This is a genomic window from Gloeobacter violaceus PCC 7421 (assembly GCF_000011385.1).
GTDB lineage: Bacteria > Cyanobacteriota > Cyanobacteriia > Gloeobacterales > Gloeobacteraceae > Gloeobacter > Gloeobacter violaceus.
This window is the reverse complement of sequence record NC_005125.1, coordinates 1,753,173-1,807,359: the sequence shown is the minus strand read 5'-3', so window position 1 is coordinate 1,807,359 and position 54,187 is coordinate 1,753,173. Positions and strand designations below refer to the sequence as shown.

Genomic DNA, 54,187 nt, shown 5'->3' with positions numbered 1-54,187 from the left:
CGCCTACTATAATGTATGAAATGATGTATAAACCCCGAAGAGATTCTCCGATGGGAATTAAAGTGCGCAAACAGATTTACATCGAGCCTTATCAAGAAAAGCTTCTCAAGGAAATGGCGCAGCAAAGCGGCACCAGTGAGGCCGAACTCATTCGTCAGGCCATCGATCGACATCTGCGGGGCTTTGCTTCCACGCGTCCCAGCCTCGATGCGTGGGAAAAGGAAAAAGCGTTCATTGCCGAAATTCAAAAGCGAGTTCCCTTGCCCGGGGGTCGCGATTGGAATCGCACAGACCTCCATGAACGCTAAAGTTTTTCTTGACACGAATATTTTGGTATATGTCTACGATCCTTTTGACGCTGCTAAGCAAGCGAGGTCCATCGCAATTGTCGACGGTTTGGTGCGCACGGCCCGGGCCGTTGTGAGTACCCAGGTGCTTGGGGAATTCATTGCAGCTACCACCCGGACTAGGCGGCAGTTACTCAGCGCTGAGGAAGCCATTGAACGCGTGCGGAGGTATTTGTCTACTTTTGAGGTGGTCGATGTGACGCCGTTTGTGGTCCTGGAAGCTCTGCGAGGAGTTGAAATGCACCGGTTCGAGTTTTGGGACGCCCAGATTTGGGCAGCTGCTCGCCTCAACCAAATTCCATCTGTATACAGCGAAGATTTCAACCCAAGTTCGACAATCGAGGGAGTGTTATTCACCAACCCGCTGTCTGCGGACTTCCGTCTACAATGAACCGAAGGTTTGAAGTTTAATCCATTCTTAACCTTATGCCGGTTGTACCCGCGTTGTGGAGGAACTTGGGAAATGCCAAACGAGCCGGAGGATCCCGACGGGCGCGACGCCCTCGAACGGTTTTTGCACCCGCGCAGTCGCTACTACGGTGCATTCAGTCCCGAAAGGCTGCTTTTTGACGCCAATTTGCAGGAATTTGCCCAACGGGTGGGTTATATCTGCGCGCTGGAGACCGGGGGCAACCTGAGCGCCGAGGAAGCCTACGAGCAGATCCGCTTGCTTTGGAAGCGGCTTAAGCGCACCAAGAAATTGCTGGAGCCGCCGCCTGCGCAGAACCCGCCGAAGGGTACTTAGGGCAGGAGCCAGGCTTGCTTGAGGCTTCGCAGGTTCAAAGGGAGTGTATCTACCCCCGAGGTTGGTGACAATAGTGCGGGTGTTGGCGATGAGCATTGCCTGGTAACTGTGCGCCCCGCTACCCGGCTCACCGAGACTATCGGCGTAGAGTGCCCCGCGCGCCACGCCCACCCGGCTTGCCTGGGCCACGGTAGTGACAAGTTTGGGGTTGGCGGACGATTCGACGAAGATTACCGGCACCCCGGTCGCTTGGATGCGCTTGACAATCGCCCGGATCCGCCCGGCACCCATGCTCCCCCCCTCGACAATCCCGACCACCGCCAGGCCATAGGCCCGGCCGTAGTAGCCGAGGGCGTCGTGGGTGGTAACCAGCGTGCGGCGCGCGGCCGGAATTGAGGCGATCTGCCCCCGCACCCATCCATCGAGGCGCAGCAATTCGCTACCCAGCTGCGCGGCGTTTTGCCGGTACACCCCGGCGCGCTCAGGCACCAGGGCGATAAGCCGGTCACAGATGATCTCCACCATGCGCCGGGCATGGGCCGCGTCGTGCCACAGGTGCGGATCCGACACAGTCTTACCCTCCTGTTCGATTGTCAAAGGCCACGCGAGCACCGCTTCACCCACTGCCAGCGCCGGGGGTTTTCCCGCGACGGCCAACTCTTCGATGAATGGCTCCAGGCCAAAGCCGTTGTAGAGCACCAGATCCGCCTGTTCGACGGCGCGGCGGTCGAAGGGTGTGATGGCGTGCAGGTGGGGATCGGCCCCGGCGGACAGCAAACAGGTGAGCGCCACGGTTGGCCCGGCCACCTGCCGGGTCAAATCGCACAGCACACTGTGGGTCGCGACCACCTGCAGCGGGGCTTTGCGGCCATCGGGAGCCTCTGTGCATCCCGCCGCCAACAGCCATCCCAGCGCCAGCGCCCAACGCCGGAAAGCCGCCATCGGCACCCCTCCCAATTCAAGAATGATTCTCATTCTAGATTACATGATAATCTGAGGGCTGGGCACGGGGGTGTGCGATTGCTGTCCTGGCTATGGGAGCCTTTGGAGTACGAATTTATGCGCCAGGCGCTGGTGCTCGCGGTGCTGCTCGGGATGCTCTGTCCGGTGGTGGGTAGCCTGCTTATTGTCCAGCGGCTGGCGCTATTGGGCGATGTCATCTCCCATGCGGTGCTGCCGGGGCTGGCCGCTTCGCTGCTGCTCAAAATCGATTTGTTCGTGGGGGCACTCCTTGCCGGGGCGGGGAGCATGCTGCTGGTCGCCTGGGTGCAGGAGCGCTCGCGCCTGAAGGCCGACGCGGTGCTGGGGTTAGTCTCGGCCGGTTTTTTGGCTTTGGGGACGATTGGGCTGTCGCGGGTGCGCGTGGGTGTGGATCTGGAGAGCTTGCTTTTTGGCGACATCCTGGCAGCCACAAGCGCGGATACCCTGCGCACCCTGGTGCTCGCGGCGGTCGTTCTCGCGGCAGTCGGGCTGCTTTATAAAGAACTGCTTTTTTATACCTTCGACCCGGAGGGGGCGGCGGCCTGCGGCTTGCCGGCGGGCCTTCTGGGGCGGGGGGTGCTTACGGCGGCCACCCTCGCCATCGTGGCCGGGATGCAGGCGGCAGGGGTGGTGCTGGTGGCGGCCCTGCTGGTCGGCCCGGCGGGGACAGCTTATCTGCTGGTCAATCGCCTGGGTACCATGATGCTCTTGGGGACGGTCTTTGCGGTCGCTGCCGGAGTGGTGGGCCTGTACTTGAGCTATTACCTGAGTGTTCCGTCGGGAGCGACGATTGTCGTGGTCGTCTTCGCGGGATTCTTGCTGGTACTGGCGATCGACTCTGGACGGAACTGGCTGGCGCGCCGAGGGCTGGCCAAGCGTTGAGCCCGGTCAGTGTTCCTTTGCCCCCCGGCTGGTAGGATCGGCACCAAGTGCGCACCGACCCGGTTGCAAACGGCTCTTCGCGCGCATTTAGTCTCGCGTTAACGCCCTGCGGCTATTCTCAAAACAATCTCAAGGGAGACGGCTTTTCGTATGACCTCGACATTCGCACCCACACCGCTCACCCAGCGCGCGGCCTGGCAGGCGCTTGCAGCTCATTACGAGCAAATCCGCGAGATCCATCTGCGCGCGCTTTTTGCTGAAGATCCTAGCCGCGGCGAGCGGTTTGCCCTCGAAGCGGAAGGCTTCTACCTCGATTACTCCAAAAATCGGCTCACCGACGAGACCTTGCGCCTGCTGTCGGTCTTGGCGGAGGAGTCGGACCTGCGCGGCCGCATTGAGGCGATGTTCTCAGGCGAGAAGATCAACACCACCGAGCAGCGCTCCGTGCTGCATACCGCCTTGCGCGCACCCCGGGGAGCCACGGTGATCGAGGACGGCGAGAATGTCGTGCCCGAGGTGCACGCCGTTCTCGACCGGATGGCCGAATTTGCCGACCGGGTGCGCGGCGGCGAGTGGAGAGGCTACACCGGCAGGCGTATCCGCACCGTCGTCAATATCGGCATCGGCGGCTCTTATCTCGGTCCGGACATGGCCTACGACGCGCTCAAGCACTACAGCGACCGCGACTTGAAAGTGCGCTTCGCAGCCAACGTCGATGGTTCCAACTTTGCCGAGGTGATCCACGACCTTGAACCCGACGAAACGTTGTTTATCGTCTGCTCTAAGACCTTTACGACCCTGGAGACGATGACCAACGCCCACAGCGCCCGGCAGTGGTGTCTCGCGGCTTTGGGAGACGAGCAAGCAATCGCCAAGCACTTCGTGGCCGTCTCCACCAACGCGGCCGAGGTCGAAAAGTTCGGCATCGACACCGCCCACATGTTTGGTTTTTGGGACTGGGTGGGGGGACGCTACTCGATGGATTCGGCCATCGGCCTCTCGACGATGATCGCGGTGGGGCCTGAGCATTTCCGCGCCATGCTCGCCGGTTTCCACGCGATGGACGAGCACTTTCGCACCGCCCCCTTTGAGCGCAACCTGCCGGTGCTGATGGCGCTGATTGGCCTGTGGTACAACAACTTTTTCGGCGCCCAGACACTCGCAGTGCTGCCCTACGACTACTACCTGGGCAAGCTGCCCGCCTATTTGCAGCAGCTCGACATGGAGAGCAACGGCAAGCACGTCGACATCGACGGCCAGCCGGTCACCTATCAGACCGGTCCGATCATCTGGGGCCAGCCGGGCACCGACGGGCAGCACTCGTTCTACCAACTCATCCACCAGGGCACCAAGCTCATCCCCTGCGACTTTATCGGCTTTTGCCAGACGCTCAATCCGATTGCCCCGCACCACGATCAGCTGATGGCCAACTTCTTCGCCCAGACCGAGGCGCTCGCCTTCGGCAAGACCGAAGCCGAGGTGCGCGCCGAGGGGGTGGCCGACTGGCTGTTGCCCCACCGGGTCTTCGAGGGCAACCGGCCCACCAACACGCTGCTGGCCGAGCGGCTCACCCCGGAGGTCTTGGGCAAGCTCATCGCCCTTTACGAGCACAAAGTCTTTACCCAGGGCGTCATCTGGAACCTCGATTCGTTCGATCAGTGGGGGGTGGAACTGGGCAAGGTGCTTGCCGGGCGGATCATTCCCGAGCTGGAAAGCGCCGAGGAACCCGAATTGGCCCACGACAGCTCCACCAATGCCCTGATCCGGCGCTACCGCCGAGCGAAGCGGCAAAATTAAAGCGAGATCAGCGCAAAGCGGGGATCAAGCAGGTCGCGCGAACAGGTCGCCGATCACCACAACCAAATCCGCAAAAGCTGGCGGCGAGATCGGCATCGGGTTCGATGCAGAAGTACAGCCCGTAGGGAAAACGCCGCAGCAGCGCCCGGCGCACAACATCCTGGAAAACAACGGGGAAACGGTGAGGTTGTTCGGCAATGCTCGCGACGGCTCTATCAAGAGCAATGCGGAATTGTACGCCGAGGCCGGGCATTTGCGCCTCATGCCAGTCTTCCGCTTCAATCAACTCCGAAACGGCCGCAGGCGTGAAGAGAACCGGCAGGCTCAAGAACGCCGCCGCGCCAGTTCAGAGCGCAGCTGTTCCCAGGTCAAAGCCTGAGAGCGATCATCGTGCAGAGAGACCAGACGGCGGGACAGTTCGGCTTGCTGGCTATCCGGTAACGGGATAGCCGATTCGTCAAGGCTGTCCCAAAGCTGCTCGATAAGCGCCAGTCGCTCTTGAGGCGTCAGCCGAGTAATCTCATCCTGGCTCAGTGCATCCATGGCAGCATTTTACAGAAATGTGCCCTCTGCCTCAAGTGTTTCGTGTGGTCTCTGTCCTGCCCCCTTCTTTTTCCGCGTCGTGGCCTGTTGCCCTTCTGGTAATTCCATGGCCGGGGCGTGGCGGAATCTGGCCGCAGCAGGCCGCTCGTCAACCCCCAACCCGCGCCTTCGCCGCGCTGCTCGACAAAGCTGCTCTGGCATAGTTCACCGGTACCAACGACTGGTATCGGCACGCCCTCAACCGCAAAGTCCTCCATACCGACGGCGCCAAATAGGCCCACTGAGAGCGAAGCCGCAACCGAGTGCCACACGGGTGCCAGAAAAGGCTCGGTGCCTGCGTTCCGCTCTCACCACGTTTCGTGTTTTTTGCCGTTGGGCTGGAATTTGATCATTGGCTGGGTATGCTCCAGGCAAGCCTTCGGAGATCGAGTTGGCACTTCCTTGCACGTTCGCTCCCACTGGGCCTCGTAGCCGATCATAAACGGCCCCTGAGTGCCCGCTTACTTCGCCCATAGCGAGACCAGATGCTCGTTGTCGGCAAAAATTTCGCCGCTTGCCAGATGCTCGCGGGCGGCAGCCTCGTCTTTGAGGTAGGCGTCCCAGAAGGCGAGGCTCGCGATTTGGGTGTACTGGTGAACGCTCTGGGGGTCGATTTGCATGCGGGCCATCCGCCTGGCCATTGCTCCCCCTTCGCCGCGGCGGAACATCCCTCCGAAGCGACCGCCCTTGCTGCTCTCGGCATCGCCCAGTCCTTCGAGGCTGCGATCAGAAAAACCGAAATGGCCCGCCCCCTGGATGACGATCAAGTACTTATTGCCGGGGGGCATATTGTAGTAGGCTTCGAGGCGCCACTCGGCGGACTGGCCGGTGCGGCCCTTGTCCTCGGAGCCGGTGATGCTCATCACCGGCGCTTCGATGTGCATCCAGGAGTTGGGTACCAGGCCGTTGAGGCCCGAGCCCTGGGGTGAGATGGTCAAAAAGGCCCGAAAGCGCGGGTCGCGAAAGCCCACGGTCTCGCCTGTCGGCATGACCACCGACGCCCCGGCGAGCAAAATGGCGGTATAAGCGCCAAAGGAGTGCCCCGCCGCCGCGATGCGCTCCCGGTCGATCTTGCCTGCGATCGCCGGCACCTGCAGACCGATGCGATCGAGCGAATCGAGCAAAAAAGCCATGTCCCGCACCCGATCCACCCACTGGTGCGGGTCGTCGTTGCTGCCCATCATCGCCCGCAGCCCTTCGTTTTTGAGTACGGCGGTGTCGCTGCCGTGGTGGGTGGGGTGAAAGCTCACGTAGCCGTGGCGTGCCCAGTACTGCCCCAGATAGTCATAAGAATCTTTCGAGCCGCCGGAGCCGTGGGAAAAAAGAATGAGCGGGAAAGAGCCCGCGGCGACCGGATAAAAAATCTTGAGCGGGATCTCGCGGTGGCGGCTCGCGTCCGCAAGCGGCAGCGTCTCGACGGTGCCGACTTCAAAAGATTTGCTGCCAGAGGATTGCACGCTGGGATGCTTCCGTAGAAAAGGGGAGGTGGACCCTCTAGAAATAGCATGTTCCTTTCGCCTTTTTATCTGCGGGGACCGTTGCCCAAGCCGGTACAATCGGTGTGCAGCAGTTGAGAGGACCCCGCATGAAGCTTGTGATCGGCAGTGACCACGGCGCCTACGAACTCAAAGAAGAATTGAAAACCTGGCTTGGCGAGCACGAGTACGCTTTCGAAGACGTGGGCACCTACAACGGCGAGCGCTGCGACTACCCGCTGGTAGCTCAGAGCGTCGCCGAAAAGATCCAGCGCGGCGAAGCGGATCGGGGCATCTTGCTGTGCGGCACCGGCATCGGCATCTCGATCGCCGCCAACAAATTCGACGGCATCCGCGCCGCCCTCGCCCACGATCACTACACCGCCCGCATGAGCCGCGAACACAACGACGCCAATGTGCTGGCCATGGGCGGGCGGGTGCTCGGGCCGGAGGTGGCCAAGGACGTGCTCGAAACCTGGCTGAGCACCGAATTTGGCGGCGAGCGCCACCAGCGCCGCCTCGATCAAATCCAGAGTTTCGAAGCGCCCAAGACCCCGCAAACCGTCGGCAGCTAAGACGTGCGGCCCATGGACCTCAAGCTTGTGGCTCCCAGATCTCGGGTGTTATATTGAGTTCTCGTGGGCACGTCGCCTAGTGGATATGGCACCTGACTACGGATCAGGACTAACGGGGGTTCGAATCCCTCCGTGCCCGCTAAAGAAGCACAACCCGGCCGGGGTGAGCCCCGGCCGGGTTGTGATTTAGGTACTGGGAGAACTTAGAGCGGTGCGGGGCCACCCGGTCCGCGCCGCTGCTTCTGGGCGCGCAGCTGCTCCATCTGGGCGCGCTGCTCGGGGGTGAGAATCGCCGCCACCTGCTGTTCGGTCTCGGTACGGGCCTGCTGCATCTGCGGCTTGAGGACCATCATCCGCTCGCGCACGCTCTCGATTTTGGCGGTGTCGTTCGCTTCGCGGGCGGCCTGGTACTCGCTGCGCAACTGGCGCATCTGTTCTTTGAGGGGCGCGTTCTTTTGCTTTTCGCTCGTGTAGATTTGCTCGATCTGGGTGCGCTGGTCGGAGGTGAGATTCAAGCGCTCATAGACCATCATCTTGTTGCCGTGGCCCTTGCCGGGGTAGCGCTGGGCATCGGGAGCAGGGGCGGGAGCGGGAGTCTGCTGGGCGTAGGCCGCGGGGGTGCCGAGCAGCACCAGGGCACCGAGGAGAACGCCGGCAAATTTCTGCATGGTGACTACCTTCGAAACGGTCGGTATCCACTAGGACGGCGGGCCCGGCGCCCGCGTTCAACACCGCAGAGCCAGGTTTAATAGAAAGTAATCGTCACTCGCTGCACCTGTGCCCGCCGACCGACCGCGCGCCGAGCCGCGCAATCCGATCAAGCAGACCCGCCTGCGGTTGTTGGTGAGCTATATTGCCGTCACCGCCGCGATCATGGCCCTGTTTGCCGTCGGTTTTTACACCTACGTGCGCAGCACCCTGGTCGAACGGGTCGACGATACCCTCGACCACGTCGTGGAGCTTGTCGAGCGCTCGCTGGTGGTGGTGCCCGGACCGGACGGCGAACCGGTCGTCGATGCCAACTACGTCTTCGCGGGGGGCGACGACGACCCGACCGTCGAGATGGACTTGATTTATCTGGAGTGGTTCGATAGGCGCGGCCAGGTGGTGCGCTCGACAGCCGTCTTTCCGCGGCCGGTGCCGCTGGTGCGCGGTTCGCTGCACGCGACGGTCGAAGTGAGCCCGGATCACAAGCTTCGGCAGGTGACGGTGCCGATGCGCCGTGCGGGCCACCTGCTGGGCTACCTGCGCGTCTCGCACCAGTGGTTCGAAGTCGACAGACCCAGCCGGCAGCTTTTTATCGAACTGAGCGCGGGCGTCGTGCTCACCATGGTGATGATTGGCTTGGGCGGCTGGTTTCTGACGGAACTCGCCCTCAGACCGGTGCGCGAGTCCTACGACCGGCTCAAACAGTTCACCGCCGATGCGAGCCACGAGCTGCGCACGCCGCTAGCCGCGCTGCAGACCAACGTGCAGGTGGCCCTCGCCGACCCGCAGCCGAGTGTGGATGAGTACCGCAGGAGCCTGGAAGTGACCGAGCGGCTCACCCGCCGCCTGGGGCGGCTGGTGGCGGATTTGTTGTTCCTGGCGCGCAACGAAGGTCTGCAGAGCGCCGAGGGCCGGATCTGCTGCAACCTCACCGAGATCCTCCAACAGGTCGTCGAGGAGCAGACTCCCCTCGCCCAGGCTGCGGATCTTGCGGTGCAGCTCAAAAGCGGCGGGCCGCTCACCGTCACCGCCAACCCCGACCAGATGCATCAACTGTTTACCAATTTGCTGAGCAACGCCATTCGCTACACCCCCGCCGGGGGGCGGGTATGCCTCGGTACTGCGCGCGACGGCCGCGACGCGCTGGTGGAAGTGAGCGACACCGGCATCGGCATCGCCCCGGAGCACCTGGAACGGATATTCGAGCGCTTCTGGCGGGTCGATTCGGCCCGCACCCGCCAGGCGGGCGGCAGTGGCCTGGGCCTGGCTATCGCGAGGACGATCGTCGAAAACCACCGGGGGGAGATTCACGCCCTGAGCGAACCCGGCCGGGGTACCACCCTGCGGGTGCGCCTGCCCGGGCGTCCCGACGGGCAGGAACGGCGCCCAGCCTCCGAAAACACCCCCGGCGCGCTTCCCTTGGAGGGCTGAGTCGCGCCATACTGTGGACGGGCGTTCCGGCCGCTTTTCGATGAATCTTTTCACCCGCAAATCGCGCACCTACCACGACCCGATCCACGGGGCGATCAGCCTCTCGGGCAGCGACCCGGCGGAAGCTTTGCTCATCGGGCTCATCGACGCGCCCGAATTTCAGCGCCTGCGCCGCATCCGCCAGCTCGACGTGGCCGCCCTCACCTTTCACGGCGCCGAAGGGTCGCGCTTTACCCATTCGCTGGGCGTGCTCGCCATCGCCCGTCGGGTCTTCGACCGGCTCGCCCCCCGCTACCCGATGCTCGCCCCCTTTCGGGCGGTGGCCTTGTGCGGGGCGCTGTTGCACGACATCGGCCACGGTCCCTACAGCCACGCGAGCGAGCACATCTTCGACTACGACCACGAGCGCTGGACCCGGCGCATCCTCAGCGGCTCCACCCACATCGCCCGATTGCTGGAGGCCTTCGACCCGCAACTGCCGTCCCAGTTGTGCGCCGTGCTGGATAAGACCCATCCGGTGGCCGCCCTCACCCAACTGGTCTCGGGCCAGCTCGACTGCGACCGCCTCGACTACCTGCTGCGCGACAGCTACTTTACCGGCGCACGCTACGGCCAGCTCGACCTCGACCGAATCATCCACGCCCTCGACTACGACCCGCCCACCCAGTCGCTGGTCTTGAGCGGCCGCAAGCAGATGGTGGCGATCGAGCACTACCTGGTGGTGCGCCACTTTATGTACTCCCAGGTCTACCACCACCCCAAGAACATGGCGGCGCGCTTCATTCTGCAGCAAGCGCTCGCCCTTGCCGCCCACTACGCCCGACGCGGCGAACTCGAAGTCGATGAGGACATGAAAGCCTGGCTGGTGCAGGAGGTGGATCGGCTGGCGCTCCCGACGTACCTGGCCTGCGACGACACGGTACTGGGCTACCATCTGCACCGCTGGCGCACCCACCCCGACCCGATTCTGGGAGACCTCTGTCGACGGTTTCTCGACCGCGATCTTTTTAAAACCGTCGAGGTGACCGCCCTGGGCGAGCTGCACCGCCAGTTCGTGCTCAACCGCCTGCGCGCCGCCGTTGCCGCAACTGGGCGCCCTCCCGAGCACTACTGCGCCCTGCAGGACACCCAGGCCAAGGGCTATACCCTTTACGAGCAGGGGATTTTTCTGCGCGATGGCGCCCAGTTGCGCGAACTGGCGGACGCTTCGCTGTTGGTGCGCTCGCTCATCCAGCCGGAGATACGCCTGTGGCTGGTCTACCCGCGCGAGGTGCAATCTGAAGTGCAAAAACTGATGGGCAGCTAACTGTCAAGCAAAGCCGGGTGCCCGCCGTCCAACTGGGAGCGCGCGAGCCAATCTGCGGTCACCTGTTCGATTTCGACAATGTCGATGGGCTTGCTCAGATAGTCGTCACAGCCGGCGAGGAGAGCCTTTTCGCGATCGCCCTGCATGGCGTGGGCGGTGAGAGCGATGATCGGGATGTGGCGGGTGGCATCCTGGGCTTTGAGGACGCGCGTGGCTTCCCAACCGTCGACAATCGGCAGCGACAGGTCCATCAAGACCAGGTCTGGCAACTTGCTGGTCACCAGATCGATCGCCTCAGCACCGTTCTGGGCGACACTCACCATATACCCACTGCTTTCCAAAATGCTCTGGATCAGCAGGAGATTGTCGGCGACATCCTCGGCTACCAGGATATGCTTTTGGTCCATACTGGCAATTCGTGCTCAAGCTTAATCCTAGTCGAAAGCCGCTGCGACGGGCCACAACTTGCGGACAAAAAGCCTCAGATGGCCGTGGAAAAGCCGCCACTGGGCCGCGGAGCATCGCACGGTGTACGATTGTCGCAATGAGTGTGCTGACCGGCGGGAGGTCAACCCGATGCCTTCCGATGCGACCATTCGGATTTTGATCGCCGACGATCACCCCGTCGTTCGGCAGGGATTGGCCGCCATGATCGATCGCCAAGCGGCCATGCGCGTCGTCGCCGAAGCGGCCGACGGCCGCGAAGCGGTGACGCGCTACCGGGAGCACCTGCCCGATGTGGCCCTGATGGATTTGCGGATGCCCGCCATGGACGGCGTCGAAGCGATTGTCGCTATCCGCTCCGAATTTCCCGACTCGCGGATTATCGTGCTCACCACCTACGACACCGATGAGGATATCTATCGGGGGCTGCGGGCCGGGGCGATGGCCTTTTTGCTCAAAGAAGCGCCCACCGAAGAGTTGGTCGAGGCGATCCGGGCTGTGCACGCGGGCCACAAGCGCATTCCCCAACAGGTGGCCGCCAAACTGGCCAACCGCCTGAGCAATCCCGAACTGACCGCCCGCGAGCTCGAAGTGTTGCACCTGGTGGTCAAAGGCCAGACCAACAAAGAGATTGCCGCCAGTCTGTTTATCGGCGAGGGCACCGTGCGCGCCCACATGAACAACATCCTCGCCAAAATGGGCGCCCACGACCGCACCCAGGCAGCCACCCTCGCCATTCGTCGCGGGCTGGTTCGACTCGAATAAATCGGCAGTTCGCCGATAAAAATCTCTGGGCATTTATTCCATAGTAATTCACAAAAATAAATGGCGGCTCCTATATGAAGACAGCCGCCAGCATTGAAAATCGATATGAAAACAGAGTGTGGAAAGGGTTCCGGTCGTGGGCCTAAACGTGTGTATGTCAGCCCCTCGACGGTTCTGGTGGAAGGTTTCGCTTCCCTTCGGGCACTGCGAAGCAGGGGAAACGACAAAAACCCTGCACCACAGACTCACCACCGGAACCCCTATCCAGTTGTCGACCATTCGCCTCCCTGCCGTCGTTCTCCTCCGTTTGGCGATGTGCGGGAATAAACCGTAAAATCTGCCCGCGATGGCCTGCAAGGGACGATGTGTTTGATTCATTTCCCTTACTTAATTATTAGTTTCTATCACTTTTTAAATTGACGGCTCAGTCATGAGATAGAAAGTAACACTCAACCGGTAGGAAGAAGCGTTTCTTTGCGGACGCATCCCAGGGCAGGGAGCGGCGGGCTCTCTCCTGCAGCGCCTACTGGCCGTCGGCGGTGGTGAGCAGGCCGTACAGCTCCGGACGCCGGTCGCGGAAAAACCCGAACGAAGCGCGGTGGCGGCGCACCTCCGCCAGGTCGAAGCTGGCGGTGATCACCCCTTCTTCTTTGCGGCCCAACTCGGCCACTGTATCGCCGCGGTGGTTGCAGATAAACGAGTGGCCGTAGAAAGTCTGATTGCCCTCGGTGCCGGTGCGGTTGGCCGCCACCACCGGGATGACGTTGGAGACGGCGTGGCCTACCATCGCCCGCTGCCAGGGGTCTTTGGTGTCGAGATCCGGGCTCTCGGGTTCGCTGCCGATGGCGGTCGGATAGAAGAGCACCTCCGCCCCCATCAGCACCATCGCCCGGGCCGCCTCCGGAAACCACTGATCCCAGCAGATGCCGACGCCGATGGTGGCGTAGCGGGTGCGCCAGACCCGAAAGCCGGTGTTGCCGGGGCGGAAGTAGAATTTTTCTTCGTAGCCGGGGCCGTCGGGGATGTGGCTTTTGCGGTAGGTGCCCAGGCAGCGGCCGTCGGCATCGACGATGGCGATGCTGTTGTAGTGGCTCTGGCCGGCGCGCTCGAAAAACGAGACGGGGATCACCACCCCCAGTTCGGCGGCGATGGCCTGGAAGTGGGCGATAGTCGGGTGCCCCTCGGCCGGTCGGGCCAGATCAAAAAACTGGTCGCGTTCCACCCGGCAAAAATAGTGGCTCTCGAACAGCTCCGAGGGCAAAATAATCTGCGCTCCCCGCTCGGCGGCCTCGCGCACCAGGGCGCTGACGCGCTCGACGTTGGTCGCCACATCTTCGACAAAGGCTGTTTGCAGAGCGGCGACGGTGAGAGCACTCATGATCCGGCCTCCGGTTGTTGTTGGGTGATGCAGTGGAACGCGCCGCCCCCCAGCAAGATGGTGCGCGCCGGCAGACCGACCGTCCGGCGGCCCGGGAAGAGCGCGGCGATGGCGCTGACGGCCGCTGCATCCTGGGGCGCGCCGTAGGTGGGCACGGCGACGGTGCGGTTGGCGATGTAGAAGTTGACGTAACTGGCGGGCATCACCTCGCCATTGTCGTCCACCACCCGGCCCGGCGACGGGACGCGCACGACTGTCAGCATCCTGCCCGCCGCGTCGGTAAAACCGGCGAGGGTGGCGGCGATATTATCGAGCACCGGGGCGTTCGGGTCATCCGGAGCCGCCTGCATGCAGACCACGACGCCGGGGGCTGCGAAGCGGGCGATCGTGTCGATATGACCGTCGGTGTGGTCGTTGAGGAGCCCTTCGTCGAGCCAGAGCACCTTGCGAACCCCCAGCGCTTCTTTGAGCCCCTGCTCGATGGCTTTACTGTCCATACCGGGGTTGCGGTTGGGGTTGAGCAGGCACTGGCGGGTGGTCAGGCAGGTGCCCTCGCCGTCCACCTCGACGGAGCCTCCCTCCAGGACCCAGGGGAAGCTGTAGGTCGGCAGATCCGCCGTCGCGGCGACGGCGGCGGCCACTTCTGTGTCGTGGTCAAGCACGTACTTGCCGCCCCAGCCGTTGAAGGCGAAACGCACCGCCGCCAGGGCGCGGCAGGGGCCGGTTAGAAAAATGGGTGCGGTGTCGCGCAGCCAGATGTCGCCGAACCGGATGCGGTGAAAGCGCGCCCCCAGGCCTTCGAGGGCCAGGCGGGCGGCGCGCTCCGCCTCGGCATCGGGAACCAGGATTTTGAGGTACTCACCCCGGGGCAGGCCGCTCTGCGGGTCCGGGTCGGCGATCGTCCGGCACAGCCCGGCAAATTCCACCTGCGCCTTGGGCAGATCGCTCTGCCACAATTCGGCGTCGCTCGGCCAGGCGAGCCAGCAGGCGCTATGGGGTTGCCATTCGGCAGGCTGGATAAAGCCATCACTGAGCGGAGTCTGCATCGATGCTCGCGGTAGTCACCCCATCCAGCATGGCATCGCCCGGATTACAGCAGCAACCGAACACGGACTGACCTCTGCCTGATATAGACTAGTTGTAAACACTAGTCGAAGTGCAATCATCATGATTACCGTCGGTGCCTTTGAAGCGAAAACCCATCTGTCGGCTCTGCTTGACCGCGTCGAGCGCGGCGAGGTGGTTGTGATTACCAGGCACGGCAAACCGGTGGCCCAGCTGATCGCAGCCGGAGCTACGGAGCGTTCAAACGTCGAGCAAACCATTGCCAAGTTGAAGGCTCTGCGCAAGGGCAGCAGCCTCGCCCCGTTCTCCTGGAAGGAGCTGCGCGATGAGGGGCGTCGGTGAGCAGTTTTGTCCTCGACTGCTCGATCGCCATTTGCTGGTGTATCGAGGATGAAGCGACACCCCAGACCGACGCTTTGCTGGAGCGACTGCGGGACGAGGGGGCAATCGTTCCTCCTTTGTGGTACTTCGAGCTCGGCAATGTACTGCTGCAGGCGGAGCGGCGCGGTCGTCTGAATGCGGCTCAGGTAAGCGCCCGGCTCGGGTTGATTGCCGAGCTTCCCATCAGCAGCGACGAAGGGAGAGCGGCCAGAGCTTTGCACGAAACTCTGCTTCTGGCGCGAGGTGAGAAGCTGACCCTCTACGATGCGGCTTATCTGGAACTTGCCATGCGCCGCGCCCTGCCTATCGCAACGAAGGACAGTGCTCTACGGGCGGCGGCTCTGCGCGTCGGTGTGGATGTGTTGCCGCCTTGATGACGATTTGTACTAATTCCAGGGATTGAACAACTGCACACCGCAGCTCTCGAAATCGTCTACGTTCCGGGTAGCCAGGGCCGCGCCTCGCGAGCGAGCGATCGCCACAATTTGCGCATCGAACTGCGCGATAGGTCGACCCGCCTGACGGCGAGCGGCAGCAAGCACCCCGAACTCGCACGCCGCTGCACTATCAAAGGGAAGCACTCGTCCGCCTAAATCCTCCTCAAATATGGACTGCACAGCGGCTTCGAGTTGCTCGCGGCGTCGGCCAGTCGGCATCAATGCCAGACCATAGAGAATTTCGGCCTGGGTCACGGTTGTGGTGAATAAACTCGCAGACGGCCGGGTAGCCACCCAGCGCTGCACTTTCTGCGAGGGCAATGCTCTCATCAGCTCCGAGAGGACATTGGTATCGAGGATAATCATTCCTCGAAAGTCATCGGCTCGCGCATCGGCCCGCGTGGTGTCTGCGGCAGCTCCACACCGCCGAGCGGTGCAAATCGTCGCCGGATCGCCTCGGCAAGGTCGCAAGGACTGGCTCGCTCTTCGGCCAGAGCCGTGCGCAAGATATCGCGCGCCTCGTCCTCCATCGAGCGGCCGTGCTGTGCGGCCCGCACCCGCAACCGTTCTTTGAGGGGCTCATCCAGGTTTCTAATCGTAATACTTGCCACGGGTGTGCAGTGCAATCATCGATATCATTGTAATCATTGATTGCGCCGGTTGCGGCACCATCTCCTCCAGGTACGACCGAGGATACGCACGAAGGCACACGATGCCTCCGCACAAAAGCGGCGGTAAGATTCGATTCAGTGGGTATCTATTGAACAACGCGTAGTGTACAGTTTCGACTTTGGGACCAGCAACACCGTCGTGGCCCGCTGGAATCGCGCCCTCGCCCAGCCGGAGACCCTTGCCGTCAGGGGCCTGAGCCAGGTGGAATCACCGCCGCTCGTGCCAAGCGTGCTCTATGTGCAGGATGCGGGAGCGGACCGGGTGCTGGCGGGCCAGGAGGTGCTCGCCCGCGGCCTGGATAACAGCGGCGATCCGCGTTTTTTCAGCAACTTCAAACGGGGGATCGGCTCGGCGGTGCAAGGATTCGTCCCCGCCCTCGACGGTGTCGAAGTCGGTTTTGAACGGGTGGGGCTGTGGTTCATCCGGCGATTGATCGCCGCGCTGAGAGATCAAGGCGAATCACCCGACGACGTCGTGTTCACCGTCCCGGTCAACAGCTTCGAGTTGTACCGCCAGTGGCTATTGGCCGGATGCAGCGAACTAGAGGCGACGCGCATCCAGTTGCTCGACGAATCGACCGCCGCCGCCCTGGGCTATGGGCTCGAAAATGGGCAGACGGTGCTGGTCATCGACTTTGGCGGCGGTACGCTGGATCTGTCGCTGGTGCAACCGGCGGTACCCGAGCAGAGTCCGGACGGCTTCTTGCTCAAGTGGGGCCGCAAGCTCTTTGCCGGCAAAGACAGCGCGCCGCGCACCCCCACCGCCCGGGTACTCGCCAAGGTCGGGCGCAACCTGGGAGGCATGGACATCGACACCTGGCTTGCCGACAGCCTCGCCCGCCAACAGAAACTTCCCAAAGGGGCGCTGTTGCAGCGGGTCGCCGAGCGGCTCAAGATCCGGCTTTCGAGCGAAACGGCGGCCACGGAGGTCTATTTTGACGAAGATTCGCTGCGCACCTGCAAGCTGACACTGGAGCGCGAACAGTTCGAAGCGCTCCTGGCCGCGCGCGGCTTTATCGCCCAACTCGACGAGAGCCTGGGCAAGCTGTTGCAGCAGGCCCGCCAGCGCAACCTCGATCCGGAGGCGATCGACGCGGTGATTCTGGTGGGAGGTACCTGTCAGATCCCGGCGGTGCAAAACTGGGTGGTCGATCGCTTCGGGGCCGCCAAAGTGCGCAAGGACAAAGTGTTCGAAGCGGTGGCCCATGGGGCGCTGCGCCTGGGCCAGGGGTTGCAGGTCGAAGATTTTCTCTACCACGCCTACGGAGTGCGCTACTGGGATCACCGTAAATCTCGCCACGGCTGGCACGCGCTGTTTAAGGCCGGACAGGCCTACCCCACCGCCAACCCCGTCGAACTGGTGCTGGGGGCCTCGGTCTCCAACCAGCCGGTCATCGAACTGGTGGTGGGCGAAATGGGCGACGGAGAAGACACCGAGGTCTTCTTCGAGGACGGTCGGCTTACCATCCGCACGAGCGCGTCCGAGCAGACCGTCCGGTCCCTCAACGACACGGACGAAGGCCGGGTGGTGGCCCGGCTCGAACCGCCCGGCTTTCCGGGGCGCGACCGGGTGAAGGTGCAACTGCGAGTCGACGCCCGGCGCCAGCTGCGCATCACGGTGGAGGACTTGCAGACCCAGCAGACACTCCTGCAAGATCAGCCGGTCGTCGAGTTGCGCTAGGAGCCGCCGGAGTCTCGCTTTGGCGCTATCGTGCCAATTTCTATGAGCACGATTCTGAAAAAAGATCTCCAAAGACTCAAACACAGGTCGGAAGCCTGGTTTAGCGCATGGAAAGGTTTATATTCTCATTGATCCAACTGCTGAGCCGCCAGGAAAACCTGCTTAGCGCTCAGATGCAATCCAGGTGGGCCAGGAATCGCGACATCGGTGCTGTAAACCCGAGCGGTGCCGTCTGCGGAGTAAATGGCGATTGTTTCTGGTTGCGGGTCTGCGACCCAGACGTGCAGAATCCCGGCGGCAAGATAGTCACGGGCTTTGGTGGCGAACGTCTCCAGGCTCTGTCCGGGTGAGACGACCTCGACCACAAATTCGGGGGCCACCGGGCAGGCTTCGTTGCGCCGCCATTCGCTGGGCAGGCGCTCGTAGGAAATGTAGGTAAGGTCGGGCACGGGAACCCAGTCCACGCCTCCACGCTTAAGAATCACGCCCCATTCGGCCCGAACGCGGCCTCTACCTCTACATCTGGCGCGGATCAGCTGCAGCAGGGCATCTTGAATAGTCGCATGCAAGAACTTGGGAGACACCTTGGGCACCGCCTGACCGTCAATCAATTCCAGCGCCGTGTCATCATCCGGCAGTTCCAAAAATTCCTGAAGGGTCAATCGCGTGCGCATGGAAAGCCGTTCCCGATGGCTATCAACCGTTCACCACAACTATAGTTCGCCGGATCTGGCCCTGAAGAATAAACATGTACGATTACTCAAGCCAGAGCACGCGGCTCCCTGAGAATAAGCTGCCTGACAACGAAAGCGGCTCAATTGGATTAAACTGTTCGAGTCTTGCAGGTGTTGACGGCGGTGTGTATGGCAATCCTCAATAAACGGCCGCACTGGGTGAAACAAGCAATCTGGACCACGCTCGCCGGACTGCTGGGAGCGATGGCAACGGCCCCAGTAGTTGATGCTGCCCCCGAAGCGAGCAAACCTGCCGCTGTCAAGGGCAGCGCTGCGGCCAGTGCCTACAAGACAGTCGATGTGATGCCGGATTTCTGGCGCTTTTGGGAGCAGGCTCCCAGCAAACCCTTGCCTGAGAGGGTGGCCTTGTTTCGGCAGATGGTGATCCAGCCCCATCAAGCGCTCTACGACGCGACCGTGGGCACCGTGGACGACCAGCGGTTGAGCGAATATCTGGGCAGCATCGACAAGTACGTTCCTGTCATGCGCAGATTGAGCGGGCAGCTTGTCCGGGAAGTGTCCACCAACTATGCCGGTTTCAAAAAAATCTTTCCCGATATGGCCTGGAACGGCACAGTTTACCTGATGCCGTCGCTCTATACCTTCGACGGGCAGACCGACCAGGTCGAAGGGCGGCAGGCGCTGCTATTCGGCCCCGATGCCATGGCCCGCTACAAGTACGCAAGGCTCGGCGTGCTCATTCAGCACGAACTGTTCCATCTCTACCACGAGCAGGTCAATCCCAAGGAATTCAAAGAAGCGAACGGCTCACCGGATCAAGCGCCCGTCTATCTGCAGCTGTGGACGGAGGGGCTGGCCACCTACGCCAGTGCCAAGCTCAATCCCGGAGCGAGTACCGGTGAAGTGCTTCTGAGCGCCCCCCTGGCTCAAAAAGGACCGGCGCTGTTGCCGCGCATCGCAGAGCAATTGCTGCTCAAACTCGATTCGACGGCAAAAGCGGACGCGAGCCGCTTTTTTGACGGCGGCGCCAAAAGCAAGGATCTACCCGCGCGCAGCGGCTACTACGCGGGGATGCGGGTGGCGGAGGAGCTGAGCAAAACCTTCACCCTCGCCGAGATGGCCCGCCTCGGAGGCCCCCTGCTGCGCCGGGAAATCGAGAATGTTCTAACGACCTTCAAAGACGGCCCCAAAACCCCGCCGTCTACTCCTCCTGGGTGAGCACCGCTTTGGTGGCGGGCCGGGCGCGCCGGGCCACCGGTCCCCACCAGCCTAGCGGCCGGGCGCGCTCGTAGAAGCGCGCGAGGGTGGTTTCATCGTCGGGCGGAGTCAACAGCGCTACGCCTACCCAGGCCACGGTCGTCAGCGCCATCGAAGCGAGAATCCAAACGGCAAAATCCTGCTCTGGCAGCAGCACGAAGCGCACCAGCACGTAGATGAGCGGACCGCCGATTGACGCGGTGAGCCGGGCTTTGGTGTTGAAGCGCCACCACCACCACTGCGCCCAGTTGGCGGGCAGTTCCGCGGCACTCAGGCCGATCATAAATATGGCGATGTCGAGCAGGTAATTGACGCCGAAGACGACGCCCATGGACATGGCCAGGATGAGCAGCGTCACCGCCTTGCCGACTTTGAGGTAGTGGGCGTCGGGTTTGTCGGGACGCCAATAGCGGCGGTAGATGTCGTTGACGACCACCTGGGCGCCGAAGTTGAGGTTGGAACTGACCGTCGACATCAGCGAAGCGATGATCGACACCAGCACCATCCCCAGCAGGCCGCTTGGGATGTACTTTTCGATGAGCATGCCGTAGGCCAGTTCCGGGTCCACCGCCCCCGTGTGCAATCCCGGCCAGACGACCATCGCCCCCAGCGCCGGCAGCGACAGGGCCAGCAAGAACAAAAACAGCACCACCTCGGTCCAGACGTACATGCGCGCCGCCTCCCGGCCGTTGCGGCACGAGAGAATGCGCTGGCCCTCCATGGCGCCGCCCAGGGGAGCAACGTCGCCGCCGTAGCCGATCGAGGTGCCGAGGGTGAAGGCAATCACCGCAAAGAGCGAGACGTACTTGTCTTCCAGCGGCGGCACACTGCTCAGTACTCTGGCCCCATCGGGCAGTTGCGCCAGTGCCTCCCCCAGACCGACCGGCCCGCCAAAATCGACCAGGACAGCCACCAGCAGCACCAGGCTGCCCAGAAAAATAAACAGCGATTGGAGTGCGTCGGTGATCACCACCCCCAGGTAGCCGCTGAAGTAGAGGTACACCAGGATGACCGGGACAACCAGCAGCATCGTCTCGATTTTGCCCAGGCCGAATATCGGGGTCACGACCTTGGTCATGCCCAGAAGCCCCGCCCCCGTCCAGGCGACAATTGCGATAAATGCCGAGCGAAAGGCGATCCAGCCGCGCATCCAGCTCGCTCCCCGGCCCGCAAAGCGCAGTTCGTAAAACTCCGGCGAGGTAAAAATCTTCAGCCGCCGCCAGAACAGGGCGAAAAGCACCCCGCCAATCAAAAGCGCCCATCCGAAGCGGGCGATATAAAACCAGCCCATGTACAGGCCCGTGGCGACGGCCAGCCCGCAATAAAACGGGGCCACATCGGCGTTCAGGCAGGTGCTGGCATAGGAAATGCCGTTGAGCCAACCCGGCAGGTTGCGCCCGCCCAGAAAATAGTTCTCAAGGCCCTGCTGGGCAAATTTGCGCAACGACCAACCGATCGACAGCAGCATGGCAATGTAAATGCCGATGACGGCCCAGTCCAGCGCGTTCAGTTGCATGGGTTTTTCCAAGCGGGCGTAGATCTTGGATAGCGTAGCTCGATCCGACCGGCAAAGGAAGAACCGCAGGCGCTACTGGGCTTTGAGCACGATCAGCGTCATGTCGTCGCCGCAGCGACCGCTCGGGCAGAACTGGCGCAGTTGTTCGTAGAGGTATTCAAGAATTTGCTCGGGCGATTCGTAGTGGGTGACCGCCCAACGCACCGCCTGGTTGAGCCCCTGCTCCCCGAAGCGGTTGTTGTTGCGGTCGGCGGCCTCGGTGAAGCCGTCGGTGTAATAGATCACCGCGTCGCCGGGGTGCAGTTGCAGGCTCGACTGCTGGTAGTGACTCTCCGGGTCGAGGCCGATGAGCATGCCGGGGTTGTCGAGCAGGTAGGTCTCGCCCGCACTGGCGTTCCAGTAAATGGGCGGAATGTGGGCGGCGTTGCTGTAGTGCAGTGTGCGGGTATTCGGGTCGTACTCCGAATAAAAGAGCGTCACAAACCGGTTGGAATTTTCCAGATCCGTGAACATGACGTGGTTGAGGTGCTGCAGGATGAGCGCGGGCGGATCTTGCCGGAGCACTTCGGCTCTGAGCATGCCGCGGGTCATCGTCATCAGCAGCCCGGCGGGCACGCCTTTGCCCATCACATCGCCAATCACGATGCCCCAGCGGTTGGTGTTGGTGATCGGGATAAAGTCGTAGTAGTCGCCGCCCACCTTATCGGCGGATTGGCAGCGGGCTGCGAGGGTAATCCCGTTGATGCGCGGACAGCTTCTGGGCAGCAGCTGCGCCTGAATCTCAGAGCCAATCTCCAGTTCGCGATCGAGCTTTTCCTTGCGCTGCAGTTCTTTGTTGAGCGAGTCGTTTTCGACCGCCACAGCGGTCTGGTCGGCCACCAGGCGCAACAGCTTCTGGCGTCCCTCGGTCCACTGATAATTGACGGCGCGCGAAAAGACGTACAAACGGCCGCGCAGGGCACTTTTGACCAGGATCGAAGTGCTGTGGCTCACCACCCACGGATCGTTGCCGAGGCGCTCCTCAGCCGCCGCCTGCTCGGCACTCAGGTGGCGCAACCCGTCGAGGATCGTTTCTAGAGCCGGCTGCCACTTGGTATCCGGGCAGTAAAGCTTCACCAGGCCCGGCTGGCTGTCCTCGGCAAAGAGCACGACCGCCCCGGCCTCCGCGTCCGTTACCCGCGCCGCCATCAGCGGAATGAGTTCAAGCAGCTGGTTGAGGTTGCTCAGACTGCGCAGGGCAAAACCCAGCGAGCTGAGCAGATCCTGGATTTTGCGCTGTTCCCGGTTGAGTTGGCTGGCCAGATCCATCAGCGTCAGCGCCGGGGGAGGCTGGCCGGATTCGGTGGGGAACTTGGGCAAAGGTGAGGTTGACATCGGTCGGGATCAAAGGTACCCACTAGAGTATCCCAGGAGTCTGCTCCCCGCGATCGGATTCTTTACATTCGGGATGGCGGTTGTTTTTAGATCCTGAGAGATGGTTCATACGGTTTCCTCTATGCCCAAGCCGCGGTTGCTGATTGCCGCGAGCGGCACCGGCGGACATATCTTTCCGGCTCTGGCGGTGGCTGGCGAATTGAGCGAATTTGAGATCGCCTGGCTTGGGGTTCCCGACCGGCTGGAGAACAAACTGGTTCCCGGCCGCTACCCGCTGCACACCGTCGCTCTACAGGGGCTCAACCGCAAACCCGGCCCCCAGTGGCTCGAAGCCGCCTCCCAGACCTTTGCCGCCTACCGCTACGCCCGGAACCTATTGAGTCAGGAACGCTTCGCGGGGGTGTTCACCACCGGCGGCTACATCGCCGCCCCGGCGGTGCTCGCCGCCCGCAGCCTGAACCTGCCTGCCATCGGTCACGAATCGAATGTGCTGCCGGGCAAGGTGATCCGCTACCTCGCCCGCTGGATGCGCTCCTTGGGCCTCGGCTTCGCCGAATCGGCCACCTACGTCAGTGGGGCCACGACCCGCTGGGTGGGTACACCGGTGCGCCCCGAGTTTTTGATCTCCCCCAATCCGCTGCTCGATGTTCCGGTGCCGCCCGAGGCGCCCTTGATCGTGGTGATGGGGGGCTCCCAGGGAGCCAGGGCGATCAATCAGATGGTGGGCGAGTGCGCCCCCGGCTGGCTTGAGCGCGGCTGGTGGATAGTACACCTCACTGGTGCCGGTGAATACGATGCCGTGCGCGAGGGTACCCCCGACCACCCCGCTTACCGCATCTACGCCTTCTGGGAAAAGATGGCCCCGCTGCTCTCCCGCGCGGATCTGGCCATCAGCCGCGCCGGGGCGGCGACCCTCAGCGAATTGCTCGTCACCGGCACCCCGTCGCTTTTGATTCCCTATCCGTTTGCCGCCGAGGATCACCAGAGCGTCAACGCCGCAGCCCTCGTGCGCGCCGGGGCGGCTCTCCAGTTTTCTCAAGCGGCCCTGAGTGCCCCGCTCCTGGACCGCACCGTCCAGGCCCTCCTGGACAATCCCGAAACCCTGGCCAGGATGGCTGCGAGCGCACGCAGGCTCGCGGTTCCCGATGCCGCCCGCCGCACAGCCGATTTGGTGCGCGAGTGCGTTCGCCATTAAAAAGGCTGTCGGCAGTCCGGCTGCGATAGCATGGCCCTACAGGATTCAAGCGAAACGACAATGCCTATCCAGGGCGAAAACCTGCTGAATGAGTATGGAAAAGACATTTCGCTACTCAGTGACGAAGAATTGGAAATTCTGGTTTCAATTCGCGTTGCACCCGAGCAGGATGAACGGTTGCATTGTTTACTTGAAATGCATCGCGACGGCGCTCTAGAGCCTTCCGAACAAGCAGAACTTGAAAGGCTGATGACCTTGTTCGAGGGTAACGTTTTAAAGCAATCGCAGGCAGGAGCCGAACTTGCACGCCGTAAAAGACTCCGGGCAGCGCATGTGTGACTCGTAGGTCCATCGGCACGACTCTCGACACGAAGGTCAGAAACTGGGCAAAGCACCGTTGCAGCTACTGCCTGCTTGAGCAGGAGTACGCAGGGGGCTTTACTCTGGAAATTGAACACATCTCGCCGGTTCAAAAAGGTGGCACGAATGTGGAAGCGAACCTGGCCCTCTCATGCAAGTGGTGCAATCTGTCCAAGGGAACGAAAATCGACGGCCTAGATCCGGTTACGGGCAATATCGTACGTTTGTTCAATCCTAGAATCGACAATTGGTCGGAGCATTTTCAGTGGGCAACCGATAAGGTGACCCTGGAGGACAAAACCGAGATTGGCCGGGCCACTGTCTTGGCGCTAAATATGAACAGACAGTTGGCATTGAAGGTGCGTGGGAACTGGGTGATCGCGGGCTGGCATCCTCCGAAAATGCAATAGCAGGAGGTGCGACTGAAACTCTTAGATCGCCCACTGTGCTACAGTCTCAGGCAGTTCCGCCATCCGCCGCTACCGTTGGATCCGCCTCGTCCGATTTCTCAAGTTTTTACCAGTCGCAAACTGGCCGCCGTGCTGTTTTTGGGCTTTTCATCGGGGTTACCGTACAACCTGACTTTCGATACCTTGCAAGCCTGGATGACGGGAGCAGGAATCACCCTCACGACCATTGGACTATTCAGCCTTGCCAGGCTGCCCTACTCGCTGAAGTTTCTCTGGTCGCCGGTGGTGGATCGCCTGACTCCTCCCATTTTCGGCCGCCGCCGGGGCTGGATTGCGCTGATGCAGCTCGCCATCGCCCTAGTGTTGACGGTTATGGCCACAGTTGATCCCCAGGGCCAATTGCAGATATTGGCAGTGCTGGCGGTGCTATTAGCCTTATTGAGCGCCACCCAGGATATCGCTTTCGACGCCTACCGTACCGACATCCTCGATGCCGAAGAACTTGGGGCCGGGGCCGCTTTGGGAGTCTTAGGTTACCGTTTCGCTCTGGTGGTGACTAGCGCCCTCGCCTTCCGGCTGGCCGAATGGCGCTCCTGGCCGGAGGTGTATCTGTGGATGGCCGCCTTGATGGCGGGCGGCGTCTTGATTACCCTCTGGTCTCCTGAACCTCGCAATCTTCAACCGCCCCCCAGCCTGGCAGAAGCGGTTCGCCTGCCGCTTGTCGAATTTTTCGGCCGCTCGGGAATGGGCCGGGGTCTGGCGATCCTGGCATTTATCGTGCTCTACAAATTGGGCGACACGCTCGCTCTCACCATGACCGTTCCGTTCCTCAAGACCCTCTTCAGCGAGGGCACCATCGGCGACATTCGCGGCGGGGTCGGCTTTGTGGCGACCACGCTCGGCGTGCTGGCGGGCGGTCTGTTGCTGGGCCGCATCGGGATCAACCGCTCGCTGTGGGTGTTCGGTGCGCTGCAGGCAGCGAGCAACCTCGGCTACTTTCTGCTGGCCCTGGCCGGGAAAAGTCCGCTGTTGTTCGCAGCGGTGGTCACCGTCGAAAACGGTTGTGCGGGATTGGGAACGGCGGCGTTCGTCGCTTTTTTGATGAGTCTGTGCGACGCGCGCTACTCGGCTACCCAGTACGCCCTATTGTCGAGCCTGATGGCCGTGGGCGGGATCGTCCTCGGATCCACCACTGGCCTTGTAGCTGGGGCCACCGGCTGGCCGCTGTTTTTTGTGCTCACCGCCACCGCCGCCGTACCGGGGCTGTTGCTGCTGCCGCTATTTGCTCCTTGGAAGGAACGCACTCCCGCCACAGCGATCAAAAGCACTTTTTGAAAACCTGGACGACTTCGCCGGGAACGTCAGTGCGCTGCGGGTGGTCGAATGGATTCTGACTGCGACGTGCCGCTGATGCCTATCGTTGTGCTTTTGTTGGTGATCGCCGGCTCGGGTGGACCGGGGTCAGCCCAGCCGGCGGACGACCGGCCCGAGCGCTGCGTGGCGCGCCCACCGGCAGGTCTAGTGGCAAGCGACGTGATGATCTGTGCTCCCCAGGCCCAACCGCCCGCAGGTACACAACCCGAAAGCTTCCGACGGCAAAAGCGACAGGGCGGCGTTGATGTCCCACGGCCCCCGAAACCTGCATCCCCAGGGCTGGCTGCGCCATCCAGCACACCGTGAATCGCAGGCACTTTGGTTTGCGATGGACCGTAACAAATTGTTCAAACGTATTCGTTGTTACGGCACCGAATTCGAGTGGGCGCAGGCCCGACAACGTTCAAGCGGCGGTGTTTAAATAGTTTCAACGTTCTGCCGGGAGAAAAGCGTTGACCCTGAGTCGATATCTTCTCAAAAAAACCGTGGCCGACCTGCAAAAAGAAGGGGGCCTCGACGGAGGGTTAAAGCGCACCCTCGGTCCCATCAACTTGATTAGCCTCGGGGTGGGTGCCATCATCGGCGCCGGGATTTTCGTGATCACGGGGCAAGCCGCTGCCCAGTACGCCGGGCCGGCCATCACCATTTCGTTCATCCTCGCCGCCTTCGCCTGTGCCTTTGCGGGGCTGTGCTACGCCGAATTCGCCGCTTTGCTTCCCATCTCCGGCAGCGCCTACACCTATGCCTACGCCACTCTGGGCGAACTGGTGGCCTGGATCATCGGCTGGGATTTGATTATCGAGTACGCGCTATCCGCCGCGACGGTGGCTGTCGGCTGGTCGGGCTATGTGGTGAGCTTTCTGAGGGATTTCGGCATTGTTATGCCGCCACAATTCACCGCCTCCTTCGGCCAACCGGTGACCCTCGCCGACGGTACGACGGCGGCCGGGTTGCTCAACGTCCCGGCTGTGCTGATTATCCTGGCGCTCTCGCTGCTGTTGGTGGTGGGCGTGAGCGAATCGGCTTCCGTCAACGGCATCATTGTCGTCGTCAAAGTGGCCGTGATCGTCGCCTTTTTGGTTTTCGGCGCCAGTTACATCGACACGGCCAACTGGACGCCGTTTATTCCCGAACCGGTCGAACCGGGCCGATACGGGTACTTTGGTATCCTGCGGGCGGCGGGGGTGATCTTTTTTGCCTACATCGGTTTCGATGCGGTCTCCACCGCCGCCCAGGAAGCCAAAAATCCCCAGCGCGACATGCCCATCGGCATTCTGGGTTCACTGGTCGTCTGCACGGTGCTCTACATCCTGGTGGCCCTCGTGCTCACCGGGATCGTCGATTACAGGCAACTGGGCGTGCCCGACCCGATCGCCGTGGGTGTAGACGCCATCGGCCTGGGTTGGCTCACGTTCATCGTCAAAATCGGCGCCATCGCCGGGCTCACCTCGGTGATGCTCGTGACCCTGTACGGCCAGACGCGCATCTTCTACACGATGAGCCGCGACGGCCTGCTGCCACCGCTATTTAGCGCCATCCACCCGCGCTTCAAGACCCCTTATCTCTCGACGATGCTGCTGGGTCTTTTTGTGAGCGTCGTGGCAGGCTTGGTCCCCCTGGGCATCCTGGGAGAACTGGTGAGCATCGGCACGCTGTTCGCCTTTATCGTCGTGAGCGCCGGAGTGCTCTTTTTGCGCTACCGCCAGCCGGATCTGCCCCGGCCTTTTCGCTGTCCGCTGGTGCCGTGGGTACCGCTTGCCAGCATCGTCGCCTGCCTGGCGTTGATGTCCGGGCTACCTGCCGACACCTGGCTGCGGCTGTTTGCCTGGCTCGGGCTGGGATTACTGGTTTACTTCGTCTACGGGCGCGTGCACAGCAAGTTGCAATCGAGAAGAGCTTGATTGATCGTTGCTCGGAAGCCGGGCGACCTTGAGGATAATCTCCCACTCCCCGGGACTTACCGGCAGCACCGAGAGGCGGCTGCCGCGCCGGAGCAACGGCATCTGTTCAAGACCCGCCGTTGCGCGCAGGCGCTCCAGGGTGACAACCTCGGCAAACTGCGCGCCAAAGGCGACGTCGACCATCTGCCAGATGGGCTTTGCGGCCGTTGCCTTCGCGTCGAAATAGGGACTGGCTGGATCGAGGGCGGTGTGGTCGGGGTAGGCTTCGCGCACGACTTCGACAATGCCCGCCACGCCGGTGGGGTTGGCGTTGCTGTGATAGAAAAAGCCCAGATCCCCCACCCGCATGGCGAGCATGAAATTGCGGGCCTGGTAGTTGCGCACGCCGCTCCAGTCGGTGGTGCCGTCCGCCTTCAGATCGGCTATCGAGTAGGCGCCCGGCTCGCTTTTGAACAACCAGCGGGCCATCGTCTAGGAGGACTTGCGATACATCTGCTCAAGCATCGACCGCATGCGCTCCAGTTCGCTGTTGGGCTCCAGGGCTGCCTGCTCGGGACTCCAGTCGAGGGTCTCCTTGGACTTCTCCGGCGGCATCACCAACTGGCCCGCCTCGACGACGATCAGCCCAAGGGACGAATCCTCGCAGAATTGCTTGATCTCCTCGGCTTCGATCAGTTCGACCTCCGGCACTATGAAATCCTGGGCTTCGAGCAGGTTGGCGTAGCGCTCGGCATCCTCCCGACTCTCGAAGGCCACCACGGTGTTCTCGCTATCGACATTCAACGTGTAGATACCTTCGTTCTCGGACCCCGAATTGAAGATCAGCACACAAAGTTGCATGGATCCCCCTCTATTGGTCTTCGGTCCATATTGTAGCTTCCGCGAATCGATCGAACGTATCTGGGGACACGACCTGCAGAAAGCGACGATTGTGGTATAGATATTCTGTCCTCTGTGGGATGACTATCTATGAAACAAACAATGCTGCTGATGGCCGCCCTGGTGGTGTGCTGGAGCGCCCCTGCGCTCGCGGACGAAAAGAAAGGTTTTACGGTCGGCGGATTCGAGTTCGAATCGCAAGAAGCGTTTATCGATAGCGGTGCGCGGTGCGCGGTGGCGCCCCCGAACCCGGCGGTGATTAAAGAAGTACAACAGAAGCTCGATCGCTGGACGGCGGCGCGCCGTCGTCCCGACGGCACCCTCGAAGCTGTCGCCACCAAGACCATCCCGGTGGCTTTTCATGTCATCTACAGCGGCAGCACCGGCAACATCTCGGATACGGCCATCGCCGATCAAATTCGCGTGCTCAACGACGCCTTCGCCCCTTCGGGCTTTCAATTTCAACTCGCCTCGACCGACCGGACCAACAACTCCAGCTGGTTCGGCATGACCCCCGGTTCGAGTGCGGAGCGCTCCGCCAAATCCGCCCTGAGCGTCTCGCCCCAGACAACCCTCAACTTCTACTCTGCCAACCCGAGCGGCGGCTTGCTCGGTTGGGCAACTTTCCCCTGGTATCTTGACAACGACCCCGACAACGACGGGGTGGTGGTGCTTTACTCGTCGCTGCCGGGTGGCAGTGCCTTTCCGTACGACGAGGGCGACACCGGCACCCACGAGGTCGGCCACTGGCTGGGTCTCTACCACACCTTCCAGGGCGGCTGCTCCAGCAGCGGCGACTCGGTGAGCGACACGCCCTCCGAAAAATCGGCGGCCTACGGCTGTCCCACCGGCCGGGACAGCTGCCGCCGACAGTCGGGCCTCGATCCGATCATCAACTTCATGGACTACACCGACGACGCCTGCATGGTCGAATTCACCGGCGGCCAGGCCACCCGCATGCAGTCGAGCGTCGCCACCTACCGCCCCGAGTTGTGATCCCCGGCCCGCCACCCCCCCAAAGGCGGGCTGCCTCCATAAAATAAGGGACGGGCGCCCCGACAGCCAGGCAGGATTCGCCATGCTCCACGATCCCCAACAACCGGAACTGTTTCCGAAGCTCTCCGCCGAAGAACTCAAGCGGCTGGGTGAACACGGTCGCGAGGTGGATCTGGCGCCGGGGCAGGTGATCTTTCAAGAAGGGGACCCGGTCTCCCGCTTCTTCGTCGTCCTCCAAGGACAAGTGCAGGTCACCAAACGGGTGGACGGTCAGGATCAACTGCTGACCGTTCACCAGCCGGGCGAATTTACGGGCGAAATTTCGATGGTCACCGGCGGCCCCTCGCGGGCCACCGGCCGCTCCCTGGGGGTTAGCCGGGTGCTTGAAATCGAGCCGGAGGCGTTCAAGCGCGTCCTTGCCGAATGTTCCCAGGGGGCGGCGGTGATCTTGGCGGCGATGGCGGGACGGGCCACGGACCTCGAAGGGCAGATGCGTCAGCAAGAAAAACTGGCCGCCCTCGGCAAACTCGCCGCCGGACTCGCCCACGAACTGAACAACCCCGCCGCCGCCGGTCGCCGGGCTGCCCAACAGTTGCGCGAAGCGCTCGCGAGTGTCCAGACCCGCCTGCTCGGGCTGTGCGAAGGGCTGTTCGCTCCCCAGGAGCGCAACTTACTCGTGGCATTGCAAAAAGCAGCGATCGGCCATGCCGCCTGTGCGCCGCGCCTCGACCCGCTCGATCAAAGCGACCGCGAGGAATCCCTGGGCGAATGGCTGGAGGAGCGGGGCATCGCAAACGCCTGGGAGGCTTCTCCGGCGCTGGTGGCGGCGGGCATCGACCCCGACAAGCTCACTCCCCTGGCCGAAGGCTGCACCCCGGAGGCGTTCGGCGAAGCGCTCCACTGGCTGGTCGAGACGCTCACCCTGGCCGAGCTGGTCAACCAGGTGGACCAGAGCACCGGCCGCATCTCGCAACTGGTCAAGGCGATCAAGTCCTACTCCTATATGGATCAGGCGCCTTTGCAGGAAATCGACGTGCACGAAGGACTCGACAACACGCTCACCATCCTTCACCACAAGCTCAAGTACGGCATCACCGTCCACCGCCGGTACGCCCCAAATCTGCCGCGCATCTTTGCCCACGGCAGCGAACTCAATCAAGTCTGGACGAATCTGATCGACAACGCTGCCTTCGCCATGCAGGGCAAGGGTGAACTGACCATCCGCACCGCCCCCGGTCCGGATACGGTCCATATCGAAATTACCGACAACGGCCCCGGTATCCCGCTGGAGATCCAGACGCGCATCTTCGAGCCGTTTTTTACCACCAAAGGGGTCGGCGAAGGTTCAGGTTTGGGTCTCGATATTGCTCGCCGCATCGTCGTCAAGCACCACCACGGCACGATCCGCGTCACCTCCAAACCCGGCGAGACGCGCTTTAGCATCTGTCTGCCCGTCCGGCAGCCCAAGCAACAACCAGGGGAGAAATAGCGATGCTCGACATCGAGACTTTGCAGCGGGTGCCCCTATTTGCCAATCTTCCGGAGGAGCGGCTGCACTGGCTTCTGGGCGAGGGCCGGGAGCTGTGGCTGGAGCCGGGACAGATCCATCGCGCCGCCGGGGAGCCCGCGGATTACGTCTTTGTGATCCTCGAAGGCGAGATCCAGATCGTCAAACACGAGGGTCAGCAGGAGATTTTGCTGGTCACCCACGTCCCTTACACCCTCTACGGCGAATTGCCCATTTTGACGGGAGATCCCCACTACTGGGCGAGCGGCCGGGCCCAGGTGCGCTGCCGGATCTTCGAATTCGGCAAGGAGGCCTTCTGGGAAATGCTCTCCTCCTGCAGCTGTGTAACGACGAGCATCCTACGCACGATGGCCCTGCGGATGCAGGCGGTGCAGACGCTCTCGCAGCACCGCGAAAAACTGGTCGCCCTCGGCAATCTTGCCGCCGGACTCGCCCACGAACTGAATAACCCCGCCGCCGCCGCCCAGCGCGCCGCCCGGCGGCTGCAGGAAATCTTTCAGGTGCTCCAGCCTGCCGCTTTGCAGTTGGGCCGCCAGGTGGTCGACTGCGAGCAGCAGGCGTTTTTGGTGGGCCTGCAGCGCGAAGCGCTCGCCAGGGCCGCGAGTACCTCCAGACTCGATCCGCTCACCCGCAGCGACCGCGAAGAGGAGATTGCCGCCTGGCTCGAAACGCACGGTGTGACGCAGTGCTGGCAACTGGCGCCGACGCTGGTGGGGGCGGGCCTCGACACCGACTGGCTAGCCAAGATCGCCGAGCGGATGCCCGCCCCGGCCCTGGACAAGGTGCTTGTCTGGCTGGAGGCCAATCTCAGTGGGGTCGGGCTGTTGACGGAATTGGTCCAGAGCACCGAACGGATCTCAAAGCTCGTCAAGTCGATCAAAGACTACTCCTACCTCGATCAAGCCCCGCTGCAGGAGGTCGATATCCACCAGGGGCTGGAGAGCACCCTGACCATGCTCGGCCACCGGCTCAATGGGTCGATCGCTGTCGAGCGCGATTACGACTACACCTTGCCTGCGATTACCGCCTACGGCAGCGAACTCAACCAGGTCTGGACGAACCTCATCGACAACGCCATCGACGCGCTCGAAGCGAATGGGTGCGGATGCATCCGCATCCGCACCCGGCATGAGCACGAGGTGGTGCTGGTCGAAATTGCCGACGACGGCCCCGGTATTCCGGCTGCAGCCCAATCCCATATCTTCGACCCGTTTTTTACCACCAAGGCTGTGGGCGAAGGCACCGGCCTCGGGTTGCATATCGTCTATCAGGTCGTGGTCGTGCAGCACCATGGCGATGTCCGCTTACTCTGCGAACCGGGAGACACCCGCTTTCAGGTGCGCTTGCCCCTCCGTATCGGTTGATCAGCCAGGCTATCGGACTCAGACCCGGCTTACGAAGTGCAGCACGATGGCAAAGTGATCTTCAAAAAAGAGATCTTCATGGATGTACAGATCCGCAAGCGACATCCAGAGGGCTTTGTCGGCGTCGTCGCCGCCTTTAACCGGCGGCAACTTGCCCGCTTTGAGCTGGATGAAGTAGGCATGGGTAATCGTCCGGCCGCGCAGCGAGCGGCTCGGGTTGTCGAAGACGTGGCTGTCGACGATCGAACCGCGCAGCACCGGCATCGGCACCTTGAGACCGGTCTCTTCTTTGAGTTCGCGCAACATGCCTTCGAGCAGCGTTTCGTCTTGATCGACAAAGCCGCCGGGTAGCGCGTAGAGACCCGAACCGTAGCGGGATTTGCGCCGGACGATCAGCACATGGCCCGACTGCACCACCACCGCATCGACGGTCACGAAGGTGGGTGGGTAAGGAGCCACCGACCAGGCTTTTTGGTTGTGTTGAATGAAGTCGTACTCGGCACAGAGTTCGCCGAAGCGCGCTTCGCTTTGAAAGGCGCTCAGGCTCACCTGCACCCCCACCGGCAATTTGTCGTAGTACGTGGCTTCGGGGGCGCGGCTCAAGTAGGCGGCGCGGATATCGGTGGAGTGGATGTCGCGGTAATTGCCCGTCTCGATATAGCTCCACTGTGGAAAGCTATCCAGGTAGTAGGAGCTTTCGTCTTTTCGGTGACCGATGATGGCGATGGCGCTCTCGTCCCCGGCGATGGCGAGCACTTTTTGTTGGATGTCCGCCACCCAGAGGTTGTCGCTGTAGAGCTGGTCGCGCACGGGCGCAAAGTGGATGCGCTCCAGGAGGTTCGGTTCGTCTTTGAGCGTGAGGCGGATCATCTGCTCGCGCTGGGAGGAGGTCCAGGGATTTTTGATGTTGGGGGCGGTGCGGTGGCTGCCGATGACGATAATCAGCTCCGACGCCTCCTCCAGGGCAATGCGCACAGTCTGCAGGTGACCCAGGTGAAACGGCTGAAAGCGGCCGATATAGATGCAGTAATCGTATTTTTTGCGCATCGCAGGCTCCCTGTGATGAAAAACATCCCCTCTCCGGGGGTGGCAATACCATCCTACAGAAAGCCCGGCAATTGCAAGCCCCGGTCAAGCTGGTAGGCTAGGGGGTAGACTTTGAGCCCCGCCCATGTCCGTTTCCACCCGGCTGCTGCAGCTATTTCGCGAGCGCCACCCGACCGGCACCGTCGTGGCCGATCTGGTGCGCTTCGACGCCGGGGTCTACACGGTGCGCGCCGAGGTGCGCATCGATCGCCAGTGGGTGCTCGGTTCCGGACTCGCCGTACACGCCGATCTCGAAAGGGCCGAGGAGCGGGCGATCGAGCGCGCTTTGCAGGTGGCGGGCTTTGGGCTTGCAACCGAACCCACCCCCCGCGAACCGGCCACTGCGGTCTATGCCCCTCCGGCTTTCGAGCCGACTACAGCCTCGGGAGCGCTGCCGCTGTTTGAAGAGGAGCCGCTGCCTGCAGCCGTGAACGGCAACGGGCACGCGCCCTACGAACTGGAGCCGCCGGTGGATCTCTCGGACTTGCTCGCCCAGAGCGACGTGCAGATGCAGCGCATCGGCTGGGGTTCCAAAGAAGGGCGCGATTATCTGCAGCGCACCTTCGGCAAATCCTCGCGTCAGCAACTGGATGTAGCGGAGTTGCAGACTTTCTTGCGGCATCTGAAGGCCCAACCCAACCACCTCGCCCGCCGCAGCACCCAGGCGCCGTTTTGATGGGTGGTGCCGAACGGGTGATCGTGGCCCTCGATCTCGCGGACGCCCAGGCGGCCCGCGCCCTGGTGGAGCGCGCCCCGGCCGTGCGCTTCTGGAAAGTCGGACTGGAACTATTCACCGCCGCCGGTCCGGGCCTGATCGAATGGCTCAAAGCGCGCGGGTGCCGGGTGTTTCTCGATCTCAAATTTCACGATATTCCCAACACGGTGGCCGGGGCCTGCCGGGCGGCCACCCGCCTGGGGGTGGACCTGCTCACCGTGCATGCGACGGGGGGACAACCGATGCTGATGGCGGCGGTCTCCGCCTGCACAGGCGAAGCGGCCCGCCTCGGGAGCCCCGCCCCGGCGGTGCTGGCGGTGACCCTGCTCACCAGCCTGGACGCGCAGCTGCTCGAACAGCAGCTCTTGGTCAATGTCGGGGTAAGCGGCTATGTGGAGCACCTCGCGGTCCTGGCCGTGTCAAGCGGTGTGCAGGGGGTGGTCTGCTCGCCTCTGGAGACGGCCCTGCTGCGCGAGCGCTGCGGAAACGATTTTCTGATCGTCACCCCGGGCATTCGCCCGGGTGGGAGCGGCGAAGGCGACCAGCGCCGCACCCTAACCCCCGGCGAAGCGTTTGCCCGGGGCGCCGACTACCTGGTGGTGGGCCGCCCGGTGACGACCGCCCCCGATCCCCAGGTCGCATTCAAGGCCATCGTCGCGGAGGTCGGCGGATGATGCGTACTTTGTTGCCGGCCCTTGCTCTGGCTACCTGGCTGGCCCTCGCACCTGTGCCGACTCCCGCCGCTCCGGCCATCGAAGCCGAGCGGCTCGCAGAACAACTCACCGAGGTGCTGCCAAGTTACGTCAACCGCGCCTACACCCGCGAGCGCGTTCCCGGAAACCTGGTACTCACCAGCAACCCCCGGCTCACCCCAGCGGCGGGGGGGGCCGTCGCGATTCAGTTTCTTACCCTCGATCGCTTCTTACAGAGAGGCGAACTGTTCCCGGTGCTCGTCGAGCGGACTGTGGTGGTGGCCCCGAGCGGCGGCAGATGGTGGCTGAGCGATGTGCGCTCGGTATTTCGGCCCATCCCCGAGGAACTCGACGGCAAGCTCGGTCCCTACCTGGAGGACATTCCGGTGGCGCAGAACAGCCCACCCACCCTCGCCGGTTGGCCGCCCTATATTGCGCTGGAGAGCGCCTTTGCCCAGGCGGTCACCACCTGGCTTCGGGACGTCCAGCTTCCGGACCGTAAATAAATTCACGCATGCAGGCCGCACTCGGTCTTGGCCTTGCCCCGCCAGCGCCCCGAGCGCGGGTCCGCCCCGTCGGCCACCGGGGCGGTGCAGTTAAGAGGCGAGCAGCCGATCGACGGAAACCCCTCGTCGTGCAGGGGGTTATAGGGCAAATCGCGCTCGACAATGTAGGCCCAGACTTGCTTGTGCGTCCAGGTGGCCAGCGGATTGAACTTGACCATGCCGCGGCGCGAATCCCACTGCACGACGCCAATCTGGCCGCGGGTCGGCGACTGTTCGCGGCGCATGCCGGCAATCCAGGCTTTGTAAGGGGCGAGGGCGCGGTTGAGCGGCTCGACTTTGCGAATGGCGCAGCAATGATCCGGGTTGCGATCGTGCAGGCGCTCGCCGTAGATGGCATTTTGCTGAGCGACGGACATCAGCGGCCCCACCACCTCAAGCTGCAACTGCGGAAAGCGCGCGAGCACCCGGTCTTTGAGCGCCAGCGTCTCGGGAAAATGAAAGCCCGTCTCGAGGAAGAATGCCTGCGGCCGGGGCCACACCTTCACCAGCATGTCGAGCAAAATGATCGACTCGGGACCGAAGGCGCTCGCCAGCACCAACTTGTCGCCAAAACAGCGCACCGCTTCCGCCAGGATGGCCTCAGGAGCCAGATCCTCCCACTGCCGGGCCAGATGCTCCAGAGTCGTCTGGTCGATGCCCATCGCCGGTTGGTCCTGCAGTAAATTCACGTAAGCGCCCCTACCTGATTGCTCTGATTGTACAGTAAGCCCAGGGGAAAAAGAGAGATTTGCTCCCGTTATCTGCTTGACATTGCGGGAATTGACGTGGTTCCTCCAGGAACCGCCGGGGCCGACGGGCGGTCGTAGACAGGGAGTAGAGTAGGTTCTGAGATAATAGAGGACTTGCGACGATGCACCGCACATCCCGATGGACGCAGTGCAAACGGGTAATTGGGGCAGGGAGCCTCGCTCTGGCCCTCGCGGTCTGGGCGCCCGCAGCCCTGGCGGCCGACCCGTTTCGCACCGGCAGCGAGGCACGGCCGATCGGTCCGGCGCTGCAGATGGCCTTCGAGGACTTTTTCAAAAACGGCAACTACCTGAACGCCGGGGAAAAGCTCGACGTGGCCCAACGCCAGAATCCCGACGAACCGCTGGTCTACGGCCTGCAGGCAGCGATTGCCTACCAGAACGGCCAGGTGGACCGGCTGTTGGCGCTCGCCCAGAAGACCCGCGAGGTGGCCCAGGCGATGAACGGCAAAGATCCAGCCCGCTCCCATCTGTATCTGGGGATCGCCCAGGGCTTGGAGATCTCGACTTTCTACCTCAAAGACGGCATCCTGGCGCTGCCGCGCATGCTTACCTACGTGCCCGCGATGTTCGGCGAATTCAAGACGGCGCGCGAAAAGTCCCCGGACGACCCGGAGATCAATTTGTTCGTAGGCTATATCGACACGCTTTTGACCAAGCACGACGAAGCGATCAAAGAATTTCGCAAAGCCGCCCCGAATTATCTGTCTTACCGGGGTCAGGCGCTCGCCTGGCGCGACAAGAAAAACTACGAAGAGGCGTTGGCGATGGTCGATCAGGCCCTTGCCGCCGCCCCCACCAACCCGGATCTGTCCTATCTCAAAGGCCAGATCCTGGCGCTTTACAGCAAACCGGCCGAGGCGGTTGCCCACTTCGATCGGGCGATTTACCAGGGCAACCAGCTCCCCGAGAGCACCCGCAAGCAGATCCTGCGCGAGCGCGACGCCCAGGCGCGGCTGGCGGGGGATCTCTATACTCCTTTGCCCTCCGTGACTGTTACACCGCAACCTTGATTCGGTAGGCGCAAACCGATCGACAGATTGTCCGATTGCAGGCTCTACTGCGGGGGGGTAGCCAAATCCGTTGCCAAGACGCCTGGGGAAGCCGCTTGCACCCGGGGCCGCAATATTCCCGAGTTCTTCACCCGGCTCCGGCAAACATGGACAGTACAACGGAGCGTGCACCGTCGGCTTGCGGCAGTCGGACCGTACCGCGGCTGCACAGCCTCTGAAATATCCGACATTCCGCGAAGGACCATGGCTGCTCCCCTTGCTCCCGACGAGCCCCAACGCCTGGAGGCGCTCGAACGCTACCGGGTGCTCGATACCCCGGCGGAGGCCGTCTTTGACGACATCGTCGAAATTGCCGCGCGCCAGTGCCATATGCCGATTTCACTCATTTCGCTTATCGACCGCGATCGCCAGTGGTTCAAAGCCCGGGTGGGTGTCGAAGTGCAGCAGACGCCGCGTGAACTGGCCTTCTGTACCCACGCCATCTTGCAGCGCGAGACGTTCATCGTGCCCGACGCCCGCATCGACGAGCGCTTCTCCACCAATCCCCTGGTGATCCATTCGCCCCAGGTGCGCTTTTACGCCGGTACGCCGCTGGTAACCCCCGACAATCGGGCTCTCGGCACGCTGTGCGTCCTGGACTACCAGCCGCGGGAGTTTCCGCCCGACCAGCAAGACCGGCTCTGGCACCTCAACCGGCAGGTGATGATGTACCTGGAATTGCGCCGCAAGTTGCTGGCGTTGCAACAAACTATCCGCACCAGCCTGGACACGGCGACCCGTCGGCAAATCGACAGCGACATCTACCTGTTGCAAAGCCTGACCGAGGCTATTCAGGAAGCCCACGATTTTCATGGCGCCCTGCAACGGCTTTTGCAGTTTCTTTGCAAGGCGACGGGCTGGCCCATCGCCACCGCCTCGACCCCCAGCCCGGACGAGAGCGTTCTGGAAGCGAGCCCCGCCTATTACGCCGATGAAGAGCAACTGGCACACCTGCAAAAGTTGCGCGGCCACAAGAGCGCTCCCGGCATCGACCCGATGGAACTCGAACGCTTCCGAGGTTTAGGAGAGCGGTTGCTGTTCCGCCCGGGCGAAGGTTTGCAAGGGCGCATCTGGCTGAGCAGGCAACCGGAGAAATGGCCCTCCCAGACTTCGCTGCGCTCCCCCATCATCGAGATGCACGAGAAGGTGGCCCATGCCGCCGGACTCAAAACCGGGCTCGGCGTTCCTCTGATTGTCGAAGAACAGGTGCTGGCGGTACTGGTCTTCTTCAGTTGGGAAGCCCAGATGCCGATCGAACCGCTGCTGCGCCTGATGACCACCGTCACCCAACTGCAGGTGCAGCCGACGACGACGGTGGCGGCTGCACCGGTCCTCTAGCAGGATCAGCCCGGTTCCGGCCGACGCACCAGATCGCTTTCGAAAAATTTCATACCCAGCTTGAGTTTGCCCGGCACGATCTCCACAGAGCTGAGCACGAACTGGGCGACCTGGCGGCGAAAGTCGAACCAGGGCATCAAAAAACTGGTCATCACCGGCAAGCTCGGAAAAAATGGGATGCGCGCCAGCACGGCGCGCAGGATGACACCCGTGAGGCGCGGCTCGATCACCCGGTCTTCCCAGCGCACCCGGGCGGCGTTGAGTTGGATGAGCACCCGGTCGGCGTTGATGTCGGGAATCGCCGTGCCGCGCACCTCCACCTGGGCGGCAATCGTCGAGGAGACCAGTTCGCCGATGGCCGTGGCGTACTTGAGCAACAGCACCACCCCCAGGCTCACCGTCGCTTCGCCGTCGCCCAGCACGATCGAGCCGCTCTCGCCGCGCAGGAAAACCCGCCAGTCGCCCGCTTCCGCCGTCGGCACCTCCTCCAGGTTCGGTTGCTGAAAATCCAGGGCGATCCAGCGCTGCAAGCCCCGGTCGAGCACCGAGGCGTCCACCCAAACAGTCACTTCTTCCTGGGTGTTCTCGAGGGCCAAGCGGCGCTTCTGCTCGGTGATGCGCATGTCTTTGTTGCCTTCGAGCTGCGTCCAGCTGCCGTCAAGACCGACGGGCTTGAGGATCTGGAAAACTTCCTGCAGAACCGCCCGGGTCAATGCGCTGCTGCCGATGGGCAGACCGGCCAGTTCGAGTTTGGAGCGCTGGGGTTCGAAGGTCATCGCGCACAGTGCCTGGACACCCCTCCATCCTACCGGCAGTTGCCCGACCGCTTTGCCAGGCGAGCTCCCCGACAGAGGGGAGGCTCTACCGAAAGGTCGATTGGCCGCTCCAACCGCCGCGATACGGTTGGCGGGGAGGTTGCCGCTTCCGACAGGCGGGTGTTCCGGGAACAGGATGCCGGTCGGGCGGGTCTGCCTGGGGCGTAGGGTCACAAAAGCAACAGCGCATGGGGGACGGACGATGAAGGCAGTAGCGGATCGGGTCGGCTCCCCGAGGCCAACGCTGGGACTGACCGACGCGGTGGCGCTCATCGTGGGCATCGTCGTCGGGGCCGGCATCTTTGAGACCCCCGCGCTGGTGGCCGCCAACACCGGCGGGCCCCTCTGGACGCTGCTGGCCTGGCTGTTGGGGGGCGGCATTTCGCTGATTGGGGCGCTGTGCTACGCCGAATTGACCACGGCCTATCCCCACGCGGGCGGCAATTATTACTACTTGCTGCGCGCCTTCGGCCGGGATCTGGCCTTTTTGTACGCCTGGGCGCGGCTCGCGGTCGTGCAGACCGGTTCGATTGCGCTGCTGGCCTTTGTGAGCGGCGATTACGCTTCGCAGCTGTGGCGCCTGGGAGAGTACTCTCCGTCGATTTACGCCGCCCTGGTTATTGCCCTGTTCACCGCCCTCAACATTGCCGGCATCCGCCAGGGCGCCCGGACCCAGAACCTGCTTGCCGTCGCCACCGTGCTGGGCCTCGCCGCCGTTATCGTCGGGGGGCTGCTCGCCCCGGCCCCGGCCCAGCCGCTGGCGGCCCCCGCCCCCGCTTCCACAAATTTCGGCCTCGCGATGGTCTTCGTACTGCTCACCTACGGCGGCTGGAACGAAGCGGCCTATATCTCGGCGGAACTGCGCTCGGTAAAGCGCAACATGGTGCGCGCCCTGCTTGTGAGCATCGGGATCATCACAGCACTCTACCTGCTGGCCAATGTCGCCTTTATCCATGCTTTGGGAACGGCGGGAATGGCCGGATCTCAGGCGGTGGCCGCCGATTTGATGCGGCGGGTGGCGGGGGCGCCGGGGGCGGCGTTTATCAGCGCCCTCATCGTCGTCTGCGCCCTCAGCTCCGCCAACGCCTCGATCATCACGGGGGGGCGCACCAACTACGCCCTCGGGCAGGACTTTACACTGTTCCGCTTTTTGGGCCGCTGGCGGACAGGCACCGAGACGCCCGCCAACGCCCTGGCGGTGCAGGGGGTGATTGCCCTCGGGCTGGTGGTGCTCGGCACCGCCACCCGGGGCGGCTTCAAGACGATGGTCGAATACACCGCTCCGGTGTTCTGGCTGTTTTTCCTGCTCACGGGCGCGGCGCTTTTGGTGTTGCGCTCGCGCGACCCGCAGATAGAGCGGCCCTTCCGGGTGCCCCTCTATCCGCTCACACCGCTGTTGTTTTGTCTTATCTGCGGCTATATGCTCCAGGCGAGCCTCGCCTACACAGGCACCGGCGCCCTGGTGGGGGTGGCGGTGCTGTTGGTGGGCCTGCCGCTGCTGTGGATAGCCCGGCGCACGCGTACCGATTCTTGATGAGTGGAGGAAACCGATCGATGCAGCTTCGATCCAAAGTCGCCCTGCTGGGTGCCGTGGCGGCCCTCGCCGCCCTAGGCACCGCGAGCACCGTTTCGCTGGCCCAGACTGCCGCCCCCGAGGCCGGCACCCAGGTCAAGACCGAAGTCAAATCCCCCAAGCGCGATCCCGACGTGGTCTACGTGCCCACCCCCCAGGAGGTGGTCGACCAGATGCTCACAGTCGCCAAAGTCGGCAAGGACGATGTGATCTACGACCTCGGCAGCGGCGACGGGCGCATCGTGGTCACCGCCGCCAAGCAGTACGGCGCGCGCGGCATCGGCATCGACATCAACCCGGCGCGCATCGTCGAAGCCAATGAGAACGCCCGTAAAGCCGGGGTCACCAACCAGGTGCGTTTTCTCGAACAAGATCTCTTCGAGACCGACCTCAGCGAAGCGACCGTCGTAACGCTCTATTTGCTGCCGGATCTCAACGTCAAGCTCCGTCCGCGGCTTTTTAGTCAGCTCAAGCCCGGCACCCGCGTCGTCTCCCACGCCTTCGACATGGGCTCCTGGAAACCCGACCGTGTGCTCAAGGTCAAAGATTCGACCGTCTACTACTGGGTGATCCCCGAGAAAGTCCCGGAAAACTTGCGCTAGGCCATCGAAGCGGGCGGCAGTTCTTCGATAAGGGCCAGGGCCACCTGGGCAAACGCCTCCTCACCGAGCGCGGCAAACAGCTTCGCCGCCGTCACCGCGTCGGAGCGGCCCGCCGCTTCGCCCATCGCCAGGCGGCAACGCGCCCGACCCAGGTAAGCGCTTGCGTAGGCGGAGTCGAGGGCGATAGCGGCGGTAAAATCGGCGGCGGCCCCGGCCGGGTCGCCCAGAGCCGAGCGCGCTTCGCCGCGGTTGTAACGGGCCGGGGCAAAGCGCGGATCGCAGCGCACGGCAAAACTGGCATCGGCAATGGCCTGCTGCGGGCGAGCGCAGGCCGAGTGTGCGGCGGCGCGGTTGCTCCAGAATTCGGCGCGCTTTGGAGAGAGGCGAATGGCCCGATCGTAATCGGCGAGCGCCGCCTCAAGGCGACCCGCCCCGGCGTGCAGCGCCCCGCGATTGCCGTAGGCGGCAGCAAAATCGGCTCTGGCGGCGATGGCTCCATCCAGATCGGCGAGCGCTCCCTCGCGATCGCCGCTGCGCACCCGCGCCAGGCTGCGGTTGTAGAGGGCCAGCGGGTGGGTCGGTTCGAGACTCAATGCCTCGCTAAAATAGGCAGCGGCCCGTTCCGGTTCATCCAGGTGCAAACAGGCGATCCCCAGGTTGACCAGGGCTTCGATACTCTCGGGGTCACAGCGGTGGGCGGACTCGTACTCGGCCGCCGCCGCGCGCCAGTCGCCCCGGCGCACCCGGGCGTAGGCGCGATCGAGGTGGTATTCGGCGTCGATGAGCGCTTTGAGCCCCATGGGTAGTGTAACTACTCCTCAGATGACTCTAACCGACGCTGCAGTGAATTGAGAATCCCCGGTTGGCGGGAAGCCATGCGCGCCTTACCGGCGGCGGCCCACTGCTGGAGCGCTTCGATCTGCTCCTGGGCGGTGCGCGCCAGGGGCACGATCTGGGTGATCGCCTGCAGGATATCGTCGGTGGTAAAGTCGCGGCTTTGCGAAAAACCCGTGTGCATTGCTTCGACGATGATCTGCTCGATTTCAGCCCCACTAAAATCCGGCGTCTCGTAGGCGAGGCGGTCGATGTCGTAGGCGCGCAGATTGTGGGGCCGCAGCTTGCCCAGGTGCACCTGAAAGATTTCCTGGCGCTCGGCCTGCGAAGGCAGATTGACGAAGAACACCTCGTCGAAGCGGCCCTTGCGCAGCAGTTCCGGCGGCAGGCGATGCACGTCGTTGGCGGTGGCCACCACAAAGACCGGCGAGGTCTTCTCGGCCATCCAGGTGAGAAACGTCGCAAACACGCGGCTGGCCGTCCCGGCATCGCCGCCGGTGGGATTGCCGAAGGTTTTGTCGATTTCATCGGCAAAGAGCACACACGGGGCGAGGGCCTCGGCCAGCTGGATCATCTGGCGGGTGCGCGCCTCCGACTCGCCCACCAGGCCCGCAAAAAGGCGCCCGACATCGAGCCTGAGCAGGGGCAGATGCCAGTGGTGGGCGATCGCCCGGGCGGTGAGCGATTTGCCGGTGCCCTGCACCCCGACCAACAGCAATCCGCGCGGGTGCGGCAGCCCGTAGCGGCGGGCCTGATCGCTGAAGGCCGCCCCGCGCCGCATCAGCCATTCTTTGAGCTGGTCGAGGCCGCCGATGTCGGTGATCGACTCGGTGGCCGGGTAGAACTCCAGAATCTGGGTCTGGCGAATTTTTTGTTTTTTCTCTTCGAGAATCAGTTCGAGGTCCGAACTGTCGAGCGAACCCGAGCGGGCAATCGCTTTGCCCACCACCTGGCGCACCCGGTTGAGGGAGAGCCCCTGACAGGCCTTGACCAGCTCCTCGCGCTGAAACCCCTGGACGGGCGCCCGGCTACCCAGCAGCAGCTCGATTTCGCGGTCGATTTCTTTGCCGGTGGGCAGCGGAAATTCGAGCACCGTCACCTCCTCGGCCAGATCCGCCGGAACCACAAGGCGCGGCGCCAAGAAGATCACCGTCTTGGGCTGGGCGCGCAGGCGGCGGGCCAGATTGCGCAATTTGCGGCCGATGGCGATGTCTTCGAGAAAGCGGTGAAAATCGCGCAGCACGAAGACCGCCTGGGCATCGGGCCGCACTTTCTCGACAAATTCGAGGGCCGCCAGCGGATTGGAACGGGCAAAACCGGCATCGACGCCCTCGTGCTGGTAGCCTTCCACAAAGTCCCAGCAGTAGACGGTCCGGCCGCTCGCCCGGGCAATCGCCTGCTCGGCGCGCTCTTCTTCGGTCGAGACAATATACAGCAGCGGGTAGCGGGCGCGAATCAGCAAGTCCAGTTCGGCGGCAAAGTCCATGGCGCGGGCAAGGTGGGATACGCTTTCTTCCCATTGTTGGCCTGCTTATCGCCGGGAGCAAGCTATTCGCGGTGGGTCTGCACGGTGCTTCGACGGCTCATGCGGTAGGTAAACTCGCTCACCGACGGATTGGGCTTGCTTGGGTCGATCGTACCGGTCGTCTGCAACCACAACCGGCTCGGCGCCACCTCGCCGGTGACCTGCCCGTCGTCGCCGCGGGTGCAGATGATCCACACCTGCCCGTGATCGGGGCAGAAAAACGCTTCGATCCAGCGGCTGCGGTCGACCCAGGTGGTGATGTCGGTGTGCAACAGCACGGCCTTCTTGCGGGTGATGCCCGTCAGTTCGCGGGTCTGCTCGGCGCTGCTCGAAAAGAGGTGATGCTTCTGACCACAGCCGCGCCAGAGGCGCTCTCCACAGGAAGGGCAATCGATTTCAACGCGGTTCAACGAGCGGTTGCGCTTGCGAGCCATGCATCCTCACAATTAGGGAACAGGTCGGCGGTCCAGCCTGCTCTTTAGGATAGAGGAAAGTCCTTCAGCTCTGGTATAAATCGCTACTATTTTGCGAAAAAACGGTCGTGGCCGCCTGGCCTTTTCTCAAAGTCGTACCCGGTGCGGGTGCGCCCAGATCGAATTTACCAGAGCGGATCGCTATAGAGTTGTACAGTGATTTCGCCGCTGCCCCGCACGGGGGTGATGCAGGAGCACACTGGACCCTGGCCGTCGATTTCGACTTCGCAAGCATGGCACGATCCCATCAGGCAACCGGTCGGAATGCGCACGCCGGCGCGCTCGGCACATTCGAGCAACAGTTCGCCGCTCTGGGCGGTCACACTCAGGTTATCGGGCAGAAAGTGCACCCGGATCGGGGATTGCTCAGCCATGGCGCACCTTGGGGTGAATGGGATCATTATCGCTCTGGCCGCCGGCCATGACGACCTGGGTGACATCAAAGCAGCGGCGAGCGTTGTTGTCGATGACCGCGAGCAGCCGCAGGCGGTTGGTGCGCAAGGTTTCGTCGGGCACCATCACCATCACGGCATCAAAAAAGCAGCTGACCTGGGGGGCGAGTTCACCGAGGGCACCCAGCAGGGCGGGATAATCCTCTTGGGCCTCGGCGGCCTCGGCGGTGGCGGCAAACTTTTGGACCGCCTCGCGCAGCGCTGCTTCTGCCGGGTCGGCCACCAGCTGCGCATCGAAGTGTTCGAGGGTGAGATCGCCAATCCCGGCCTTACCCGCCAGGCGGGCGACGCGCACGGCAGTCTCGTAAATCTGCGCAAGCAGCCCGCTTTTGCGGGCGGCCACCAGCGTGTCGAGCCGCAACTTCAGGGCGCGCAGGTTGGCCAGGGCGCGGCGGGTGTAGCCGGTATCCACGGCTCCCAGCACGGCGAGCACCAGATCGTAATCGAGGCCGTCGCGCTCGACGAGCAGGCCGTAGAGCCTCTGGGCGAACCAGTCGCACAGCTGCTCGAGGAGGGTATCGGCGGGTTGCTTGAGCAGTTGTCGGGAGACGAATAGTTCAACGGTGAAGCCGAGGGCTTCCACGAGATCCAGCTCAAAGTCGGTGTCCCAGCCGATGCGCACCACCGTGAGGGCGGCGCGGCGCAGGGCGAACGGGTCGGAGGAGCCGCTCGGGAGCATCCCCAGGCCGAAGATGCCCACCAGCGTCTCCAGGCGATCGGCGATCCCGACTACCTGTCCGGTCAGGCTCGCAGGCAGGTCGTCCTCGACGTTGCGCGGCTGGTAGTGCTCGGCGATGCCTGCACAGACCAGCGGCTCCTCGCCGTCGAGGCGGGCGTAGTCGCGCCCCACCAGTCCCTGCAGTTCGGGAAATTCGTAGACCATCTGGGTGGCCAGGTCCGCTTTGCACAGGTGGGCGGTGCGCGCCACCAGCCGGGTCTGCTCGCCCCCCAGGCCCAGATGCCCGCACAGCCAGAGGGCGATCGCTTCGAGGCGCTCGACGCGCTCGGCCACCGAACCGAGGCTCTCCTGAAAGGTGACCGATTGCAGTTTACCGAGGAACTTCTCCAAAGGCTGTTTGCGGTCCTCTTCAAAGAAGAAGCGGCCGTCGGCGAGGCGGGCGCGGATCACCCGGCCGTTGCCCCGGGCAATCAGTTCGCTGTAGCGCGGGTCGCCGTTGCTCACGGTGATGAAGCGGGGAATCAAGGCTTCGGGATCGCCCGGTTGGTGCAGGGGAAAGTAGCGCTGGTGGGTGATCATCTCGGTTTTGATCACCGGAGCGGGCAGGCTCAAAAATTCGCTCTCGAACTGCCCCGCCACCGCCGTCGGCCACTCCACCAGAAAATTGACTTCCTCCAGCAGGGCCGCCGGTACCGCCGCCTCCGCCCCCAGTTGCTCCGCCACCGCCGCGATGCCGGTGCGGATGCGCTCGCGCCGCACCTCGGGGTCGGCGAGCACAAAGGCCGCTGTGAGGGCCGCCGGGTAGTCGGCGGCGGTGGCCAGTTCGATCGGTTCGGGATGGAGCACCCGGTGGCCGCGGCTGGTGCGCCCCGCGCTCACCCCGGCCATTTCCACCGGCAGCACTTCACTATCCACCAGGGCCACCAGCCAGCGAATCGGGCGGCTGAAGCGCAAGTCGCCGTCGGCCCACCGCATCAGCCGCGGCCCTTCGAGGCCGGTTATCCACTCGGGGATCTGCTCGGCGAGCAGCTGGGTCACCGGTCGGCCCTCGATGCGGCGCACGGCGAAGACGACTTCACCCTTCTCGGTGGCGCGCACGCTCAGCTCGCCCACCGCCACGCCGGCTTTGCGCGCGAAACCTTCCGCCTGCGCAGTGGGGCGGCCCCCGGCATCGAAGGCTACCCGGGCGGGGGGGCCTTTGAGTTCTTCTTCGCGGTCGGGCTGGCGCTCGGGCAACCCCTCGGCGAGCACCGCCAGTCGCCGGGGGGTACCAAATAACTTCAATGTTTCCGCTGTGATCTGCGCTTCCGCCAAAGCGGAACGCACCCGCGCCTCCAGTTGGGCCAGGGCGCCGGGCACAAAGCTCGCGGGCAATTCCTCGGTGCCGATTTCAAGCAGAAACGTGGCCATGCCTGTTCTCGAAAGCCTTCCCAGTGTACCTTAGGGGGTTTGCAGGCCCACTTGCCGGTGCGGCAAGCGGGCCTATGATGAAACCCAGGCAAGGAGCGCGCGGCAATGAACAAGATGACTCCCGAAGAAATCGAGACGGCCCTCAAGCCGATTGCAGACTGGCAATTGAGCGAAGCGGACGGGGCAACCGCCATCGAGCGGGTCTTTCGCTTCGACGATTTTGTGCAGGCGATCGCCTTCGTGAACAAAGTGGCCGAGCGGGCCGAGACCGCCGGACACCACCCGGACATTCATATCCACTACAACCGTGTGCGGCTGGTGCTGAGCACCCACGACGCAGGCGGAGTGACCTCCAAAGACCTCGAGATGGCGGCGGCCCTCTAGACGCGGACGGCGGCGATCCCCGGCCCCTGGGTTTTTAAGTCACAATGGGCTAAATACCGTCCTTTAAATTCGAAGGAGCGTGCATGTTTGTCCTGGCGGCGATTCTGGTCCTGGGCGTCTTAATTGTGGTCCACGAACTCGGACATTTTCTGGCCGCCCGGCTGCAGGGCATCCACGTCAACCGCTTCTCGATCGGCTTCGGCCCGGTGCTGCTGCGCTACCAGGGACCCCAGACCGAGTACGCCCTGCGCGCGCTGCCCCTGGGCGGCTACGTCGGCTTTCCCGACGACGACCCGGACAGCAAAATCCCCGCCGACGACCCGGACCTGCTCAAGAATCGCCCCATCCTCGATCGGGCGATCGTAATCAGCGCCGGGGTGATCGCCAACATCGTCTTCGCCTACATGATCATGGTCGGGGTGATCTTCTTTGCCGGGGTGCCCGAGGCCAAGGAGCAGCCCGGCATCCTCGTGCAGCAGGTGGCCAAAGAAGTCAGCTCCGCCGCCGCCCAGGCCGGGATCAAAGCCGGCGACGTCGTGCTTGCCGTCGACGGCAAGGCGCTTGCCGGCAACACCGCGGGCGTCGACCAGTTGCGCCGGGCCATCGAATCCCACGCCGGCCGGCCCCTGACTTTTGCCGTCGAGCGCGACAAAGAGCGGCGCACTGTGCAGATTGTCCCTGATGCCAACGGCAAGATCGGCGTGAGCCTGGTACCCAACCAGACCGTCGAGCGTCGCCCCGCCCGCGACCTGGGCGAAGTCTTCCAGCAGGGCTCCGAAGGATTTGGACGCATCATTGGCCTTACCGTCGAGAACTTCCGGATGCTCTTTACCGGGCGGGCGGGCCTCAACGAGGTGGCTGGTCCCGTGGGCATCGTCGCCATGACCGCCAACCTGGCCGAGAGCGACATCAACAATCTGTTCTTCCTGGCGGCGCTCATCTCGGTCAACCTGGCCGTGATCAACATCCTGCCCCTGCCCGCCCTCGACGGCGGCCACCTCGCTTTTTTGCTCATCGAGGCGATTCGCGGCGGCAAACCGCTCCCCAACAACATCCAGGAAAAAGTGATGCAGACGGGGCTGGTGGTCCTGTTGGGCCTGGCACTGCTGCTCATCTTCAAAGACTCGCTCACCTTGCTGCGCAACGGCGGTTCGATGCTGCCGTAGAGCCTAAGTGAAAGCGCGCGTTCTCTAGAAAGGGGGCCGTCAGTAGAGATTGTGCAAGCTCGAAAATATCCCTGAGCTGTCAGGCACAGGTGAAACGTTGATTTTTCGTAGGCTGAAACGCCGTGCTTTCGTTGAAAAGTCCCAAAGTGACCGAGCAGGATAAACAGCCCCTAATAGGAGGCCACCAATTTCCGGGGGGTGCCTGCGGTGCTTGGGTTTTCAGGTCTTTCTGAGGCGGTGTCGAGTGGGCGAACTTCCCCGGGTCGTTTGGAGCTTTTCCGAAGAGAAAACGGGGTTTCCCCTTCAGAACTTGCCCTATCCCCTGGAAATTGATGGCCTCCAAAAGTACCCCACGCTGTACCCACAGGGCATTGCCGCAGCGCTTACTTTCGCCGCTGTACAGCCAGCGGGGCATCCGCTGGCGCAGCGGCTCCGCGAGTATCGCCAGCGTCTGGCACTCTCATTGAGGTGAAGTGTGAAGAAGAAGAAGTCGTCGATCCTTGAGGCTGTCCATAAAACGGCCCGTGGCCTGTACGAGGCAGAAGCCATCGACCAGCTCACGATGCGCAAGTTCGATGTCTTGTGCTTACCGCCAGTCCCAGAGCTAGCGCCTGAGCAGATCAAGAGCATCCGCGAAACAGCGCGGATGAGCCAGGCAGTGTTCGCGGCCACGCTTAACACCAGCACTTCAACGATTCAGAAATGGGAAGTGGGGCAGAAAAAACCCAGCGGACCGGCCCTGAAGCTGCTGCACCTGGTCAAAGACCGGGGTGTCGAAATCCTCGCCTGAATGTTGCTTGAATTGCTATGAGCGGCACACAGGATTTTTGGCAGGACGCCGAAGCGATCCACACCTACAGCCGCGGCGAGGCCCTCGCCGATGGCGTGCTTGTTGAGCTGATGGACGGGAAGATGGCGGCGGTATGCCGACGTTACTACAAGTGGCCGATGGTTTGCACCGCTGCCGTTTGGGAACTGATCACCCAGCTTGCCGCCGAGACACCGTGCTCGCCCGGGGTGGACCCCAGGCCGATTGTGGATAGTGAGTTGGTCGGGCTGCTGCCCCCGGTGCCGAGGAAGGGAGGGACCGGTCGCCCGACTGCTGGAGCAGACCGCCGATGCCATCGAGGCGCAGGTACAATCGAGCCAGGAGCGCGTCGGATTGCTGGGTGTCACCCTGCTTTTGGCGGCCCTGCGTGCCAACCCGAGACTGCTGACCGAGTTTGTGAGCAAAAGCAACATGCAAAACATCCTCACGAAAACCCCCTTCTTCCAGGAACCCGTCCGGGAGCAACTTCAGGAAGCCCGCCTCGATACCAGGCGTGCCGATCTGCTCCGGGTGCTGGCGCGCAAGTTCGGTTCGCTGGCCGAAGATGTCGCCCAGCAAGTGCAGGTGATCGCGCAACCCCAACGCCTCGAACAACTCCTCGACCTGGCCGTCGACGCGACGGATCTCGACGCCTTCCGCTCCGACCTGCGGCTTTGAGGGGCGGGCGGATCGGTCGGGCAGGCGGTGGATTGGGGAGCGCGAACTGCGCGAACTGTTGCGCTCGGGCGATCCTATGCCCGAGGCGAAACGCCTCTACGCCCAACGCGAAATCGAGAACCGCCGCGCCCGGCGGCGCCTCGCCGAATTGTTGTTCGACGCACAATCCGCACGACCGCCAACAGGAGAGCAATAATGTCCAAACGCAACGTGGTTTATCCCGCCGGCCGTCAGGCGCTCTACGATCTCAACAACTACTCGCCCGCGATCCGGTCTGGCGACCTGCTGTTCGTATCGGGGCAGGTTGGCAGCCGCGAGGACGGGTCGCCCGAACCCGACTTCGAGAAGCAGGTGCAGCTCGCGTTCGACAACCTCAACGCGATCCTCGAAGCCGCCGGCTGCACGTTCGATGACGTGGTGGACGTCACCACCTTCCACACCGATCCGAAGGCGCAAATCGAGACCGTCGCCGCGGTTCGCCTGAAGGCGATCGGCGAAGCGCCCTATCCCAACTGGACCGCGGTCGGCGTCAACTGGCTGGCTGGCTTCGACTTCGAGATCAAGGCTATTGCCCGCGTCCCATCGGCCGACTGACCGCCGCTCCCCGGACGACCCATAGACAGCGCAACGAACAAGAGTGCTATTCGACGACGCCACCCCGTCCGACGTGCCCGAACTCGTCGCGCTGATTAACGCCTCCTACCGTACCCCCGGCAACAAGCCGGGCTGGACCGACGAGCGGGAGTTTCTGGAGGGCACACGGACCGACGCGGACGCGCTCGGTGCCGAACTCGATACCGGACGCTGTCTGATTGGACGACAGAGCGCCGACGGCCCGATCGCGGCGTGTGCGAGGATCGCGCCGGAGAACGACGGTGCCTGGTATGTGGCGTCGATCGCGGTGGACACAGCACAGCAGGGCAAGGGAACGGGGCGCGAGATCCTCGCCGAAGTTGAGCGACAGGCCCGAGCTGCCGGTGTGCCCGCCTTGCGCATCACCGTCATCAATCTACGCCACGAGCTTATCGCGTGGTATGAGCGCCGCGGCTTCGTCCGCACCGGGGAAGGTCACCCTGTTCCTGTTCGGGCAGCTGGACGATTCCACACCGACGGACCTGGCCGCCGAACGTCAGCGATCGCTTCCAGCCAACGATCGGCGAGAGGTGATCGTTGTGCCGGAAGCCCAGCACCTGGGGCTTATCGCTCCCGACCGGTGCACGCCGTTCGACCGCCTCGACCACTTCAGCCCCGTGGTCCTGGCCACGATCGATCAATGGGTCGACGGTCTGGTCGCCAAGCGTGGTCTTATACCCAAAAACCGGTCCAACAATTTGGGAGCACACCAGTCGTGTTCGAGCTTTTCCGTGGGTAATGGTAATAAATGGCCCGAGTGAAGCCTCGATTGTTCTGGTGTTGGAGGGACATCAAGCGCTCACCATACCCATCAACTCGATATAGAGCGCCGAGCAGACCAGGCTGCCGATGTAGACCCGGCGGCCGTACTGGGGATGGACGACGACGTGGCAGCCGCCCGCCGCTTCAATCGGAAACCCGGTGACCGTCCGCACCGCCCGGATGTCGCTCCAGTTGGCCGTACTCCAGAAGCGGGGCCGGTCACTCTCCCGGGTTGCCACAGGCAGGCCGTCGACCGGGTCGAAGACCGTGGCGCGGTAGCCGCGCCGGTGCAGGGTGCGGGCCAGACCCAGGGCACCGGCGATAAAGCGCTCGCGCGCTGCATCCTTGGCCTGTTCCGCTGCGTCGCTAAAATCGCACAGATCCACGCCGGTGTCCTGGAAAAAGAGCGCCAGCGAGTTGGGGGGCTCGGGCCAGCCCGGCAGCAGGCCGCGCCAATCGCCTCTGAATAGTCCCGCCGCCGGATACCAGAGAATCTGCACGAGCGTACAAGGTGGAGGATTCGCCTCCGGCTATTTTAATCGGCCTCGGGGATTCAAAACCGGCGACACAGCAACAAACCGAAGCGCCGCGCCGGATCGCTGTAGCGCTGGATGGCCGCGAGTCCGTGACTTTGCAACTCGGCTGCGAGCACGTCCAAATCAAATTTGCGCGAGATTTCGGTCATGATCGCCTCACCTGACGCAAGCTGTACGGTCAAGTCCAACCGATCGAGCCGGACGCTCTGAGCTTCGAGGCTCTCGAGATAAATCTCGATCTGCCGCGCCTGCTCGTGATAAAAAGCGAGGTGCCGAAAGCGATCCAGATTAAAATTGCCACCGTAGCGCCAGTTCAGGTGGCGCAGCATGTTGAGGTTGAACTGGGCGGTGACGCCCTCGCGGTCGTTATAGGCGGCTTCGAGGGTAGCGGTGTCCTTGTGCAGATCTACCCCCAGCAAAAAATACTCGCCCGGAGCGAGGGCCGCCCCCACCCGGCCAAAAAATGCGTCGCACTCCGCCGGGGTGAGATTGCCCAGGGTGCTGCCCAAAAAAGCGATCATCCGGCTGGCCAGCAAAGTCGCGGGCAAACCGGCCAGCCCCTGCTCGAAGGTGCCCACCAGTCCGTGCACCGTCAAATCCGGGTAGTCGATCAGCAGGGCGCGGGCGCTGCTTTCGAGAATGCCGGCGCTCACGTCGATGGGCAGGTACCGCCGACGCACTTTTTTGTAAGCGTCGAGCAACAGGCGCACCTTGGTGGCGCTGCCGCTGCCGAGTTCCACCAGCTCGCACTCGCCGGTGATTCGGGCTATCGCTGCGGCGCGCTCCCGCAAAATGGCGGTCTCGGTGCGGGTCAGATAGTACTCCTCCAAACCGCAGATCCGCTCGAAGAGCGCCGAACCGGCGTCGTCATAAAAGTAGCGCGGCGGCAGGGTCTTCGCCGAAGCGCTCAATCCCGCCACCACATCGGCCCCCTCACCGGCCACTACCGCCACTGTGGCCAGATGCTCGACGTGCAGGCGCAGGAGCGCCTCTCGCTGGGCCATCGATTGGGAAAGGGACATGGCTTCTCCTGGAAAATAGGGACTCACAGCGAACGGGCGCAGCGAAAACCGGCGAAGGGCACCCGCTGAGCGGGTTCATACCAGTTGCGAAAGCTCGGGCGCAGTACCGCCGGACCACTCGCCCAGCTTCCGCCTTTGAGCACCCGGTGGCCGTCGTCGAAGTAGGCGGCGGAGTAACCGGTGTAGGGATAACTCACAAAGCCCGGATAAGGGTGAAACCAGGTGGCGGTCCACTCCCAAACGTTGCCCAGCAGATCGTCCAGCCCCAGGGCACTGCGCCCGGCCGGATGGATGCCGACCGCCGCGCGGCCGGTGCCGGTCCGGCCCGCCTCCGGCGGCACCTCTCCCCAGGGATAGGTACGAAAAGTGCCCCGCGTCGGATCGTAGCGGGCGGCTTTTTCCCACTCGGCCTCGGTGGGTAGCCGCTTGCAGGCGAAACGGGCGTAAGCTTCCGCCTCGTAATAGCTCACACCCATTACCGGCCGGTCGTCGGGAGCGCTCCAGTAGAGGGGCCTGTGGACAGGATGCTGAGAAAGCCAACGCCGGCCGCTTGCTGACCAGAAGTGCGGCTCGCCGTAGCCGCCCGTGTCGATAAACGCCTGGAATTGCCGTTGGGTGACTGGGTAGCGGTCGATCCAGTAGCCTTCGAGATGGACCTGCCGGGCGGGCCGCTCGTTGTCGAGGGCTTCGGTCGCGTCGCTGCCCATCAACGCTTCTCCCGGCTCGACGCGGATCATCTCGTCGGTGTCGGCCCCCGAAAAGATGGCCTCCCCGGCCGGAGTTGGAGTCAATAGTTGCAACAGCCAGCGCATCGTCTCGGCGTGCTGGCTTTCGTGCTGCACCAGAAAATGCCACAGCCGCGCTTCTGCGGACAATCCCGGCTCGCGATCGAGGCAGGCAAGCACCTGTTCGCGCACTTGCCGCACATAGCCGTAGATTTCGGCGGTCGCAGGCAGCGACGTGCGCTGGGCCTTGGGCAGGGCGTCGACGGCGAAGATGCGGCCGAACTCGGGGGCCGGGCGCGGCAGACCGGCACAACGTTCGAGAATCCAGAGCCCCTCGGTGAAGGCGATGTGCCCCAGATGCCAGCCCACCGGGCTGTAGTCGGGGTGGGCCTGGCGACAAAAATGCTCCCGCTCG

59 protein-coding genes, 1 tRNA gene and 3 pseudogenes (1 of these 63 running past the window's edge) are annotated in these 54,187 nt (G+C 63.1%); 37 read left to right on the top strand and 26 right to left on the bottom strand.

Features of this window, described 5'->3' with window-relative positions:
- The first annotated feature begins 50 nt into the window (after positions 1-50).
- From GLL_RS08790 to GLL_RS23670, 3 genes are all read left to right on the top strand, one after another.
- A complete protein-coding gene (locus tag GLL_RS08790) occupies positions 51-308 on the top strand; it encodes a CopG family transcriptional regulator (protein WP_197530146.1) in 258 nt (85 codons plus the stop codon).
- On the top strand, positions 298-738 hold the full coding sequence (locus GLL_RS08785; RefSeq protein ID WP_011141695.1) for a PIN domain-containing protein: 441 nt from the start codon (positions 298-300) through the stop codon (positions 736-738). The genes GLL_RS08790 and GLL_RS08785 overlap by 11 nt, the downstream gene beginning before the upstream one ends.
- A gap of 72 nt (positions 739-810) precedes the next feature.
- Positions 811-1,092, top strand: coding sequence for a DUF7219 family protein (locus tag GLL_RS23670; RefSeq protein WP_011141694.1), 282 nt, complete (start codon positions 811-813; stop codon positions 1,090-1,092).
- Between the two features lie 75 nt (positions 1,093-1,167).
- Here GLL_RS23670 and GLL_RS22890 read toward each other — a convergent pair.
- Positions 1,168-2,034 (bottom strand): annotated as a pseudogene (locus tag GLL_RS22890) (metal ABC transporter solute-binding protein, Zn/Mn family); the annotation flags it as partial.
- 72 nt (positions 2,035-2,106) lie between these two features.
- Between GLL_RS22890 and GLL_RS08775 the strand changes: the two are divergent.
- The gene (locus tag GLL_RS08775; protein WP_011141692.1) at positions 2,107-2,955 is read left to right on the top strand and encodes a metal ABC transporter permease; all 849 of its coding nucleotides are present in this window, start codon (positions 2,107-2,109) and stop codon (positions 2,953-2,955) included.
- Positions 2,956-3,105: 150 nt separating this feature from the next.
- Positions 3,106-4,752: a glucose-6-phosphate isomerase gene (gene pgi / locus GLL_RS08770; RefSeq protein WP_011141691.1), complete on the top strand. Its 1,647-nt coding sequence runs from the start codon at positions 3,106-3,108 to the stop codon at positions 4,750-4,752.
- Positions 4,753-4,759: 7 nt separating this feature from the next.
- Here the strand turns inward: pgi and GLL_RS08765 are convergent, their stop codons facing one another.
- The 3 genes from GLL_RS08765 to GLL_RS08755 form a co-directional block, all read right to left on the bottom strand.
- Positions 4,760-5,080: a type II toxin-antitoxin system RelE/ParE family toxin gene (locus tag GLL_RS08765; protein WP_011141690.1), complete on the bottom strand. Its 321-nt coding sequence runs from the start codon at positions 5,078-5,080 to the stop codon at positions 4,760-4,762.
- On the bottom strand, positions 5,077-5,295 hold the full coding sequence (locus GLL_RS08760) for an addiction module protein (RefSeq protein WP_011141689.1): 219 nt from the start codon (positions 5,293-5,295) through the stop codon (positions 5,077-5,079). The genes GLL_RS08765 and GLL_RS08760 overlap by 4 nt, the downstream gene beginning before the upstream one ends.
- A gap of 500 nt (positions 5,296-5,795) precedes the next feature.
- Positions 5,796-6,791, bottom strand: coding sequence for an alpha/beta hydrolase family protein (locus GLL_RS08755; protein ID WP_011141688.1), 996 nt, complete (start codon positions 6,789-6,791; stop codon positions 5,796-5,798).
- A gap of 128 nt (positions 6,792-6,919) precedes the next feature.
- Here GLL_RS08755 and rpiB point away from each other — a divergent pair, with 128 nt between their 5' ends.
- Both rpiB and GLL_RS08745 read left to right on the top strand, forming a co-directional pair.
- Positions 6,920-7,384 carry a ribose 5-phosphate isomerase B gene (gene rpiB, locus GLL_RS08750; RefSeq protein WP_011141687.1) on the top strand — a complete coding sequence of 155 codons (465 nt, stop codon included), beginning with the start codon at positions 6,920-6,922 and terminating at the stop codon, positions 7,382-7,384.
- Between the two features lie 65 nt (positions 7,385-7,449).
- Positions 7,450-7,523 (top strand) — tRNA-Arg (locus GLL_RS08745).
- Between the two features lie 64 nt (positions 7,524-7,587).
- Here the strand turns inward: GLL_RS08745 and GLL_RS08740 are convergent.
- Positions 7,588-8,052: a Spy/CpxP family protein refolding chaperone gene (locus GLL_RS08740; protein ID WP_011141686.1), complete on the bottom strand. Its 465-nt coding sequence runs from the start codon at positions 8,050-8,052 to the stop codon at positions 7,588-7,590.
- Positions 8,053-8,161: 109 nt separating this feature from the next.
- Between GLL_RS08740 and GLL_RS08735 the strand changes: the two genes are divergently transcribed.
- Both GLL_RS08735 and GLL_RS08730 read left to right on the top strand, forming a co-directional pair.
- The gene (locus GLL_RS08735; protein WP_011141685.1) at positions 8,162-9,523 is read left to right on the top strand and encodes a sensor histidine kinase; all 1,362 of its coding nucleotides are present in this window, start codon (positions 8,162-8,164) and stop codon (positions 9,521-9,523) included.
- Between the two features lie 40 nt (positions 9,524-9,563).
- Entirely contained in the window at positions 9,564-10,829 is a 1,266-nt protein-coding gene (locus tag GLL_RS08730) for an HD domain-containing protein (RefSeq protein ID WP_164928828.1), read from the top strand.
- Here the strand turns inward: GLL_RS08730 and GLL_RS08725 are convergent.
- Positions 10,826-11,236, bottom strand: a complete 411-nt coding sequence (locus GLL_RS08725; RefSeq protein ID WP_011141683.1) for a response regulator — start codon at positions 11,234-11,236, stop codon at positions 10,826-10,828. The two genes, GLL_RS08730 and GLL_RS08725, sit on opposite strands and share 4 nt — an antisense overlap.
- A 169-nt stretch (positions 11,237-11,405) precedes the next feature.
- On the opposite strand from GLL_RS08725, the gene GLL_RS08720 reads away from it, so the two are divergent.
- Positions 11,406-12,038, top strand: coding sequence for a response regulator transcription factor (locus GLL_RS08720; protein WP_011141682.1), 633 nt, complete (start codon positions 11,406-11,408; stop codon positions 12,036-12,038).
- Positions 12,039-12,561: 523 nt separating this feature from the next.
- Here the strand turns inward: GLL_RS08720 and aguB are convergent.
- Positions 12,562-13,416, bottom strand: a complete 855-nt coding sequence (aguB, locus tag GLL_RS08715; protein WP_011141681.1) for an N-carbamoylputrescine amidase — start codon at positions 13,414-13,416, stop codon at positions 12,562-12,564.
- Positions 13,413-14,462 carry an agmatine deiminase family protein gene (locus GLL_RS08710; RefSeq protein ID WP_011141680.1) on the bottom strand — a complete coding sequence of 350 codons (1,050 nt, stop codon included), beginning with the start codon at positions 14,460-14,462 and terminating at the stop codon, positions 13,413-13,415. Before GLL_RS08710 ends, aguB begins: the two co-directional genes overlap by 4 nt.
- Positions 14,463-14,583: 121 nt before the next feature.
- Here GLL_RS08710 and GLL_RS08705 point away from each other — a divergent pair, with 121 nt between their 5' ends.
- On the top strand, positions 14,584-14,823 hold the full coding sequence (locus tag GLL_RS08705) for a type II toxin-antitoxin system Phd/YefM family antitoxin (protein ID WP_011141679.1): 240 nt from the start codon (positions 14,584-14,586) through the stop codon (positions 14,821-14,823).
- Positions 14,820-15,236 carry a type II toxin-antitoxin system VapC family toxin gene (locus tag GLL_RS08700; RefSeq protein WP_011141678.1) on the top strand — a complete coding sequence of 139 codons (417 nt, stop codon included), beginning with the start codon at positions 14,820-14,822 and terminating at the stop codon, positions 15,234-15,236. The genes GLL_RS08705 and GLL_RS08700 overlap by 4 nt, the downstream gene beginning before the upstream one ends.
- A 12-nt stretch (positions 15,237-15,248) precedes the next feature.
- Here GLL_RS08700 and GLL_RS08695 read toward each other — a convergent pair whose 3' ends face one another.
- Together GLL_RS08695 and GLL_RS08690 are read right to left on the bottom strand one after the other, a co-directional pair.
- Positions 15,249-15,665, bottom strand: a complete 417-nt coding sequence (locus tag GLL_RS08695) for a type II toxin-antitoxin system VapC family toxin (RefSeq protein WP_011141677.1) — start codon at positions 15,663-15,665, stop codon at positions 15,249-15,251.
- Entirely contained in the window at positions 15,662-15,910 is a 249-nt protein-coding gene (locus tag GLL_RS08690) for a FitA-like ribbon-helix-helix domain-containing protein (protein ID WP_011141676.1), read from the bottom strand. The genes GLL_RS08695 and GLL_RS08690 overlap by 4 nt, the downstream gene beginning before the upstream one ends.
- A 163-nt stretch (positions 15,911-16,073) precedes the next feature.
- Here GLL_RS08690 and GLL_RS08685 point away from each other — a divergent pair, with 163 nt between their 5' ends.
- Positions 16,074-17,651 carry an Hsp70 family protein gene (locus tag GLL_RS08685; protein ID WP_011141675.1) on the top strand — a complete coding sequence of 526 codons (1,578 nt, stop codon included), beginning with the start codon at positions 16,074-16,076 and terminating at the stop codon, positions 17,649-17,651.
- Between the two features lie 125 nt (positions 17,652-17,776).
- Here GLL_RS08685 and GLL_RS08680 read toward each other — a convergent pair whose 3' ends face one another.
- Positions 17,777-18,325 carry a Uma2 family endonuclease gene (locus GLL_RS08680; protein WP_011141674.1) on the bottom strand — a complete coding sequence of 183 codons (549 nt, stop codon included), beginning with the start codon at positions 18,323-18,325 and terminating at the stop codon, positions 17,777-17,779.
- Between the two features lie 219 nt (positions 18,326-18,544).
- On the opposite strand from GLL_RS08680, the gene GLL_RS08675 reads away from it, so the two are divergent.
- On the top strand, positions 18,545-19,564 hold the full coding sequence (locus GLL_RS08675; protein ID WP_164928827.1) for a DUF5700 domain-containing putative Zn-dependent protease: 1,020 nt from the start codon (positions 18,545-18,547) through the stop codon (positions 19,562-19,564).
- On the opposite strand, the gene GLL_RS08670 is transcribed toward GLL_RS08675, so the two are convergent.
- Entirely contained in the window at positions 19,548-21,119 is a 1,572-nt protein-coding gene (locus GLL_RS08670; RefSeq protein WP_011141672.1) for a sodium:solute symporter family protein, read from the bottom strand. The two genes, GLL_RS08675 and GLL_RS08670, sit on opposite strands and share 17 nt — an antisense overlap.
- Positions 21,120-21,191: 72 nt before the next feature.
- Positions 21,192-22,493 carry a PP2C family protein-serine/threonine phosphatase gene (locus tag GLL_RS08665; RefSeq protein ID WP_011141671.1) on the bottom strand — a complete coding sequence of 434 codons (1,302 nt, stop codon included), beginning with the start codon at positions 22,491-22,493 and terminating at the stop codon, positions 21,192-21,194.
- A 121-nt stretch (positions 22,494-22,614) separates the two neighbouring features.
- On the opposite strand from GLL_RS08665, the gene murG reads away from it, so the two are divergent.
- The 5 genes from murG to GLL_RS08640 all read left to right on the top strand — a co-directional run bounded on the left by murG (position 22,615) and on the right by GLL_RS08640 (position 27,733).
- A complete protein-coding gene (gene murG, locus GLL_RS08660; RefSeq protein ID WP_011141670.1) occupies positions 22,615-23,688 on the top strand; it encodes an undecaprenyldiphospho-muramoylpentapeptide beta-N-acetylglucosaminyltransferase in 1,074 nt (357 codons plus the stop codon).
- Between the two features lie 30 nt (positions 23,689-23,718).
- Complete coding sequence (locus tag GLL_RS08655; RefSeq protein WP_011141669.1) at positions 23,719-24,027, top strand: hypothetical protein; 309 nt, start codon at positions 23,719-23,721, stop codon at positions 24,025-24,027.
- Positions 24,024-24,458 carry an HNH endonuclease gene (locus GLL_RS08650; RefSeq protein ID WP_011141668.1) on the top strand — a complete coding sequence of 145 codons (435 nt, stop codon included), beginning with the start codon at positions 24,024-24,026 and terminating at the stop codon, positions 24,456-24,458. Before GLL_RS08655 ends, GLL_RS08650 begins: the two co-directional genes overlap by 4 nt.
- A gap of 75 nt (positions 24,459-24,533) precedes the next feature.
- On the top strand, positions 24,534-25,793 hold the full coding sequence (locus GLL_RS08645) for an AmpG family muropeptide MFS transporter (protein ID WP_197530145.1): 1,260 nt from the start codon (positions 24,534-24,536) through the stop codon (positions 25,791-25,793).
- A 491-nt stretch (positions 25,794-26,284) separates the two neighbouring features.
- On the top strand, positions 26,285-27,733 hold the full coding sequence (locus GLL_RS08640) for an amino acid permease (RefSeq protein WP_164928826.1): 1,449 nt from the start codon (positions 26,285-26,287) through the stop codon (positions 27,731-27,733).
- Here the strand turns inward: GLL_RS08640 and GLL_RS08635 are convergent.
- Both GLL_RS08635 and GLL_RS08630 read right to left on the bottom strand, forming a co-directional pair.
- Entirely contained in the window at positions 27,674-28,201 is a 528-nt protein-coding gene (locus GLL_RS08635) for an EVE domain-containing protein (RefSeq protein ID WP_011141664.1), read from the bottom strand. The genes GLL_RS08640 and GLL_RS08635 overlap by 60 nt on opposite strands.
- A 3-nt stretch (positions 28,202-28,204) precedes the next feature.
- Positions 28,205-28,573 carry a DUF3110 domain-containing protein gene (locus tag GLL_RS08630; RefSeq protein WP_011141663.1) on the bottom strand — a complete coding sequence of 123 codons (369 nt, stop codon included), beginning with the start codon at positions 28,571-28,573 and terminating at the stop codon, positions 28,205-28,207.
- Between the two features lie 129 nt (positions 28,574-28,702).
- Between GLL_RS08630 and GLL_RS08625 the strand changes: the two genes are divergently transcribed.
- The 3 genes from GLL_RS08625 to GLL_RS08615 all read left to right on the top strand — a co-directional run bounded on the left by GLL_RS08625 (position 28,703) and on the right by GLL_RS08615 (position 32,500).
- Positions 28,703-29,608, top strand: a complete 906-nt coding sequence (locus GLL_RS08625; protein WP_011141662.1) for a zinc metalloprotease — start codon at positions 28,703-28,705, stop codon at positions 29,606-29,608.
- A gap of 82 nt (positions 29,609-29,690) precedes the next feature.
- Positions 29,691-31,097, top strand: coding sequence for an ATP-binding protein (locus tag GLL_RS08620; protein WP_011141661.1), 1,407 nt, complete (start codon positions 29,691-29,693; stop codon positions 31,095-31,097).
- A 2-nt stretch (positions 31,098-31,099) separates the two neighbouring features.
- A complete protein-coding gene (locus GLL_RS08615; protein ID WP_011141660.1) occupies positions 31,100-32,500 on the top strand; it encodes an ATP-binding protein in 1,401 nt (466 codons plus the stop codon).
- 18 nt (positions 32,501-32,518) lie between these two features.
- Here GLL_RS08615 and GLL_RS08610 read toward each other — a convergent pair whose 3' ends face one another.
- Positions 32,519-33,547: a bifunctional nicotinamide-nucleotide adenylyltransferase/Nudix hydroxylase gene (locus GLL_RS08610; RefSeq protein ID WP_011141659.1), complete on the bottom strand. Its 1,029-nt coding sequence runs from the start codon at positions 33,545-33,547 to the stop codon at positions 32,519-32,521.
- 124 nt (positions 33,548-33,671) lie between these two features.
- On the opposite strand from GLL_RS08610, the gene GLL_RS08605 reads away from it, so the two are divergent.
- Genes GLL_RS08605 through GLL_RS08595 form a run of 3 tightly spaced genes read left to right on the top strand, consistent with a single transcriptional unit; the run spans position 33,672 to position 35,499 of the window.
- Entirely contained in the window at positions 33,672-34,262 is a 591-nt protein-coding gene (locus GLL_RS08605; protein WP_011141658.1) for a hypothetical protein, read from the top strand.
- Positions 34,262-34,975 (top strand): orotidine-5'-phosphate decarboxylase, encoded by a 714-nt coding sequence (pyrF, locus tag GLL_RS08600; protein WP_011141657.1) that lies wholly within the window; start codon positions 34,262-34,264, stop codon positions 34,973-34,975. The genes GLL_RS08605 and pyrF overlap by 1 nt, the downstream gene beginning before the upstream one ends.
- A complete protein-coding gene (locus GLL_RS08595; RefSeq protein ID WP_011141656.1) occupies positions 34,972-35,499 on the top strand; it encodes a hypothetical protein in 528 nt (175 codons plus the stop codon). The genes pyrF and GLL_RS08595 overlap by 4 nt, the downstream gene beginning before the upstream one ends.
- A gap of 2 nt (positions 35,500-35,501) precedes the next feature.
- On the opposite strand, the gene GLL_RS08590 is transcribed toward GLL_RS08595, so the two are convergent.
- The gene (locus GLL_RS08590; RefSeq protein WP_011141655.1) at positions 35,502-36,227 is read right to left on the bottom strand and encodes a phosphoadenylyl-sulfate reductase; all 726 of its coding nucleotides are present in this window, start codon (positions 36,225-36,227) and stop codon (positions 35,502-35,504) included.
- A gap of 182 nt (positions 36,228-36,409) precedes the next feature.
- On the opposite strand from GLL_RS08590, the gene GLL_RS08585 reads away from it, so the two are divergent.
- Both GLL_RS08585 and GLL_RS08580 read left to right on the top strand, forming a co-directional pair.
- Positions 36,410-37,318: a Sll0314/Alr1548 family TPR repeat-containing protein gene (locus GLL_RS08585; protein ID WP_011141654.1), complete on the top strand. Its 909-nt coding sequence runs from the start codon at positions 36,410-36,412 to the stop codon at positions 37,316-37,318.
- 243 nt (positions 37,319-37,561) lie between these two features.
- Positions 37,562-38,695: a GAF domain-containing protein gene (locus GLL_RS08580; protein WP_011141653.1), complete on the top strand. Its 1,134-nt coding sequence runs from the start codon at positions 37,562-37,564 to the stop codon at positions 38,693-38,695.
- A gap of 5 nt (positions 38,696-38,700) precedes the next feature.
- Here GLL_RS08580 and GLL_RS08575 read toward each other — a convergent pair whose 3' ends face one another.
- Positions 38,701-39,471: a hypothetical protein gene (locus tag GLL_RS08575; RefSeq protein ID WP_164928825.1), complete on the bottom strand. Its 771-nt coding sequence runs from the start codon at positions 39,469-39,471 to the stop codon at positions 38,701-38,703.
- 241 nt (positions 39,472-39,712) lie between these two features.
- Between GLL_RS08575 and GLL_RS08570 the strand changes: the two genes are divergently transcribed.
- Positions 39,713-41,044: an APC family permease gene (locus GLL_RS08570; RefSeq protein ID WP_011141651.1), complete on the top strand. Its 1,332-nt coding sequence runs from the start codon at positions 39,713-39,715 to the stop codon at positions 41,042-41,044.
- Positions 41,045-41,064: 20 nt separating this feature from the next.
- Positions 41,065-41,685: an SAM-dependent methyltransferase gene (locus tag GLL_RS08565; RefSeq protein WP_164928824.1), complete on the top strand. Its 621-nt coding sequence runs from the start codon at positions 41,065-41,067 to the stop codon at positions 41,683-41,685.
- Here the strand turns inward: GLL_RS08565 and GLL_RS08560 are convergent.
- The 5 genes from GLL_RS08560 to glyS all read right to left on the bottom strand — a co-directional run bounded on the left by GLL_RS08560 (position 41,682) and on the right by glyS (position 47,058).
- A complete protein-coding gene (locus GLL_RS08560) occupies positions 41,682-42,485 on the bottom strand; it encodes a tetratricopeptide repeat protein (protein ID WP_011141649.1) in 804 nt (267 codons plus the stop codon). The genes GLL_RS08565 and GLL_RS08560 overlap by 4 nt on opposite strands.
- An 11-nt stretch (positions 42,486-42,496) precedes the next feature.
- Complete coding sequence (locus tag GLL_RS08555; protein ID WP_011141648.1) at positions 42,497-44,005, bottom strand: AAA family ATPase; 1,509 nt, start codon at positions 44,003-44,005, stop codon at positions 42,497-42,499.
- Between the two features lie 62 nt (positions 44,006-44,067).
- Positions 44,068-44,478 carry a hypothetical protein gene (locus tag GLL_RS08550; protein WP_011141647.1) on the bottom strand — a complete coding sequence of 137 codons (411 nt, stop codon included), beginning with the start codon at positions 44,476-44,478 and terminating at the stop codon, positions 44,068-44,070.
- A 164-nt stretch (positions 44,479-44,642) separates the two neighbouring features.
- Complete coding sequence (locus GLL_RS08545) at positions 44,643-44,891, bottom strand: 2Fe-2S iron-sulfur cluster-binding protein (RefSeq protein ID WP_011141646.1); 249 nt, start codon at positions 44,889-44,891, stop codon at positions 44,643-44,645.
- A complete protein-coding gene (gene glyS / locus GLL_RS08540; protein WP_011141645.1) occupies positions 44,884-47,058 on the bottom strand; it encodes a glycine--tRNA ligase subunit beta in 2,175 nt (724 codons plus the stop codon). The genes GLL_RS08545 and glyS overlap by 8 nt, the downstream gene beginning before the upstream one ends.
- 105 nt (positions 47,059-47,163) lie before the next feature.
- Here glyS and GLL_RS08535 point away from each other — a divergent pair, with 105 nt between their 5' ends.
- From GLL_RS08535 to GLL_RS23200, 8 genes and pseudogenes are all read left to right on the top strand, one after another.
- A complete protein-coding gene (locus GLL_RS08535) occupies positions 47,164-47,442 on the top strand; it encodes a 4a-hydroxytetrahydrobiopterin dehydratase (RefSeq protein WP_011141644.1) in 279 nt (92 codons plus the stop codon).
- Positions 47,443-47,525: 83 nt separating this feature from the next.
- The gene (rseP, locus tag GLL_RS08530; protein WP_011141643.1) at positions 47,526-48,608 is read left to right on the top strand and encodes an RIP metalloprotease RseP; all 1,083 of its coding nucleotides are present in this window, start codon (positions 47,526-47,528) and stop codon (positions 48,606-48,608) included.
- A 475-nt stretch (positions 48,609-49,083) separates the two neighbouring features.
- On the top strand, positions 49,084-49,398 hold the full coding sequence (locus tag GLL_RS08525) for a helix-turn-helix domain-containing protein (RefSeq protein ID WP_011141642.1): 315 nt from the start codon (positions 49,084-49,086) through the stop codon (positions 49,396-49,398).
- Between the two features lie 17 nt (positions 49,399-49,415).
- A pseudogene (locus GLL_RS23665) lies at positions 49,416-49,595 on the top strand (DUF6573 family protein); the annotation flags it as partial.
- A 55-nt stretch (positions 49,596-49,650) separates the two neighbouring features.
- Positions 49,651-50,094, top strand: coding sequence for a hypothetical protein (locus tag GLL_RS08520; protein ID WP_011141641.1), 444 nt, complete (start codon positions 49,651-49,653; stop codon positions 50,092-50,094).
- A 195-nt stretch (positions 50,095-50,289) separates the two neighbouring features.
- Positions 50,290-50,688 (top strand): RidA family protein, encoded by a 399-nt coding sequence (locus GLL_RS08515; protein WP_011141640.1) that lies wholly within the window; start codon positions 50,290-50,292, stop codon positions 50,686-50,688.
- Positions 50,689-50,731: 43 nt separating this feature from the next.
- Positions 50,732-51,100 (top strand): annotated as a pseudogene (locus tag GLL_RS23660) (GNAT family N-acetyltransferase); the annotation flags it as partial.
- A 28-nt stretch (positions 51,101-51,128) separates the two neighbouring features.
- Positions 51,129-51,488 (top strand): hypothetical protein, encoded by a 360-nt coding sequence (locus GLL_RS23200; protein ID WP_231848427.1) that lies wholly within the window; start codon positions 51,129-51,131, stop codon positions 51,486-51,488.
- 30 nt (positions 51,489-51,518) lie between these two features.
- On the opposite strand, the gene GLL_RS08505 is transcribed toward GLL_RS23200, so the two are convergent.
- The 3 genes in view from GLL_RS08505 to GLL_RS08495 are tightly spaced (at most 53 nt apart) and all read right to left on the bottom strand, a layout consistent with a single transcriptional unit that may run on beyond the window.
- Positions 51,519-51,989 (bottom strand): methylmalonic aciduria and homocystinuria type D protein, encoded by a 471-nt coding sequence (locus GLL_RS08505; protein ID WP_011141638.1) that lies wholly within the window; start codon positions 51,987-51,989, stop codon positions 51,519-51,521.
- 53 nt (positions 51,990-52,042) lie between these two features.
- Positions 52,043-53,047, bottom strand: a complete 1,005-nt coding sequence (egtD, locus tag GLL_RS08500; protein WP_164928823.1) for an L-histidine N(alpha)-methyltransferase — start codon at positions 53,045-53,047, stop codon at positions 52,043-52,045.
- 23 nt (positions 53,048-53,070) lie between these two features.
- A protein-coding gene (locus GLL_RS08495; protein ID WP_011141636.1) for an ergothioneine biosynthesis protein EgtB crosses the window boundary here: on the bottom strand, positions 53,071-54,187 show its 3' portion. It continues 101 nt past the right edge of the window; 1,117 of the gene's 1,218 nt are visible here — the last part of the coding sequence; its start codon lies beyond the right edge, outside the window; its stop codon occupies positions 53,071-53,073.

Excerpts from the sequence above, each read along its gene's own strand:
- GLL_RS08785 (WP_011141695.1), top strand. The coding sequence starts at position 298 with ATGAACGCTAAAGTTTTTCTTGACACGAATATTTTGGTATATGTCTAC.
- GLL_RS08655 (WP_011141669.1), top strand. The coding sequence starts at position 23,719 with ATGGCCCTACAGGATTCAAGCGAAACGACAATGCCTATCCAGGGCGAA.
- GLL_RS08515 (WP_011141640.1), top strand. The coding sequence starts at position 50,290 with ATGTCCAAACGCAACGTGGTTTATCCCGCCGGCCGTCAGGCGCTCTAC.
- rpiB (WP_011141687.1), top strand. The coding sequence starts at position 6,920 with ATGAAGCTTGTGATCGGCAGTGACCACGGCGCCTACGAACTCAAAGAA.
- rseP (WP_011141643.1), top strand. The coding sequence starts at position 47,526 with ATGTTTGTCCTGGCGGCGATTCTGGTCCTGGGCGTCTTAATTGTGGTC.
- GLL_RS08610 (WP_011141659.1), bottom strand. The coding sequence starts at position 33,547 with ATGCGCAAAAAATACGATTACTGCATCTATATCGGCCGCTTTCAGCCG.
- GLL_RS08565 (WP_164928824.1), top strand. The coding sequence starts at position 41,065 with ATGCAGCTTCGATCCAAAGTCGCCCTGCTGGGTGCCGTGGCGGCCCTC.
- murG (WP_011141670.1), top strand. The coding sequence starts at position 22,615 with ATGCCCAAGCCGCGGTTGCTGATTGCCGCGAGCGGCACCGGCGGACAT.
- egtD (WP_164928823.1), bottom strand. The coding sequence starts at position 53,047 with ATGTCCCTTTCCCAATCGATGGCCCAGCGAGAGGCGCTCCTGCGCCTG.
- GLL_RS08605 (WP_011141658.1), top strand. The coding sequence starts at position 33,672 with ATGTCCGTTTCCACCCGGCTGCTGCAGCTATTTCGCGAGCGCCACCCG.
- GLL_RS08790 (WP_197530146.1), top strand. The coding sequence starts at position 51 with ATGGGAATTAAAGTGCGCAAACAGATTTACATCGAGCCTTATCAAGAA.
- pyrF (WP_011141657.1), top strand. The coding sequence starts at position 34,262 with ATGGGTGGTGCCGAACGGGTGATCGTGGCCCTCGATCTCGCGGACGCC.
- GLL_RS08705 (WP_011141679.1), top strand. The coding sequence starts at position 14,584 with ATGATTACCGTCGGTGCCTTTGAAGCGAAAACCCATCTGTCGGCTCTG.
- GLL_RS08580 (WP_011141653.1), top strand. The coding sequence starts at position 37,562 with ATGGCTGCTCCCCTTGCTCCCGACGAGCCCCAACGCCTGGAGGCGCTC.
- GLL_RS08570 (WP_011141651.1), top strand. The coding sequence starts at position 39,713 with ATGAAGGCAGTAGCGGATCGGGTCGGCTCCCCGAGGCCAACGCTGGGA.
- GLL_RS08710 (WP_011141680.1), bottom strand. The coding sequence starts at position 14,462 with ATGCAGACTCCGCTCAGTGATGGCTTTATCCAGCCTGCCGAATGGCAA.
- GLL_RS08535 (WP_011141644.1), top strand. The coding sequence starts at position 47,164 with ATGAACAAGATGACTCCCGAAGAAATCGAGACGGCCCTCAAGCCGATT.
- GLL_RS08695 (WP_011141677.1), bottom strand. The coding sequence starts at position 15,665 with ATGATTATCCTCGATACCAATGTCCTCTCGGAGCTGATGAGAGCATTG.
- GLL_RS08725 (WP_011141683.1), bottom strand. The coding sequence starts at position 11,236 with ATGGACCAAAAGCATATCCTGGTAGCCGAGGATGTCGCCGACAATCTC.
- pgi (WP_011141691.1), top strand. The coding sequence starts at position 3,106 with ATGACCTCGACATTCGCACCCACACCGCTCACCCAGCGCGCGGCCTGG.
- GLL_RS08585 (WP_011141654.1), top strand. The coding sequence starts at position 36,410 with ATGCACCGCACATCCCGATGGACGCAGTGCAAACGGGTAATTGGGGCA.
- GLL_RS08680 (WP_011141674.1), bottom strand. The coding sequence starts at position 18,325 with ATGCGCACGCGATTGACCCTTCAGGAATTTTTGGAACTGCCGGATGAT.
- GLL_RS08615 (WP_011141660.1), top strand. The coding sequence starts at position 31,100 with ATGCTCGACATCGAGACTTTGCAGCGGGTGCCCCTATTTGCCAATCTT.
- GLL_RS08730 (WP_164928828.1), top strand. The coding sequence starts at position 9,564 with ATGAATCTTTTCACCCGCAAATCGCGCACCTACCACGACCCGATCCAC.
- GLL_RS08635 (WP_011141664.1), bottom strand. The coding sequence starts at position 28,201 with ATGGCCCGCTGGTTGTTCAAAAGCGAGCCGGGCGCCTACTCGATAGCC.
- GLL_RS08575 (WP_164928825.1), bottom strand. The coding sequence starts at position 39,471 with ATGACCTTCGAACCCCAGCGCTCCAAACTCGAACTGGCCGGTCTGCCC.
- GLL_RS08760 (WP_011141689.1), bottom strand. The coding sequence starts at position 5,295 with ATGGATGCACTGAGCCAGGATGAGATTACTCGGCTGACGCCTCAAGAG.
- glyS (WP_011141645.1), bottom strand. The coding sequence starts at position 47,058 with ATGGCCACGTTTCTGCTTGAAATCGGCACCGAGGAATTGCCCGCGAGC.
- GLL_RS08625 (WP_011141662.1), top strand. The coding sequence starts at position 28,703 with ATGAAACAAACAATGCTGCTGATGGCCGCCCTGGTGGTGTGCTGGAGC.
- GLL_RS08545 (WP_011141646.1), bottom strand. The coding sequence starts at position 44,891 with ATGGCTGAGCAATCCCCGATCCGGGTGCACTTTCTGCCCGATAACCTG.
- GLL_RS08595 (WP_011141656.1), top strand. The coding sequence starts at position 34,972 with ATGATGCGTACTTTGTTGCCGGCCCTTGCTCTGGCTACCTGGCTGGCC.
- GLL_RS08630 (WP_011141663.1), bottom strand. The coding sequence starts at position 28,573 with ATGCAACTTTGTGTGCTGATCTTCAATTCGGGGTCCGAGAACGAAGGT.
- aguB (WP_011141681.1), bottom strand. The coding sequence starts at position 13,416 with ATGAGTGCTCTCACCGTCGCCGCTCTGCAAACAGCCTTTGTCGAAGAT.
- GLL_RS23200 (WP_231848427.1), top strand. The coding sequence starts at position 51,129 with ATGAGCGCCGCGGCTTCGTCCGCACCGGGGAAGGTCACCCTGTTCCTG.
- GLL_RS08665 (WP_011141671.1), bottom strand. The coding sequence starts at position 22,493 with ATGTCAACCTCACCTTTGCCCAAGTTCCCCACCGAATCCGGCCAGCCT.
- GLL_RS08555 (WP_011141648.1), bottom strand. The coding sequence starts at position 44,005 with ATGGACTTTGCCGCCGAACTGGACTTGCTGATTCGCGCCCGCTACCCG.
- GLL_RS23670 (WP_011141694.1), top strand. The coding sequence starts at position 811 with ATGCCAAACGAGCCGGAGGATCCCGACGGGCGCGACGCCCTCGAACGG.
- GLL_RS08740 (WP_011141686.1), bottom strand. The coding sequence starts at position 8,052 with ATGCAGAAATTTGCCGGCGTTCTCCTCGGTGCCCTGGTGCTGCTCGGC.
- GLL_RS08620 (WP_011141661.1), top strand. The coding sequence starts at position 29,691 with ATGCTCCACGATCCCCAACAACCGGAACTGTTTCCGAAGCTCTCCGCC.
- GLL_RS08550 (WP_011141647.1), bottom strand. The coding sequence starts at position 44,478 with ATGGCTCGCAAGCGCAACCGCTCGTTGAACCGCGTTGAAATCGATTGC.
- GLL_RS08670 (WP_011141672.1), bottom strand. The coding sequence starts at position 21,119 with ATGCAACTGAACGCGCTGGACTGGGCCGTCATCGGCATTTACATTGCC.
- GLL_RS08720 (WP_011141682.1), top strand. The coding sequence starts at position 11,406 with ATGCCTTCCGATGCGACCATTCGGATTTTGATCGCCGACGATCACCCC.
- GLL_RS08560 (WP_011141649.1), bottom strand. The coding sequence starts at position 42,485 with ATGGGGCTCAAAGCGCTCATCGACGCCGAATACCACCTCGATCGCGCC.